The organism is Bacillus cereus group sp. N31 (genome assembly GCF_016483245.1).
GTDB lineage: Bacteria > Bacillota > Bacilli > Bacillales > Bacillaceae_G > Bacillus_A > Bacillus_A toyonensis.
In genome coordinates this window covers 115,343-173,013 of sequence record NZ_JAEHCH010000006.1, presented here as the reverse complement: position 1 = coordinate 173,013, position 57,671 = coordinate 115,343, and the positions used below count along the sequence as shown (strand labels likewise).

Below are 57,671 nucleotides of genomic sequence, written 5' to 3'. Positions count from 1 at the left end.
GGCTTATTGTTCTTGGTAGCTTCTCGTGTTTTTATAAAAAAAGCACGGATACTAGGCGGTAAGACCTCAGAATTGGCAAAAGACTATCTTTCTGGTATAACAGATCATTTCAATGGAATTAAAGATATAAAGAGCAATACTTTGGAAGGATCACGTTTGGATTGGTTTCAATCTATAACAAAAAAGATGAGTAGCGAACAAATGGAGTATATGAGAATAAGGTCAAACTCTCAATTGTTTTATAAAATTTCAATGGCTATATTAATTGCATTTTTTATATTTTTGTCAGTAAATATGTTTCAAGCGCAAACGGCCCAGTTACTATTAATCATTCTCATTTTTTCAAGATTATGGCCAAGGTTCATGACGATTCAGTCAAATTTAGAGCAACTGGCTGCAAGCATTCCTGCCTTTAAGTCATTATGGGAATTGCAACAGGAGTGTAATGAAGCGGTTGAAATGCAGGATATATACATGCAAAAACATATAAAGCCGATTTGTATAAAACAAGGTATTGAGTGTAAGGATGTTTCTTTTCGTTATAATAAGCAAGAAGCTTTATATGCACTTCAAAACATTAATGTACAAATTCCAATAAATAGTATGACGGCAATTGTAGGACATTCTGGTGCTGGGAAAAGTACATTAATTGATGTGTTAATGGGGTTAATCCAACCAGAAAAAGGTCAAGTGTTAATAGATGGTATCCCTCTTACAACTGATAATTTATTATCATTAAGACGGGCTATTAGCTATGTACCACAAGATCCGTTCTTATTTAATGCTAGTATCAGAGAGAATTTAATGATGATTGACTCGAATGTAAATGAAGAACAAATTTGGGCTGCATTAGAATTTGCGGCAGCAACTGAATTTGTACGAATGCTTCCAAATGGACTTGATACACTGATTGGAGATCGTGGGGTGAGGCTTTCAGGTGGTGAACGTCAGCGACTTGTATTGGCTCGAGCTATTTTAAGAAAACCGTCGATTTTAGTATTAGATGAGGCTACGAGTGCGTTAGATACTGAAAATGAAGTAAAAATCCAATCAGCAATAGAAAGATTGAAAGGAACAATGACTATTGTTGTTATTGCACATCGCTTATCTACTATACGCAACGCAGATCAAGTTATTGTTTTAGGAAAAGGTGAAATTGTTCAAAAAGGTGAATTTAATCAACTAGCTAAAGAAAGAAAAGGTGTATTTCGAAATTTACTAGGGTCACAAATGGAAGTTGGTTCTTAGAGGAGAAAAATTGAATGAAGCTTTGTATGAATGCAGTTCGAATCGAATAAAATCTCGAATAATGGTGAACCACAACAGAATCTTATTCGGGATTCTATTTGCGCGTTTTTAAAATCAGTGAATACATATAAACAAGTACCTTGCAATAAATAGTACCAAGTGGTATATTATGGATATGTCTAGTACCGTGTATTGAACAGTACTAAACTAAGAAAGGAGGATTACATTTGAACGTTCAGTTTAAAAAAGGTGTGTTAGAGCTATGTGTTTTGGCACTTGTGAAACGTAAAGATAGTTACGGTTATGAACTTGTACAGCAAATTTCAAATAAATTTTTAATATCGGAAGGTTCAGTATATCCATTATTACGTCGTTTAACGAAAGAGGGATATTTTCAAACGTATTTAAAAGAGTCCACGGAAGGACCGCCTCGTAAATATTATCAGCTAACAGAGCAAGGGGAGACGCAACTTCATTTGTTAGTAACAGAGTGGAGTGATTTTGCGAAAGGGGTACAAGAAATTATTGAAGGGGTGAATTGGGATGAATAAAGAACAATTCCTTAGAGAATTATCGAATCAGCTTAGAAAGTTACCGGAAGAAGAGAGGAAAGATATTTTATTTGATTATGAAGAGCACTTTCAGTTTGGGATAGAAGAGGGGAAAACGGAATTAGAAATAATAAAAGGACTTGGTTCTCCTAAAGTAATTGCAAAAGAATTACTTGCGATGTATCGTTTCGATGAAATGAAAAAAGATCCATCGACTTCAAATGTTACAAGAGCTGTCATGGCGGCGATTGGACTTAGTTTATTTAATTTTATTATCGTGTTAGGCCCTTTAGTTGCAATTATCGGTTTTATATTTTCTTTTTGGGTCGGTGGGATTGCTAGTGTAGTGACACCATTTTTCGTTATCGTAAAAGTATTTATGGGCACTTTTATATGGTTGGATCTTTTCGTTAGTATAACATTTGTTGGAGTAGGTTTGTTGTTATGTATGATAGCGTATTATAGTACGAAGTGGTTTAAAAGATTGTGCGTACGTTATGTGATATGGAACTTCAAAATGATAAAAGGGGAGTAGATGATGAAAAAAATATTGTTAGTAGCTATCGCTTGTATCATTATTGGAGTAATAGGGATTTCACAAACATATGAAAAAGCAGTGCAAACTGCAGAAAAAGGCGATAAAGAAGACGTAATTAAAAACGAAACGTTAAAAAATATAGAAGTTAAGTTAGGTGCTGGGGATATTGTCGTCCAAAAATCTCCGGATGCCTCTTTTTATGTAAAGCAAACAGGAGATGTAAGTAAACAAGAAATTCGTATTACTGAAGATGGTGACACATTAAAAGTTATTGGGGAAAGAAAAAAAGATGTTTCGTTTGATTTTTCCTTTTACAATTTCGGATTTCAAACGTCTACATTGACTATATTTGTACCAGAACGTTCTTACCAAGAGATCAAAGTACATTCAGCAGCTGGACAAATAGAAATAAGTGATGTGAAAAGTGACCGCGTAAATGTTGGAACGCTGGCAGGAGAAGTGGATTTGAAGTATGTAACAGCTAAGAACGTAGAGGGATCTACAAAAGCTGGTGAGGTGAACTTTAAAAAGGTTATGGGGAAAGTAACAGCAAAAACGACTAGTGGGGATGTATATATTATGGATCATGATCCTAAGTATGATGTAGAGGCAAGCTCAACTGCTGGAGATGTAACTATTACTTTATCGGAAAAACCAAAAGATGCAGTAATAACTGGGCAAACTCCTGCTGGAGATGTGACAATTTTTAATGAGGAAAATAAAAACGTAACAATTGGTAATGGGAGTAAAAAGATTAGTGGCAAAACGGCTGCTGGAGATGTTACGATAGAAACACGTTAATAATAGATGAGAAGATAGATTCATTCGAGTTTTTTGGAATGAATTAAAATCTACCAATATATAAAAGAAGATAATTCCCTATATAAATAAGGGAATTATCTTCTTTTATTATTTTTAATGTAAATCACGATATACGCCAATTACTTTTCCAATAACTGACACTTGTTTTAAAATGATAGGTTCTAATGAAGAGTTTTCCGGCTGTAGACGGAAGTGGTCTTTTTCTTTATAGAAACGTTTAACAGTTGCTTCGTTATCCTCTGTTAAGGCAACGACAATTTCACCGTTGTATGCAGATTGTTGTTGGCGGACAACAACTAAATCTCCATCAAAGATACCAGCTTCAATCATGCTATCTCCAGAAATACGTAACATAAATACTTGATCTGATCCAGAAACGATACTAGCTGGAAGTGGGAAGTGCTCTTCTACACTTTCGACTGCTGTAATCGGTAAACCGGCAGTAACTTTTCCGACGATTGGAACTTGAATAACAGATTGTGTTTCTGTAGCCATTCGGTCATCGCCTAAAATTTCGATTGCTCGTGGTTTTGTTGGATCGCGTCGGATATAACCCTTTTCTTCTAGTCGTGATAAATGTCCGTGCACTGTAGAACTAGAAGCGAGGCCGACTGCTTGACCGATTTCACGTACGGAAGGTGGATATCCTTTTTCTTGTACTTTTAGCTTAATAAAGTCGAGAATGTCTTGCTGGCGTTTCGTTAACTTTTCCATGTTTTCTAACACCTCGTTTTCTTTCGTTTTTCTTATTAATAAGTATAACATGCGAAAAAACATTCTACAAACATAAGTTCGAACAAAAGGGAGATTTATGATACACTAGAGAGAAAATATAGCGAGAAAGAAGGGTTCAAAATGAATGCAATTGTTTATGCACGTGTGAGTACAACAAAAGAAGCACAAGAAACATCGTTATTGCGTCAAAAGGATGAATTATTGCATTTAGCTGAGCGCTATGAAATGAATGTGACAAAAGTGATTGAGGAACAGGCTAGTGGCTATACAATTGAACGTGATGGCATATTAGAAGTATTAGATACAATTCGAGATGAACAAGTTGATGTACTTCTAATACAAGATGAAACACGTCTTGGTAGAGGGAATGCGAAGATTGCATTAATGCATTGTTTACATAAAGAGGGAATAAAAGTATATACACATACGCATAATGGTGAATTACAATTGTCGGATTCTGATTCGATGGTATTAGATATAATTGGTATTGTTGAAGAATATCAAAGAAAGATTCATAACTTGAAAATTAAACGTGGTATGCAACGCGCGGTAGAAAAAGGCTATCGGCCAGAAAATAATTTAAAAAATCGTCATTTAAGCGTAGGGCGAGAGAAAAAAGAAGTGCCAATTGAGGAAATTGTACGTTTGCGCAAGAGTGAACTCACTTTCGAAGAAATTGCGGCAACGCTTCGTGGATTTGGTCATAATGTTTCAAAAGCGACTGTACATCGTAGATACGTAGAGTATACAAAGCAATTGCTTGATAAAGAAGAGTAACTATTGTATGATAATAATCAGTTTTGATTAGAAGGGGGATTCGAGATGCTTAATCACGAACTCGTTGAACGCATTAACTTCTTAGCGAAAAAAGCAAAAGCTGAAGGTTTAACTGAAGAAGAACAACGTGAGCGTCAATCGCTACGAGAACAATATTTAAAAGGATTTCGTCAAAATATGTTAAACGAACTTAAAGGAATTAAAGTCGTTAACGAAGAAGGTACAGATGTTACACCAGCGAAATTAAAAGCTTTAAAAAAGCAAGATAATGCAAAATTAAATTAAAAGATGGGCGAAGCCCATCTTTTTTTATTTGTTATTTAATAACTTTCCAGTTGTTATTTCTCGTTGCTTCTATTCTTTTATGCTTCAATATATAGTTAGCAATAAGTTCAGACATATCTGTTGGAATATCTTTTATTACTGGTTTATTTTGAAACATGAAGAAGTTCCCTCCGCCGTTTGCTCGATAATTATTCATAACAACGTCATATTCTTCATTTATATCGAGTGTAGCGCCTTTATACTGTAAAGACTCTACTCTTTCACCAATTGGTTTTGAAATGTTTAATACATACGAAATCCCTTCCCACATATCGTAATTATAATGCGCAGGTTTTGGTTCTATGAATGCAGGATTAACAATTATATCTCCAACTTTATTTAATGTGAAATAAGAAGCAGAAAGTTCGAGAGCATCTTTTATATCGGCTCCAGTCACTCGAATAACTTTTAATGTGTTTGGGTAAATATAATTGGAAACGATATCCCGCATTGTGACATGTTTCGGGAATCCTGGAGATGTATTATGAAACAAACTTGTACAAGAAATAGAAACGTTAGCTATATCCATCTGGATTTTATTTATGAATTCAATAAAAGGATGGTCTTGCAAACGAGTTTGCATAGCATCTGAAATTCGCATGTCTCCATGAATGATGCCAATAGGCTGATCAAGCCATTTTTGTGTTTTCTCTTCATAATCGGCGACCAAGGAAAGAACATCTTTGTCGGCCTCGATTCCTTGCACAGGCAATAATTGTGCGTAACTATTTTTCTTTACCCATTTTTGTTCTGTTTTTTCGAATATTACTTTTACCTTTCCAACGGAGTGTCCATTGCATCCGGTCTGTAAAATTGTTACACCATTATCTAAAGTTTGAGCAATTTCTCGGTGTTGGTGACCTGTTAGTAAAATATCTATACCATCAATTTCATCATACATTGCGTATCCTTGGTTTTCACCTGTTAAAACTTCAGTCGGTACTCCAGTTTGAAAATCGCATTCAAATCCCCCGTGATAGGCTACGACTAGTAAATCGGGCTGCTCATGTTTACGGATGTAAGGAACCCACTTTTTTATTGTATTTAATGCATCTTCAAATAGTAAATCTTTAATATGATGGGCCTGTTCCCAATTCGGGATGTAATGTGTTGTTGCCCCTAAAATAGCAATTTTTATATTTGATTCAATATGTTTTATTATATAAGGTTTCCCGAAATAAGGTTCTTTTATGTTTTTATCTAAAATGTTTGCTGATAAGTACGGGAAGTTTGCAGTTTCTACAGCATGATTTAATATATCCATTCCATAATTAAATTCATGATTGCCGATAATTGCAGCATCATAATTTAAATAGTTGGCCAATAAGGACATTGGATTTTTCTTATCTTTTTCGTATGTAGCGTAATGATAAGTTAATGGTGTTCCTTGTATGAAATCACCGTTATCAACTAAAAGAACGTTTGTATTTTTGGAACGTTCTTTTTTTATAAGAGTAGAAATTTTAGCTAAACCAATTTCTGCTTTGGAGTTATCTTGGTAGTGAATTGGATACACAGTACCATGTACATCGCTTGTTAATAAAATATTTAAAGTTACAATTTGATTTTGATTCAATACCATTCACCTTTTCTATTGTTATCTTTCAATTAATCATATCAAATATATGAAAAGAATTTTAATGAGAATGTATAGAATGTGTAAAGATTCTGTAAATAAGTAATTGTTTGTAAAAATATGTGATATATTTCTTCATGTTTACGGAAGGTTATTTTATAACAACGAAAAATGGAGGCATTCACATGTTGAAAAAAGTTTTTGCAATGAGCACAACCGTTGTACTAGCAGCGGGGTTATTAAGTGGCTGTGGAACGAAGGAATCAAGTGCAAGTAAAAATGAGGATACGAAAAAAGGTTATGTACCGAAGACGTTAAATGTTCAATTTGTTCCTTCTCAAAATGCAGATACGTTAGAGGCAAAAGCAAAACCATTGGAAAAACTATTAAGTGATAAATTAAACATTCCGGTAAAAGTTAGTATTTCAACGAATTACAATACAATTGTAGAAGCTATGGCATCAAAACAAGTAGATGTAGGATTTTTACCTCCAACAGCGTATGTGTTAGCGCATGAGAAAAAGGCTGCAAACGTAATATTACAGGCGCAACGTTTTGGGGTAGATGATGAAACTGGAGCTCCCACAAAGGACTTAGTAGATTTTTATAAATCAGAGTTTGTTGTTAAGAAAGATTCTAATATTAACAGTGTAAAAGAATTAAAGGGTAAAAAAATTGGTTATCAAGATGTAACATCATCAGCAGGGTATGTATGGCCTGCAGCTGTATTGTTAAAAGAGGGAGTCGATCCGCTAAAGGATGTGAAACCTGTTACATTAAAAGGTCATGATCAGTCACTTATTGCTCTTTTAAATGGTGATATTGATGCAGCTGTTGTATTCCAAGATGCTCGTAATATTGTAAAAAAAGATTATCCGAATATATTCGATCAAACGAAAATAGTAAAATTTACGGAGAAAATTCCAAACGATACGATTTCTGTACGTTCTGATTTAGATGCGGAGTGGAGCAAGAAATTACAAGATGCTTTCATTGAAATAGGAAAGAATGAAGAAGGGCACAAAATCATTAAAGAGGTATACTCACACGAAGGATATGTGAAATCTGATGATAGTAAATTTGATATCGTTCGTGACTATGGAAAGAAAGTGAAAACACAATAATACATATGGAAATGGCGACTAACTGGAAAGTGTGTGATTTCAGTTAGTTTGCCGTTTTTCAGTTATTGATAATACATAGAAGGTAGGTAAGATGTGTGATAGAGTTTCAAAATGTCTCCAAAGTGTATCAAAATGGTACGAAAGGATTGAAAAACATAAGTTTAAAAATTCAAAAAGGTGAATTTGTTGTAATGGTCGGGCTATCTGGGGCTGGAAAATCTACACTCCTCAGATCAGTAAATCGCCTTCATGAGATTACAGAAGGAGAAATTATTATTGAAGGTGAGTCTATTACTGCTGCAAAAGGCAAAGAGTTACGACGCATGCGCCGAGATATTGGTATGATTTTTCAAAGCTTTAACCTTGTAAAGCGATCCACGGTACTGAAGAATGTATTAGCCGGGCGTGTTGGATATCATTCGACATTACGTACAACGTTAGGCTTGTTTCCGAAGGAAGATTTGGAACTTGCATTTCAGGCTTTGAACAGGGTAAATATTTTAGAAAAAGCATATGCACGAGCAGATGAATTATCAGGAGGACAACAGCAACGTGTATCGATTGCTAGAGCATTGGCACAAGAAGCGAAAATTATATTGGCAGATGAGCCTGTTGCTTCGTTAGACCCACTGACAACAAAGCAAGTAATGGATGATTTGAAAAAAATTAATGAAGATTTTGGAATTACGACAATTGTAAACTTACATTATATTGATTTAGCGAGGCAATATGCTACACGCATTATTGGATTACATGCAGGTGAAATTGTTTTTGATGGTGTAGTAGATGAGGCAACGGATGAAAAATTTGCTGAAATTTATGGGGACGTAGCTCAGAAAAGCTCACTATTAGAGGTGGCAGCTAAATGAATGACGTGACGATATATTCGAAATCGATACCGAAGCCGCCGAGTAAATTGAAACATATGTTAACGGTTATTCTAGTTATTTTACTGTTGTGGGGTAGTAGTGTACAGGTCGACGCATCATTTTCAAAACTAGTAGTTGGTTTTCCAAATATGATGGATTTATTGAAGGAAATGGTGCCACCAGATTGGAGTTATTTTCAAGTTATTACAACAGCAATGTTAGATACAATACGCATGGCAATTATTGGAACGACTTTAGGAGCGATTTTAGCCATTCCACTTGCACTATTTGCAGCAAGTAATGTATTTACTAGTGTATTTTTGTACAGTCCAGCTCGATTGATTTTAAATTTTATACGAACGATACCAGATTTATTATTAGCGGCTATTTTTGTAGCGATTTTTGGAATAGGACCACTTCCAGGTATTTTGGCTCTTACTTGTTTCTCGGTTGGGCTCGTAGCGAAATTATTGTATGAGTCAATTGAATCAATTGATCCAGGTCCATTAGAAGCGATGACAGCTGTAGGAGCGAATAAGGTGCAATGGATTGTTTATGGGGTCATTCCGCAAGTGAAAGCGCACTTTGTTTCCTACGTACTTTATACATTTGAGGTGAATGTACGTGCCGCAGCCGTTCTAGGTTTAGTAGGAGCAGGTGGCATTGGTTTATATTATGATCGTACACTTGGATTTTTACAATATCAACAAACTGCTTCCATTATTATTTATACCCTTGTTGTTGTATTGTTAATTGATTACATAAGTACATTGTTGCGGGAGAAATTATAATGAGTAAAACGACGATAATCGTACCAAAACCGAAGAAACCGAGTGTAAATCGCTGGATTATTTTTATAGCACTAACAGTTATATATGTATGGGCCTTTTCAGGTGTCCCACTCGAGGGAATAAAGAATACAGCGGGAGAAATTACAAAAGCAATTATGACAGGCGTGTTGAACCCAGATTGGTCGTATGTATCTTTGCCTGATGGTGAAGATTTATTACATGGTTTGATTGATACGTTGGCAATTGCGATATTAGGTACATTTATTTCTGCCTTTTTATCTGTTCCATTTGCTTTTTGGGCAGCAACAAATATGAGTAGTGGAAAATTAACTTCAGGTGCTGGGAAATTTGTACTTAGTTTCGTTCGTACATTTCCTGAATTAGTTATGGCTCTTTTATTTATAAAAGCTGTTGGGCCAGGCTCTTTTGCCGGAGTTCTAGCTTTGGGATTACACTCTATCGGAATGTTAGGGAAACTATATTCGGAAGGAATTGAAAATATAGATAAGGGACCGACCGAGGCGTTAATAGCAACAGGTGCAAATCGGTTTCAAATACTTTGGTATGCGGTATTACCACAAGTGTTACCAGATTTTCTATCGTATACGTTATACAGGTTCGAAATTAATGTAAGATCCGCTGCGATTTTAGGTGTAATTGGAGCAGGTGGTATTGGTACGCCATTAATTTTTGCATTAAGTTCACGGAATTGGTCTCGTGTGGGAATTATTTTATTGGGCATCATTCTAATGGTAATTATAATCGATTTTATTTCAAGTTCGATTCGAAAACGGATTGTTTAACGGATTTTAAAAGCATCGAAGTCAGATGCTTTTTTGTCTTTTTAAGTATTTATTAAAAGAAGTCTGTACATTTGTATAAATATACAGATAATTCCCTTTCTTTTTAAAATAAAAACAATAAAAAAGTATGTCATATTGAATACCCATACATTCCCGGAATCATTGGTTTTTTTATAAAAAATCAAAAAAACATCAACATATTTGTCGATACATGTTGTATAATCTTGCGTGGGAAGCTATCATATAAATGTATAAAACGTTTACTAATATAAGCGAAGGGAAGAATAGCATGTCACATTCAATCGAACAACTTTCTATCAACACGATTCGCACATTATCCATCGATGCGATTGAAAAAGCAAACTCTGGTCACCCAGGAATGCCAATGGGTGCAGCACCAATGGCTTATACATTATGGACTCAATTTATGAAACATAATCCAAATAACCCAACGTGGTTTAACCGCGATCGTTTCGTATTATCTGCAGGTCATGGTTCAATGTTATTATACAGCCTACTTCACCTATCTGGTTATGATGTAACAATGGATGACTTAAAGAACTTCCGTCAATGGGGAAGTAAAACTCCAGGACATCCTGAGTACGGTCATACTGCAGGTGTAGACGCAACTACTGGTCCACTTGGACAAGGTATTGCAACTGCTGTAGGTATGGCAATGGCTGAAAGACATTTAGCGGCTAAATATAACCGTGATGCGTATAATGTAGTAGATCATCATACATACGCTATTTGTGGTGATGGAGATTTAATGGAAGGCGTTTCTGCTGAAGCATCTTCATTAGCTGCTCATTTACAATTAGGTCGTCTTGTTGTGCTTTACGATTCAAACGATATTTCATTAGATGGCGATTTAAATCGTTCATTCTCTGAAAGTGTAGAAGATCGTTACAAAGCATACGGATGGCAAGTAATCCGTGTTGAGGATGGAAACGATATTGAAGCAATCGCGAAAGCAATTGAAGAAGCGAAAGCTGACGAAAAACGCCCAACGCTAATTGAAGTAAGAACGACAATTGGTTTCGGTTCTCCAAACAAATCAGGAAAATCAGCTTCACACGGTTCTCCACTTGGTGTAGACGAAACAAAATTAACGAAAGAAGCATACGCTTGGACTGCTGAACAAGACTTCCATGTAGCAGAAGAAGTATATGACAACTTCCGTAAAACAGTACAAGATGTTGGTGAAACAGCGCAAGCAGCTTGGAACACGATGTTAGGTGAATATGCACAAGCATATCCAGAATTAGCAAACGAACTGCAAGCAGCAATGAACGGTCTTCTTCCAGAAGGTTGGGAACAAAGCTTACCAACTTATGAATTAGGATCAAAAGCAGCAACACGTAATTCTTCAGGTGCTGTAATTAATGCAATTGCAGAGTCTGTACCATCATTCTTCGGTGGATCTGCTGACCTTGCTGGTTCTAACAAAACATACATGAATAACGAAAAAGACTTTACAAGAGAAGATTACAGCGGTAAAAACATTTGGTACGGTGTACGTGAATTCGCAATGGGTGCAGCAATGAACGGTATTGCACTACATGGTGGTTTAAAAACTTACGGTGGTACGTTCTTCGTATTCTCTGACTACTTACGTCCAGCAATTCGTCTTGCAGCATTAATGCAATTGCCAGTAACGTATGTATTCACACACGACAGTATCGCTGTTGGTGAAGACGGTCCAACACATGAGCCAGTTGAGCAATTAGCAGCGCTTCGTGCAATGCCAAATGTATCTGTTATTCGTCCAGCTGACGGTAACGAATCTGTTGCGGCTTGGAGATTAGCTTTAGAATCTACAAAAACACCAACTGCTTTAGTATTAACTCGTCAAGATCTTCCAACATTAGAAGGCGCAAAAGACGATACGTATGAAAAAGTTGCAAAAGGTGCATATGTAGTTTCTGCAAGCAAGAAAGAAACAGCTGATGTAATTTTACTTGCATCTGGATCTGAAGTAAGTCTAGCTGTTGAAGCACAAAAAGCGTTAGCAGTAGACGGCGTTGACGCAGCTGTTGTCAGCATGCCATCTATGGATCGCTTTGAAGCTCAAACTGCTGAGTACAAAGAATCTGTATTACCAAAAGCAGTAACAAAACGTTTCGCAATCGAAATGGGTGCTACATTCGGATGGCACCGTTACGTAGGTCTTGAAGGAGATGTGTTAGGTATCGATACATTCGGTGCTTCTGCTCCTGGTGAGAAGATTATGGAAGAGTATGGATTTACTGTAGAGAACGTTGTTCGTAAAGTAAAAGAAATGCTTTAATGATTTTAGAAAAATCTCTCCGGCATGGAGAGGTTTTTCTATGTAAATGAGTTTTTTCGACAGAAAAAGTTTTTTATCTCTCCGCAGTCAGACAATCATTGCAAATTTTCTTCTATATAATGAAGAGAAAAGGTTGTCCAGATTGGGAGGCTGAAAATGAAAACGTATGAATTGTATTTAATTCAAGAGGATATTGCGAAAGCTTATTTTGGTCGTGAATATTTGTTTTTTGATTTATTTGCTCGATTTTCAGAATCTGGGTCCCTTTCGGAGAAAAAAGTGTTATATAAACAAATGATGTATATAACGATGCCATTACAAGTAATGAAAATTCATCATAAATTAGAGCAAGCTTTGCGTGTTCTTGGTAAATATGATAGAACACATCATACGCATACACTTTTTACGGGAGCGGAATATGGCGAAATAATAGTGAAACCACACTATATTCGCATGAATACCTCTGGAAATGTCTCTATGGAAACGACTTTCTTTGAGGTGTTAAGAAAGTGTGAACTAACATTTTTAGCTATGGATTATGAAAATACAAAGTACGGATGGTTGAATCCTTTAAAACAAGTACGAACATATGTGTAAAAAATGTCGAATTCTATCTTGTCTTATTGAAAAGGTTTTAGTACACTGTAAGGTAGACAACATGAAGGAGGAAAATATATGCCAATTTGGTTAGGTATTCTAGTGGGCGTAGTAGCACTAGTAGCAGGCGTGGCGTTAGGATTTTTCATTGCCCGCAAATACATGATGAACTACTTAGAAAAAAATCCACCAATTAATGAACAAATGTTAAAAATGATGATGATGCAAATGGGACAAAAACCTTCCCAAAAGAAAATCAATCAAATGATGAGCGCGATGAGCAAGCAACAAACAAAATAAGCGCTAAAGGGCACTCGATAAGAGTGCCCTTTCCTATTGGATTTTGAAAGTGATTAAAACTTTTAAAAATTCTGTATTTTTGTTAAACTGAAAACATCGCTCATTTTAAGGGAGGAGGATAAATATGAAAGTATTTTTTAATTTAGCTTGGTTTTTTAAACAAGAAAAACGAGCGTACATAATTGGGATTATTATGTTATTTGGTGTCGCGCTTCTTGAACTTGTAGCCCCGAAAGTACTAGGTATTGTAGTAGATGAAATTAATAATGGAACATTAACATCTGAAAAGTTGTTGAAGTGGGTTATTCTGTTAGTTGTTGTAGGAATTACTATGTACATATTGCGTTATTTGTGGCGTATTATGATTTTTGGATCTTCTTTGAAATTAGCCCGTCAATTACGAAAGAATTTATATGAACATTTTACAAAGATGAGTCCAACTTTCTATCAATCACGTCGTACAGGCGATTTGATGGCACATGCGACCAATGATATTCAGGCAATTCAGCAAACTGCTGGATCGGGTGTTTTAACACTTGTTGACTCATTAGCAGTTGGAGGATGTGTACTTGTGGCGATGGGGTTTACAATTAGTTGGAAGTTGACATTATTAAGTTTAATTCCGATGCCAATTGTAGCGATTTCTACAAATTATTATGGAACTTTATTGCATAGAAGATTTCATAAAGCGCAGCAATCGTTTTCTGAAATCAATGATAAAGTACAAGAAAGTATGAGTGGGATGAAGGTGATTCGCTCGCTTGGACAAGAGAAAGAGGATTTGGAAGCATTTCGGAAGAAATCAGAAGATGTCGTACATAAAAATATGTTAGTCGCGCGTATTGACTCGTTATTCGACCCAACGATTGCACTTATTGTCGGGTTTTCGTTTTTAATCGCAGTTTGTTACGGATCTTTATTAGTAGTACAGGGCGAATTAACTGTAGGAGAGCTAGTAACGTTTACAACATACTTAGGGACTCTTGTATGGCCAATGTTAGCCTTTGGATGGTTGTTTAATATTATGGAACGTGGACGCGCTTCGTATGATCGTGTGGAGAAAATACTTTCACAAACTTCAGATGTAGTAAATAAGGAAAACGCTATAAATACTATAGCAAGTGGTGATGTTTCATTTGCTATTGATTCATTTTCTTATAAGAAAAATGAATTATTAAACTTAAAAGATATTTATGTTAATTTAAGAAAAGGTGAAACGCTAGGTATTGTGGGACGTACCGGTGCAGGGAAGACGACGTTGTTAAAATGTTTAATTCGAGAATATGATCATTTTAATGGTGAATTAAAAGTTGGTGAGCGGGACATTCGAGATGTAACACTTCATGGTGTACGTTCTGCCATTTCATACGTGCCGCAAGATCATTTTTTATTTTCAGCGAGTATTGGAGAGAACATTGCATTCGGAAAGGTCGATGCTACATATAAAGAAATTGCGCGTGCTGCTGAAATTGCTTGTATTCATAATGATATCGTTCAATTTTCAGAAGGGTATGACACGGTAGTAGGTGAAAGAGGTGTTTCACTATCAGGAGGTCAAAAACAGCGGATTTCAATTGCACGTGCTTTATTAACGAATGCTGAAATTTTAATTTTAGATGATTGTTTATCAGCTGTCGATGCAAAAACAGAAGAAACTATATTATCCGCATTGAAACGGGAAAGAGCAGAAAAAACGACGATTATTACTGCACACCGTTTAAGTGCAATTCAGCATGCAAACATTATTCTTGTGATTGATGAAGGAGCGGTAGTGCAACGAGGAACACATGAACAATTGATGGGGGAAAATGGTTGGTATAAAGAAATGTACGAAAGCCAGCAACTAGAGGCGTTAGTAGAGAAAGGAGGCGTATGATGGCTGAGAAAAAGCGGAGTGATTTAAGAAGATTACTTTCTTATATGAGACCATATAAAAGGTTATTAGCATTAGCATTTTTATTCCTAGTTGGTGCAACTGTAACTGAAATGATGGGTCCTTTTTTAATTAAACAATTTCTTGATGAACATTTAGTACCGCGTAACTTTGATCAATCAGCACTTGTTACTCTATTTGTAGTGTATATAATTGCACATTTATTAAAAGTATTATTTACGTATTTAGATTTATTGTACTTTCAAAATATAGCTTTTAAGATTGTTCAAGATATGCGAGTTGAAGTGTATGAACACGTTCAAAAATTGTCATTAAGTTTCTTTGATCGTACGCCGATAGGTACACTCGTATCTCGCATAACAAATGATACGGAAGCGATTAAGGATTTTTATGTTAGTGTACTATCAACATTCGTAAAAAATGTAGTGTTTTTAGTAGGGATTTTAGTGGCGATGTTTTTATTAGATGTAAAATTAGCACTATTTTCTCTTATATTAATTCCAATTATGTTTGCTATTATGGTGCTATATCGCCGGAAAAGTGCAGCTTTTTATTTAGAAGTACGTAATCAATTAAGCGTATTAAATGCGAAGTTAAATGAGTCCATTCAAGGAATGAATATTGTTCAAGTATTCAGACAAGAAAAACGCATGAGAAAAGAATTTGAAGAAGTGAATAATAAACATTATAGTGCAGGACGACGCACGTTAAAGTTAGACGCGTTACTTTTACGTCCAGCAACGGATTTAGTTCATATTGTAGCAATTGCATTAGTACTTGGTTTATTCGGAATTGACGCTTTAAAGAGTCCCGTTGAAGTAGGAGTTTTATATGCGTTTGTTAACTATATTCATCGTTTCTTCCAACCTGTAAATGAGATGATGATGAAATTATCATTTTTCCAACAGGCACTTGTTTCATCATCACGTGTATTTCATTTAATAGATGAGAAAGATTTAGCGCCGGTTCAAAAAGGGGATGGGAATCCTCAAGTAGTTAATGGAGATATTGAATTTAAAAATGTTACTTTTTCGTATGATGGAAAGCGTGATGTTTTAAAAAATGTATCTTTTCACGTGAAACAAGGGCAAACGGTTGCTTTTGTTGGGCATACTGGTAGTGGAAAAAGTACCATTATGAATTTACTAATGCGATTTTATAATATTAAGTCGGGAAATATTGTAATAGACGGTGTAGATTTAGAGAAATTTGAAGAACGAGAAATTAGAAAGAGAATAGGACTCGTATTGCAAGATGCATTTTTATTTGCAGGAAATGTAAAGCAAAATATTCGTATGTACAATGAAGAAATTACAGATGAAGAAGTAAAAGAAGCTGCGCAATTTGTGCAAGCCAATACGTTTATTGAAAAATTACCAAAGCAGTATGAAACAGAAGTAGTAGAAAGAGGAGCTGCATTTTCTAGTGGTCAACGACAATTAATTGCTTTTGCTAGAACGATAGCAACTAATCCGAAAGTGTTAGTATTAGATGAGGCAACAGCTAATATCGATACAGAAACAGAAGAGGCTATTCAAACAGCGTTGCAGCAAATGAGAAAAGGTAGAACGACGATAGCGATTGCTCACAGGTTATCTACAATTCAAGATGCAGATCAAATATTCGTTATGCATGATGGAGAGATAGTAGAAAGGGGAACACATCAAGAGTTACTGAGTGAGCAAGGGTTGTATTATAATATGTATTTACTACAAAATAAAGGAAGCTTGCAAAAGGCCTTGTAATATACAAGGTCTTTTTTACTTTGTATATAAAATATATTTACTCTTTGTTTTTATAGCATACATGTCGTGTCCATTTAGTAAAGTTGTACATATTGTATGTATACGGAATGAAAAAATTTGATAGGAGATTTTATATGCAAAACAGATCGAGTTCAAATGTTACGTTTATCGATGTGTCTCATTGGGAAGGGAGTATTGATTGGAATGCAGTGAAGGCATCTGGCATTCCAGCAGCATATGCAAAAGCGACAGAAGGTGTAAATTATCTTGATCCTACTTTTGTTCAAAATGTACAAGCGGCACGAAATGCGAATGTATTAATCGGTGCATACCATTTTGCACATCCAGAACAAAATGATGCAATTTCAGAAGCGAAATATTTTGTGAGTATATTACAAAGCAATCAAACAGACTTAATGCCAGTTCTAGATTTAGAGTCACCAACAGATCCGAGTAATAGTAATTTAACTGGTACCGCTATATCTAATTGGGCAAGAAGTTTCATAAGTTATGTGAAACAGGCTACTGGAAAAAATGTAATGTTATATACAGGAGTTTGGTATATTAATGAGTTTGGAATTAACGGGTTAAGTGATATTCCACTTTGGATTGCTAGATATTCTAGTACACCGCCTGCTGATGCTGGTGGATGGACAGAGTGGACAGCGTGGCAATACACTGATTCTGGTCAAATTTCAGGTGTAGGAAATTGTGATGTATCAGCAGCAGTTTCATTAGAAGCTTTGCAAGGGAATGGATCGAGTGGTGGAGGGAATGTTTCTCCGCCTAATAATGCAACTCCAGTTTACGGTGTTGCTGTAATTAATGGCGATAATGTAAATTTACGGACTGGACCATCTTTACAATCTAGTGTAATTCGCCAGCTAAATCGAGGTGAATCATATGAAGTTTTGAGCGAACAAGATGGTTGGCTTGCTTTGGGTGGAAATGAATGGATATACTATGATTCGAGTTATATTCAGTATAAACATTATGTGGCGACTATTACTGGTGACAATGTGAATCTACGGGATGCTCCATCATTAAGTGGAAATGTTATAAGACAGTTACATCATGGTGAGGCATATCGAGTATGGTGTAAGCAAGATGGCTGGCTCGGATTAGGTGGAAATGAATGGATATATTATGATTCGAGTTATATTCAGTATGGTGTATAATAAAGTCAACGTAAAAGGTATCTCGTCTGAGATGCCTTTTATCCCGCAATTTGCAGGCAGTAAGAATCTCGGCGAATGCGAGGAAGATAGGTGGGAGTCAGGTTGCCCGTAAAAGGCCGATTGGTGAGGGCTAATAATGAGTGGGTGATAGAACAAAACACTGATTAAAGTGTCACTCTATGAAAAAAGTAATTTTCACAAGTTGTATATTAAAAGCATAGTATAATACAATGGGGATATTTATAAAAAATAATCGAAAATTGAAATGAAGGAGTAAAAATATGGATTATGTGCTAATAGGTGTAATTTTAATATTATTAGCTGCAGTATTCGTACTGTTTTATAAAAATAAACAGTTGGAATCAGAGAGCCAGCAGGTGGAATTTGAAAAAAAACAAGCGATTGAAACGTATGAAAGTGAAATTGCAGCCACGGTTACAGAACATAAAGAGCAACAAAATACGTTAAAAAATATGGAACAGAAAAAGTATAATGATTTACAAGTTAGTACAGCTAGAGAACTTGAAAATATGCGTATGATGAAAAATCAATTAGCTATGCAACATAGTAAAGAACGTAGTGAAATGCAAGATAAACATAGTAATGAAATACATATGTTTCAAAAGTTAATTGCAGATTTACGAGAGTATACTAAAAATAGCGCTGAAGTAAATACGCATGAAACATTACATTATATGAAGCAAGGATTTTTAGAACAAGAAATCATACAAGAAGATGAATTTCATATTATGCCGAATGTTTTTATTAGAGATAAACTTGGAATAAACGATATTCGAATCCATCATCTTATCTTATATAAAACTGGTATGTATTTACTTGAGACGAGAGAGTGGACAGGAAAATTAATTCATGGTGTAACGAAAGAGAATGCTAGTATATATTCATTTATGCTTGATGAAATAGGTAAGTATCAACAAGAAATTAAAAAAGAAGAGACGCTTGAATGTATTACAGGTGAAGATTCGTTAACTATACAAGTGAAAAATGAAGGGAATCCAGTATATAAAGCGAAGAAACAATCTCAAATTTTATACAATTGTTTGAAAGAATTGCAAGTTGATATTGTAAAAGAAAACGTAAAGCCAATTGTATATTTTTATAATGAGAGTGGTAAAGAAGTACTAGATCTTTCTAATGAGGACACACCTAGATTAAAAGATAGGGAGCAAATCGTAGCGTTTTTCAAAAATGAAGTTTTAACAGGGGAAGTAATATATACAGCGCAAGAGTTACAAAAGATAAGAGAAATGCTTTGCCAGGTGAATTAAAAAGGGGAGATTTTTCTGGGTGCTCTATTACACGGGATTTTGTATGTTTATTTTTGTTTGTATATAGTCATGTACATTGCGTTTATTTTTGTTATTGATATAGTTCATATGTCATTAAGTGTAAAGAGTATTTTTGTAGTAGTTATGCCATTTATTTTATTAGTCATGATTCAAAGAGTCACCTTACGTGCTTCTACAAGTCGTAATAAAGAAAAGAAACAAAAGTTACGTGTAATGATAGTAGGGATCATTCCATTAATAGTGTGTGCTGTACAATTAAGTATGAATGAGTACACTTCCAAGTTTAATCGAGATCGGTGGTTAAATGACGAAGAGAAACGGGTACATATGATAGATGATTTCATGCAAAAATATAAATTAATAGGGAAATCAAATGAAGAAATTACAAAATTGTTAGGAACTCCTACTGAAACGAGAAATGAGGAAGAAGGGGTCATCACTTTGTATTATCTTGGAACAGAACGTGGCTTCATTCCAATAGATAGTGAACAGCTTGTTTTCCAATTTGATAGAGATGGTAGAGTTTTGAAATATAAGGTACAGAGAGGGTAAAGAAACTTAGAGAGAAGCTATATGTTATAGCTTTTTTTTATTTTTCAATATGTTATAGAAAGGGAATATGAAATTTGGATGGAATAAGGAATGAAAGTGGAGGTGATGCATATATATGGATGTATTGGGTTGTTTTTACCTCGTAAAAGCCTGGTTGATGAGGGCTAATAATCAGTGGGGGTGGCCAAAACCCCCACTGATTAAAGTGTCGCTTTATCATATTGTATAAATGAAAAGGAGGTAAGACGGTGAAGACGATACCGACTGAAGTCCTGAGTAAAGAATTGATGGAAAGAGAAGGCGTTATATCTATTACAGTAAAGGAATTTGAAAAGATAGAAGTAGCTGGGGTAGTCGTTGCTGGTCCTGCTGTTATTTTAATTAATCCAGATTGATTACATATGTTCAATATAGAAAAGTAGTGAAAGCATCCGGATAGGATGCTTTTTATTTGTATGGAAGAGGGCGTATAGTAGATAATTGGGATACTGGAGGGAGAGTATGTGGCAATTATTATAACGATGTTATTAATGGGTATTTTATTAGGATTTGTTGGAGCAGGGGGAGCTGGATTTATTATCGCGATACTCACTTTAGTATTTCATATTCCTATTCACGTTGCACTTGCAACATCTTTAACTGCTATGGCATTTACGACGTTATCTGGAGTTATAAGTCATTATCGTGAAGGAAATGTTGTACTTATGATAGGCGGGATTGTTGGTGGATTTGGAGCGCTTGGTTCTTATATCGGTTCAAAGTTTGGTTCGCTTATACCAGCACATCTTCTTCATTGGTTTACAGCTGGGATGTTATTTTTATCAGCAATTTTTATGTTTATTAAATTGATTATGTCTCGAAATAAGCAAAAGCCACCCTTATGTGGACAGAAAAAACTTTCAAAAAACAATTTGATGAAATGTATATGTTTAGGATTAGTTACTGGAATGTTGGCTGGTTCATTCGGGATTGGTTCAGCTCCTTTTATACAACTTGGACTAATGGTTCTTTTAGGATTAACGATACAGCAATCTGTAGGAACGACTATGCTTGTTATATTACCGATTGCAATTGGAGGCGGGATTGGATATAGTTCGGAAGGGTATTTAGATTATATATTGTTATTGCAAGTATTAATTGGGACGATGTTAGGAGCATATATCGGTGCGAAGTTTACAAATTATGCACCACGCATGCTGTTGAGATTTTCAATGATTATGACGCCAGTTTTAGCCGGATGTATGTTATTGATGGAATAAAACTACTATAGCAAGGTATTAATATATTTTACGAATGAATTATATAAGTAATTCATATTTCCCATATAAAAGAATTTGCATTAATATTATGAGTATAAAGTTCGAGTATTCGAAGTACTACTTGAATTATATCCCTATCCCTTTTCTAAAAATGCGAACAAGTTTTGCCCTATTCTATTCAATACTTAATTGCATAGAAATATATTGTTCGATGACCATTATGGAACGTACATAATGGTAAAATCCCGATCCTTAAAGAGGGTGCCCCTAATCTTCATGTGAAAATATGATCGGACAAGAAAGCTGGCCAATTGATGGTCAGCTTTCTTTTTGTTCCAAAACTATTTCTTCTTTAACCTCTGTTTGCAATAATAACGTTTTTCCAAAGCGACGTTTACATTCAGCCCGCACTTTTTGAATAGCTAGTAGTTGAGAAGTGGCGGGAACTGTGACGGTAGCTTGGCGAAGTTTTCGATTTTCTTCACAAAAGACACATTCCACAACATATTTAGAAATCATAATTTCATCCTTCCGTTTTTAATTTCTAAGAAGGGACTGCCTATGAAGTTGATGTATTCTTTCGTCACCGTTTTATTTTTTTCCTCTTTTTTCAAGGGGAAAATAAAAAAGAAGGCGAATTTTAGTAGGGGAGGGATGTTTATGGAGAGATGGATAGGTACGGCAGCTATATGTATGAATGACAGAAATGAAATTTTAATGGTGTTGCAAGGCAAAGAAGGGGAAGAAAAAAGGTGGTCTGTACCAAGTGGAGGACTTGAAAAGGGAGAAACACTAGAAGAATGTTGTATCAGGGAAGTTTGGGAGGAAACAGGCTACAATGTGGAAGTTGTAAATAAAATATACGAAAAAGAAGGTATTACATACGGAATTCCAGTGTATGTTCATTATTACTTTGTTAAAAAAATAGGCGGTAGTATGAAAATTCAAGATCCTGATGAGTTAATACATGAAATTGACTGGAAAGGGATACAGGAAGTTGAAAAATTATCGTTAGCTTTTCCGGAGGATTACGAGTTAATATGCCAATATATAAATAAAAAAGCAAGTATGTAAATACTTGCTTTTTAATGTATCCAAGATAAGAAAAGCGGAACGATAACTAAACTAGCACCCGCTGTTAAAAGCATGGATAAACTTGCGATTGTTCCTTCAACAGGGCCGATTTCGAATGCTTTTGATGTACCAGTTCCATTTGCGCTCGTTCCTAACATAATACCTTTTGCGAGCGCGGTTTTAATGCGGCAAATACGTATAAGGGAAGGACCGAGTAATGCTCCTGTTAAGGCAGTTAAAACGACAAATACAGCTGTTAATTGTGACATGCCACCAATCATTTCTGAAATAGCCATTGCGATTGGTGTCGTTACAATATGCGGTGCTAAACTATGTTCTAGTGACGAATCAATTTGAAAATAATTTGCTAGTAGTGCCGAAGTAATAACTGATAAAAATGAACCAACGATGACGTTAAGTAAGATGGCGATTCCGTGTTTCTTTAATAAATCAAAGTATTTATAGATTGGCCATGCAAAAGCAACTGTTGCAGGTTTTAATAATTCTGTTAGCCATTGACCACCAGATTCATATGTTTCATAAGGTGTGTCTAGTCCAAGCAATAAAGCGATTAAAATAATGGGACAGACAAGGAGAGGAGAAAGTAAGCTCCAATTCCAACGTTGATACATTTTTTTAGATATCCAATATGTCAATAGTGTTAATAGTAAACAAAGAAAGCCGATCATTGCGTTGATCCTTTCCGCTTAAGTAGCAATTCTGTTAATAGTCCTGTTACGAGAGTAACGCAAAGTGTACTAATCATAATAATTAAAATGAGATCGATTCCATATTGTGATAGTGTATCTTTGTAACGAATAACAGCGACTGCAGAAGGAATAAAAAATAAAATAAGTTCTTTTAATAAAAAGTCTGCTCCGTCCTGTATCCACTCTTTTTTTACTAGGTTAAATTTTAATGAAATTAATAATAAAAAAATACCGATTATACTTCCTGGAACTGGGAGGTGTGCCTGTTTTGCGATCCATTCACCTGTCCAAGCGAAACAAAATAATAATAAAATTTGTCCGCTTAACTTCCACCATTTCATACAGTAACCACCTCTTTCTTTTTTTACATAAAAATTGTAAAAAAGAATTAACAATTTCTACTATACGTTCATTCAAAATATTTGTCTAATATATAAATTATATGTTATTAATATATTAGACGTATTAATTGAAAGTGAAAAGGGTGTCCAAAATGGAATTACGGCATTTGCAATATTTTGTTGTTGTGGCAGAAGAGTTACACTTTGGACGAGCGGCTGCTCGTTTACAAATGACACAACCACCACTTAGTCAACAAATTCAGCAATTAGAAAAAGAAATGGGAGTTCTGTTATTTTCAAGAACGAAGAGAAAGGTTGAATTAACAGAAGCAGGAGAAATGTTTTTAAAAGAAGTAAAAAAAGCGTTTGAGCAAATTGAAAAAGCAGTAGAAGTTGCACAAAGTGCGCAAAGGGGAGAAGTTGGATCACTCTCAATTGGTTTTGTAGGTGCGGCGATATATGATATTTTACCGTCTATCGTCAGGGAGTATAGAAAGAAATTTCCGAGAGTGTCTGTCGCATTACATGAATTATCTACACCAGATCAAGTGCATGCACTTCATGATAATCGTATTGATATTGGATTTTTACGGCCGCCAATTTCAACACAATTATTAGAGTTAGAACCAATTCAAAGGTTATCTTGTACTTTATGTTTGCCAAAGGCACATCCACTTGCAGAGAAAGATGAAATACATATAGAAGATTTACGCGATGAACCGTTTGTATTTATTACGAGACCAGTATGGCCGGCGTTGTATGATACAATTTTATCTCTTTGTCGAGAGGTTGGCTTTAGTCCTCAAATTGTACAAGAAGCAACAGAATATCAAACAGTTATGGGGCTTGTAGCAGCAGGGATTGGGATTACAGTAATCCCTGTATCGGCAAATAAATTATATAAAACAGAAGTTGTATATAAAGAGTTATATGATTCTAATTTTGTTGCAGAAATGTCGGTAGCTTATAAAAAAATGAATAGTAGTCCAGAGCTGTTAGAGTTTTTAAAAATTGCAAGAGAGAAGAAACGAATAGAAGTAGAAGATGAGTAATATTAGTAACGGTAAATAGATTTAATTTGAATATATAAAAGTACACCTTATTAAACAATAAAGCGGAAATGCAGCTTAAGTGCATTTCTGTTTTATTTTTCTTTTTTTAGCTCGATACTGAAAAGATAAACGTGTTCATTTTCTTTTAAGAGTAGATCAATACCTGTTTCTTCATCAATTGTAGGGACGCTTACAGTTTCTTTACTTGTTTGGATTACAGCAGCTAAAATTGTTTTCTGATTATATCTTAAATTTTTTGCAGATTGAATTGTAGTAGTTGCAGAACTATTTACACCTAGAGGTGCTTCTTCAGGAGCAAGCGTTGAACCACCGTCAATATTAATATACCATTGACCTTTTTCTTCTACATCTTTATCAAATTGGAAATGTGGTGGTATGAAAGAGAGTTTTATTTTCTTTTCTAGAAAATGTGATGAAGCGAGGTTAGTAATCTCTTTTACTTTTTTACCATTTTGATAATAATCAATCGTAGCATTTATTTCATCTTTATCATTATTAAGTGTAACGTTATAAAACATACTATTTCCTTCTTGAATAGGCGTCATTTGTAAAATAGAAGACTGTTCTTTTGTTAACTTGTAAGCTTCTACAGAAGCAACTTCATTATTTTTTATTTGGTTACAACTAGTAAAGAAAAGTAAAGATAAGATAAATAATACTTTTATACGCATAGTATAAACCCTCCTCTTTTTACAATTATAATTTAAATATGAATAAATCCCCATTTGCCTTTCTAGGACTAAAGACTTAGACAAGATTCAGATTGTAGTGCGATGTTTGTAATGTCATATTTTTATACACTAGTAGTATAGAATGCGTATGTTATAAGGTAGGGGAAGAAATTTATGTCTTTATGTCGGTTAGCGAAAAAAAATATAAGAACATTTGCTGTCAAAAGGATGAAGCAATTCATGTGGATTGCCATGTGTACTGCAATTTTGTTTTTTATGATGTCGCTACAATTTAATGAACTAGCGACTGGGAAAGTAGGGGCAACATTTTTGTTTCAAATGTGTTTTTACACGCTGTTTATTGTATTGATTTTTATATGTATTTTTATTACGTATAAAATGACGAATTCTCTTCTGCAAGTGAGGAGAGAGGAATTTAAATCTTATGTAGTAGGGAATATGAAAAGAAATGAAATACTATGTTTATTATGTCAGGAGCAATTATTCATTTATGGAGCAGCGTTTGTTTTCGGTCTAGTTCATGGGATGTTATTTTTGAAATTATTCACGATTATCTTTATGAAAATAGCAGGGATACAAGGAATAAATAGTGCACCAATTACAATATATGCAATAGCAGTTGTTGGTATAATTATGATGGCTGTCGTCGTATTATCGATGATGCAATGTTGTCGATTTGTTCGAAGTTTAAAAGACGGAAATTTGTTTCAGTTTGAGAAAAAGGCATGAGAAATCATGCCTTTTTCTATTTTACACATGAAAATAATCGTGTTAGAGTGAAAAGACCTGACAAAGAATGGGAAGGAAAGGTTGTATAGAATGACAAATGAACAATCAATTGTAAAAGTTGAGCGGTTAACGAAGCGAATCGGTTCAAAGACACTTGTAGAAAATATTAGTTTCGAAGTTAAAAAAGGTGAAGTTGTTGGCCTGCTAGGACCAAATGGTGCTGGAAAAACGACTTTAATGAGAATGATGGTCGGTATGATCCGTATGACAGAAGGTGAAGTATGGATTGATGGTCAATCTGTAAAACAGCAATTTGAAAAAACTGCTGCGAAAATTGGTGCAGTAATTGAGACACCGGAATTTTATCCTTTTTTGAGCGGCTACGAAAATTTAACATATTTCGGCCGAATGAATGGGAATGTGACAGAAGAACGTATCGATGAAGTAGTGAAATTGTTAGGAATGGGACAAGTAATTGACCGTAAAGTAAAAGCATATTCACTCGGTATGAGACAACGTTTAGGGATTGCTCAGGCGCTTATTCATAATCCAGATGTATTGGTACTAGATGAACCAACGAATGGACTAGACCCAAGTGGAATACATGAAATGAGAATGTACATAAAGAAAATTGCACATGAACAAGGAAAAGCAGTACTTGTATCTAGTCACTTACTTTCAGAAGTTGAATTAATGTGTGACAGAGTTATTATTATTCAACACGGAGAATATGTAGCGACGCAAAATATTCAGCATAGTCATAGTGAAGAGATGGAGACGATCCGTATACGTGTAGATGATGCAAATAAAGCAGCGGAAATGTTAGAATGTGATGTTGTAATAAAAGGTAATGATCTACTTATCAATGTAAAAGATGAAGAAATCCCAAATGTTATTCGTACTTTGCTTGAGAAAAATATTCAAGTTTATCGTGTATATGAAGAAAGAAAAACGTTAGAAGAGCAATTTTTAGAATTAACAGGGGGAAAAGATATTGTTTAATTTAGTGTATAACGAGCTGTATAAAATATTTAAGCGTAAAAGAACGATTATTCCTTTTGCGGTTATTGCAGTATTAATAATTGGATTAGGATGGGTTACGGTAAAGTATTTAGAACCAGAAACAAAGGGTTGGAAAGCAGATTATACAGAACGTACGGTAGAAATTGAGAAAAAGCTTGGTATGAAAAAAGAAGCTATTTTAGCAGAAAGGTCGGGGGACGAGCTTGTAAAGGAATATCAGCTTAAAATGAAGCATTTAGATACGGATATAGCACCAGCAAGCAGTTCTCCACTTTCTTTCATGAGAGATACGGGTTTTATCGTATTTCCAATTTTGTTTCCATTTATCCTCGTGTATGCAAGTACAATTTTTGCGAATGAATATAGCTGGGGAACATATAAATTTTTAACAATCCGTCCGGCGAGTCGATTTAAAATTTTAACAGCAAAATTTTTAGCAATCGTTATATTTGCAGCTTTATTGTTTATATTTAATATGATTTTCTCCGCTTTAAGTGGACTTGTTATTTATAAATTCCAACAGCCTGCATGGAGTGAATTTATTTTTCAAGATGGAAATATTATAAAACAAAATATTTTTGTGGAAGTAAGTAAATATTACATTTTATCGTGGTTGCCAACTCTTGTGTACGCAGCGTTTGCATTTATGATTTCTGTGTTAACAAGATCTAGTGGGGGCGCGATCGGTATTTCACTGTTTCTTGCTTTATCAGGAAATATTGCGTTACTAGCAGCAACTAGATATAATTGGGTGAAATATTTATTGCCGGCAAACACAGATTTATACGGTATTGCCAAGAATGGAAGTTTTATTGAAGGAGTAACCTTCCCATTTGCTTCATGTATGTTATTGCTGTATTTATTTGTATTTTTAAGTATTTCCTATACAGTATTTTTAAAACGCGATTTAACTTAATAAGAAAAGCCGTTAAGTACCCCTTAACGGCTTTTTTCTATGAGAATTGTTTAAGAGCTTTTTCAGCTAGCAAAGCAAAGTATTTTGCACTTATAGGGAGTGCTCGTTCATCAATTGTAAAAGAAGGATGATGCCACTCATGTGTACCGCTCGTTCCCATAAAGACGAATGAACCTGGTATTTCTTGTTGGTAAAAGGAGAAGTCTTCTCCGGCCATTGATGGGTTAGGAGAAATAATATTTAAATTCATTTTTTCGGCAACTTGAGTAGATAAGTTGGTTAGAGATGTATCGTTATGAACAGCAGGAGGACCTGAATAAAAACGGAATTCTGTTTTTACGCTTAATGCATCAGAAACTCCTTTAATAATACGCTCCATTAAAGCTGGTATCTTTTCTCGTGTTTCATTTTGGAATGTACGAACTGTTCCTTCTAATGTTGCTTTTTCAGGAATAACGTTCCACGTATTTCCTGAATGAATGTTTGTAACACTTACAACGGCATTATGTGAAGAGCTAATATTTCGACTTACAATTGTTTGTAGTGCCATAACAATTTGAGAGGATGCGACGATAGGGTCAACACCAGCATCTGGTACAGCTGCGTGCGTCCCGACACCGTGAATTTCAATTTCAAATCGATCTACTCCAGCCATTAGTGGACCATCTTTAATGCCAATTGTACCTACTGGTAAATCAGGTTTATTATGCATACCGAAAATAGCTTGTACATCATGTAAATGTCCAGCTTCAATAACTTTGCAAGCACCATTGCTACTTTCTTCAGCTGGTTGGAATATAAAGCGAACCGTTCCATTTAGGGAAGATTCCTTTTCTTTTAATAAGAAAGCTGTACCTAAAATAGCTGCTGTATGAAAATCATGTCCGCAAGCATGCATTTTACCTTGAATTTTTGAAGTGTATGGTAAGTTTGTTTCTTCTTGAATAGGAAGGGCATCAATATCAGCACGAATTGCTATAATTGGACCATTTTGATTACCAGAAATTTCAGCGATAATTCCTGTTTCTAAATTGGAATCAATAATAGCAATATTTGCTTCTTCTAACCAATTTTTTATCGCTTTTGTTGTTTCAAACTCTTCATATGATAGTTCTGGATACTCATGTAAATGTCGGCGAATGGAAATAAGTTTTTCTGTTAGTTGATTTGGAATAGATGCCACGTATTATGCCCTCTTTCTTAAGCGAAGTATTTACTATAAGTATACAACAATAAAAGAGAGGATTCTCAAATGAAAATCCTCTCTCGTTAATGCCCGAGTGATGTGAGCTAATAATCAGTGGGGATGAATAAAATCTCCACTAATTAAAGTTTCACTTTATGCTGCCACTTTTTTATGTGTATGATGTTTTTGATAACGTCCACGCATTGCATATGCAATTTGCGGAATTGCAATACCGATTAAAATAAGTGATACACCTATCCACTGTGAAGATAGTACAGCTTCTTTTAAAACGAATACAGACATAATTGTTGTAACTGGTAGCTCTGCTGCACCAAGAATAGTCGCTAAGCCAGAACCGATTTTTGGAATACCAATTGTAAAGGCAATAGACGGAATAACGATACTAAATATTCCTAATCCTAAGCCGTATTTCCAAAGTCCTTGAGAAATGGCACCGTTCATAATAAATGTTGGCGGGAATACGATCATAACTAAAGTTAAAGCGCCAGCCATTAACAGGACACCACGTGGTAATGAAGGTACTTCAACAGCAACTTTTCCGCTCACAAAAATGTATGTTGCAAATGTAATAGCAGATAATAGCCCTAAAATGATTCCTGTTGTATCGAAAGTACCTGCCGATTTTTCCAGTAAACCACTTGATAAAAATGTACCTACAAGTAAGAAAATAACCGAAATAACTTTTTCCCTTGAAGGTAATGTTTTTGTTACAATAGCTTCAATAATAATACCGACCCAAACGAATTGGAACAAAAGAATAATTGCGATAGAAGCTGGTACAGTTTTTAATGAAGCATAATAAAAAATTCCAGTAAAACTTGCAGATGTTCCTGCAACGAATAAAATTAATGCTTGTTTTAATGGAACGCGGTGTCTAGAAAATAGAAGTGTAATAGCCAGCAAAATAATCCAACCGAACAAATATTGGCTGCCAATTACCTCTCCAAGTGAAAATCCTTCTGCATATGCAAGTTTAACAAAAATAGCTAAAATTCCATAACTACACGCTCCTAATAAAACTAAAAGAGAATAACGAAGCATGAAAAATTCCTCCCATCTATGTGAAGTTGTTCCGTAACGAAAATATATCTAGAGGGAAGTATACAAAATTAAAAATGTAGGGTCAAATAAAAGAAAAGTGCGACATTTTATAGAATAATAATAAAAGTATGATATTTATGCATAATCTTGAAATTGTTAATTATAAAAGTATTGTAAAATCAGCTTTGTATTGTATAAAGACAGCATTTGAAAAAAATTTTTTAAATCAATATGTATATAAACGTACGTATACGTGCTAATCATTTGAGAAACTATGTTACCTTTGTTATGTTAATAACAATTAAAGGAGTTTCCTAATCCAATTGAGATTTTTCTATATAATAGAAGGAAATGAAAACGTTTTATTAGAAACTGTGAGAAAGAGTGGTTTTTCTTATTACCACGTTGTAAAAGTGAGTTCACGAATTGTTCATAGTATTTTTATGTGTTTTTGCTACAATATGTAAGGAGAGGAGTGGAATTATGCAAGATATTAGTATTTTTTTAGCGTTTGGCGCTGGGTTCTTATCATTTATTTCCCCATGTTGCTTACCGCTTTATCCGGCATTTTTATCGTACATAACAGGTATGTCGGTTTCTGAATTGAAAGAAGAAAATGCAATGCTTCGCAAAAGAAGTATGATACATACAGCGTTTTTCTTACTTGGATTTTCAATTATATTTATTGCAATTGGATTTGGTACAAGTTTTATCGGAGGAATCTTTACAGATTATAAAGATTTAATTAGACAGCTAGGTGGTATATTTATCATCGTGTTCGGTCTTATTATTGTCGGGGTATTTAAGCCGAAGTTTTTAATGCAAGATCGTAAATTTACATTTAAAAATCGTCCGAGTGGCTATTTTGGATCAGTTCTAATTGGATTGGCCTTTGCTGCAGGATGGACGCCATGTACTGGACCTATTTTAGTGTCCGTAATTGGATTAGCAGCAACAAACCCAGAATCTGCAATGATTTATATGATTGCATACATACTTGGATTTGCTATCCCGTTTTTCGTACTTTCATTCTTTATTACGAAAATGTCTTGGATTAAAAGAAATAGTATGGCCTTCATGAAAGTCGGCGGATACATTATGATTGTTATGGGTGTCTTCCTATACTTTAATTGGATGACGAAAATTATCGTATATTTCTCAAGTTTATTTGGTGGTTTTACCGGTTTTTAGTATTATTCTGCGAAAATGTTGGAAATACTAACGGAAAAGCATATAATGAAAGTATATTTTGCATATAGCCACAAAAAAGGATGAGGAAATATGAACATAGTTCTTTTATCAAGTATCGTTGCTGTTTGTATGGCTGTCGGTGCGATGTTTATTCGTTTAAAAGCAGCTAAGAAACCTGCAACATTGAAAAAAATTATACTTCCACCATTTTTTATGAGTACGGGAGCATTGATGTATGTTTTTCCTGAATTTCGATTAACTCCAGCAGAAATGTTAGAAGCAATTGGTGTTGGTTTGATTTTCTCTATTTTTCTTATTAAAACATCTAAATTTGAAATTAGAGGGCAAGAGATTTACTTGAAGCGTTCAAAAGCATTTGTTTTTATATTAATTGGATTACTTGTAGTGCGGATTGTATTTAAAACATACTTAAGTCAATCTCTTGATTTAGGACAACTTAGCGGCATGTTCTTCTTACTTGCGTTTGCGATGATTGTATCATGGAGAATTGCGATGTACCGTTCCTTTACGAAATTACAGAAGGAAATGGAAAAAGAAGATGGTTTTTATAATGAAAAAGATATGAAACTAACTTAAAACTGTATATGCATAAAATAAAAAAGACAGCGTCAAAGGCGCTGTCTTTTTTATCGAAAATAATGTGAAGTTATTTTGCGAGCAAAGACTTATAGTTTGAATAATCAATCTCTTTTTCTTGTAGTTTTTTCACCAAAAATTTATGATCACGCTTTGGTGTGGCAATAATATATCCTTTAATAATTAAGTCTTGTGTAATTTGAGAGGCATTTTCTTGTAATGCAAGTTCTCCAATTTTACCAGCAATTTTTGATTTAGCAATGTCGCGAAATAGTTCTGGAACAGGACTTACAAGCTCTTCTAGCAATTGTTTTTGTTCGTCAGCCCATAAATGTCTCGTTTTATTTATGTAGTGTTCTTCCCAATCTAAAATGGACATACCATCTTCTTTTGGTAATCGTTTTAAAAATTTTCTGAACATAAAGTATCCACCGATAGACATAAGTCCTAATAAAATGACAGTCCATAATACAATGAACCAACTGAACCATCCTTCGAGCAAGTATATCCCCCCTTAAATGATTTCGATTTTCTTTTATTCATATTATAAACATTGAGATTCATAGAAAGCAAGAACGCTTGGTCATTTTGACCAAGCGTAATCATTTAAACAAAGTATAGTTGTTCAACACATAAATTATTATTATCGTCTTCAACATACTCAATAATAAGTGTGCCAACTTTACGATCTTTATCTTCAGTTGTGAAAATAGAGTAAGAAGTAAAACGTGCTGTTGATAGGCCGCTTATATGTGTAGGTAAAGAAATGTAGTCGTTATCGCGGAAGAATTCCATTAGTTCAATATCTTCAAATTCTTTTCGGTCAACTTGTTTGTTTGTATAGCGGCGTTGAAGTTGTTTTAAGGATTCATTCCAAGAAATTGCTTTTGTGTCGTATACCATTGTTCTATCTCCTTACTGTATGTAATCGTTGAGAACATACGTTCTAATCTAGTATACTCTTTTTATTAGAAAAGGGAAAGCAAAAAATAATGTAAGCTTGGATTTCCAAGCTTACATTATTTTTGCGTTCGTCATAATCTCTATCTTTTATTATAAGTTACATAAGAATAAGAAACAAGATGATATATATTTTGTTGATAGTTTTCAAAATTCTGTATATTATCAATATATTATACGGAAAGGGAATGAGTGGGATGGCATATGTAATTTCACTACAAGGACCGATGGCAAGTGGGAAAACAACAGTAGCTAAAAGGTTAGAAAAGAGAGGGTTTCGAGTTATATATGAAAATCCATATCCAATTGTAGAGAAGCGAAAAAAATTGAATTTAGATATGAATTCAAAAGTAGGGTTTATTATGAATCAAAAAATGTTTATGGAAGCAAAAATAAAGGAGTTTCAAAATGTGAAAGATTCAGTCGTAATTTTTGATCGCGGACCAGAAGATATTGAGTTTTTTACACTCTTTTATCCAACGATTATAGGAGAAGAGTGGGATATAGAAAATGAATTGAAAGATGAATTATATAAATTAAGGGAATGCCGTTCGGATGTGATTTTTTACTTAGATGTTACGAAAAAGAATGTATATGATAGAAAAAATAATGATAGAACAAGAAACAGAAGTACGTTTGAGGAGCAATTTAAATTAGTAGAAACTGAAAAAGACTGGTATAAACAATTTCCTGTAACTTATGTGGACACGAATAGATTAACAGTGGACGATTTAGAGGTATATTTTATGAAATGGTTGAAGGAGAGAGGGTTATGAAAAAAATACTTTTATTTGTGTACCCAACATTTGCAGAGTTTGAAATAACGGTAGCAACGGCATTGCTGAAAAATAAATATGAAATCATTACAGCAGGTTTAACTAAGGAACTGGTTATAAGTGAAACGGGGTTGCAAGTGCAGCCACATATAGAATTAAGTGAAGTGCGTGTAGATGAGTATGAGGGGATACTTATTCCAGGTGGAGAAGAAGTACAGTTGAAAGATGCAAAACCTCTTTTTTCAATCATTCATCAATTTTATGAACAAGAAAAATTAGTGGCAGCAATTTGTGCTGGACCGTATGCGTTGGCAAAGGCAGGCTTATTGAAAGGGGGATCTTATACAGCGACCATAGATTATAAAAGATTCGATTGTTTTCCAGTAGAAAATTTCGTGTATAAAGAAGTTGTGCAGCACTCAAATATCATTACAGCACAAGGGCATGCGTTTGTACCATTCGGAATAGCGATTGCTTCTTATTTTGGAGTAGCAGACGAACATAATACAAATTTTTATTGTGGTAAAGGCAATGTAGTGATGGAGAAACTTTTATGAGAAAACGTGTAAAAGCTAGCATTTGCTAGCTTTTTTCTTTTTTACATCGATAAATCGCTATCGTTTTCGGATCATGCCATATACCGTTATGAAGTGATAATTCATTTTCTATTTCTTTTTGTAGCCATTCCTTCATTTCGGCGTGAAGATACATATTGTCTGGTATATTCAGTGATGGGAACATGCTAGAAATATAGTTTACGATCGGAGTAGCGTGATGAAAAACGAGCGCATTATGAATAACTGTTTCTACAACAGTTGGAAAAACAGATTGTAATATCTCCTTACCATTTTCTAAACAAAATGGAGCAACCGCTGCTGATGTTTGCGGTAAATCAAATGCGACTAACATGTTGTTACACATTTCAACTATACGAGGTAATGAAACGTTAGAATTTGTTGTAGCTAAAAGTGTACCGCCAGGACGAATGACTTTATAAAAGTCTTGAATTGTTCTTTTTACATCTTTCACATGGTATAACATATGTCTTGCGATTATCCAGTCATAACAATTATCTTCGAATGGAAGTTTACTAGCATCACCCTGTTTCCATTCAATTCTAGTACTTTTTTTAGCGGCTTCAGAAAGCATGGCTTTCGATTGATCAAATCCAGTTAATTGGCCTTTATGACCGTTAGTTTGTAAAAGGGAAAGGAATTTTCCCCTCGCACACCCAACTTCTAATATGTTTTCTTTTCCTTGAAGTTGTAAATGTTCAATGACGACTTCATCTAAATTCACTTGTTTCTCTTCGAAACGTTTATGCGTATGGATACGTGTTTGTAAATGGTTGCTGACGCTGTATTGGCGTTTTACATCATTCATTTTTTCGGATTCCACCTTCGTACAAAATTGCTGAATCGCATGTGTTAATACATCTGTCTTCTTTAAGCCTTCGTAATGGAGTGCTGCTTCAAACCTTTCAAGTAAATTTTCTTCAATTCGAAAATGAATATCTTTTCGTTTCGCCACTGAAAACTCGCCTCTTTTCATTTGTTAGTGAGAATATAGCATGCCTGGAAATTTTGTGTAAATAATTTGTGTACACAAAATTAGGGGAGGTGAAAAAATGTTTGAATATGAGTTTAAACTATTGACGATTTAACCGTTTTCATTTATTCTTAAATTAAGAAATATTCAAATAATTAAAAGAAATGAGAGAGTCACATGCTTCTTCAAGGAACACATCGAATTGGTCGTATGGCCATGCTGTTGGCACTTGCGGATGAGAATGAAAGCCCTGTATTATCTATTCCAAAAGGTTGGAAATATTGTACAGGGAAAGTGGGTTCTATGAATTCGCAAAAGGTCGTAGCGGCAATGGAAACAGCGGCTAAAAGCAACCGAGTTATTGAAACGGATGTTTACAGAGAAACACATGCACTTTATCATGCAATAATGGAAGCTTTGTACGGAGTGACGAGAGGTCAAATTCAGTTAGCAGACGTTCTTCGTACAGTAGGACTTCGTTTTGCAATTGTGCGCGGTACACCATACGACGGAAAAAAAGAAGGCGAATGGGTTGCTGTTGCACTTTATGGAACGATTGGTGCACCTGTAAAAGGATCTGAGCATGAGGCGATTGGTTTAGGAATTAATCACATATGATTTGCCCATAGTCTATTAGTTAGAAGGGGGCCTTACTTTTTCGGACAGAAGTCTGTCTTAAAAAGATAAGGTCCCCTTTTGCCTTTTTAAGGAGGAAAAAAGAATGATTACGTTAACAGGACATACATTGACAGTTGAAGAAATGAAGAAGTTATTACTTGAAGGGGAAGGTGTAACAGCTTGCCCAACTAGTATGCAAAAGGTGGCGGAGTGCCGCGAAGTAGTTGAGAAAATCGTAGAAGACGGAAAAGTTGTTTACGGTATTACAACTGGATTTGGAAAGTTTAGTGATGTGCTTATTCAAAAAGAGGATGTAAAGGCACTTCAACACAATTTAATTCAGTCACATGCATGCGGGATAGGCGATCCATTCCCTGAAGAAGTATCACGCGGTATGTTAATTTTACGAGCAAACACGATGCTTAAAGGAATATCTGGCGTTAGACCGCTTGTTGTAAATATGCTTCTTGAGTTTGTAAATCGCAAAATTCACCCAGTCGTTCCGCAACAAGGTTCACTTGGTGCGAGTGGAGACTTAGCACCTTTATCTCATCTTGCGCTCGTATTATTAGGCGAAGGTGAAGTGTTCTATAAGGGGAAACGCGTTCATGCGATGGTTGCTCTTACAGAAGAAGGTCTTGAACCGATTGAACTTGAAGCGAAAGAAGGGCTTGCATTAATCAATGGTACGCAGGCGATGACAGCGCAAGGAGTTCTTTCTTATATAGAAGCAGAAGCAACTGCATATCAAGCGGAATTAATTGCTTCGATGACAATTGAAGGATTACAAGGCATTATTGATGCATTTGATGAAAATGTTCATAAAGCACGTGGTTATAAAGAGCAAGTGGAAGTCGCGAGCAGAATTCGTGACATCCTTCAAGATAGTAAGTTAACAACAAAACAAGGAGAACTACGTGTACAGGATGCATATTCACTTCGCTGTATCCCGCAAGTACACGGCGCTTCTTGGCAAGTTTTAAATTATGTGAAAGAAAAATTAGAAATTGAAATGAATGCAGCAACAGATAATCCGCTTATCTTTGATGGCGGAGAAAAAGTAATTTCAGGTGGTAATTTCCATGGTCAACCGATTGCGTTTGCGATGGACTTCTTAAAAGTAGGAATGGCGGAACTTGCAAATATTTCAGAGCGTCGTATTGAGCGTTTAGTAAATCCGCAATTAAATGATTTACCTCCATTTTTAAGTCCAGAACCAGGACTGCAGTCTGGTGCAATGATTATGCAATACGCAGCTGCTTCACTTGTTTCTGAAAATAAAACGTTAGCACATCCGGCGAGTGTTGATTCAATCCCGTCATCAGCTAACCAAGAAGATCACGTAAGTATGGGAACAATCGCTTCACGCCATGCACATCAAATTATTCAAAATGTAAGACGTGTTCTTTCAATTGAGATGATTTGTGCGATGCAAGCAGCGGAATATCGCGGAATTGAAAACATGAGTACAGTGACGAAGAGCTTCTACCATCAAGGCCGTCAGCAAGTACCTTCTATTACAAATGACCGTATATTCTCAACAGATATTGAAAATATTACGCATTGGTTAAAAACGAATGATTCGATAAAAGAAAGATTAGATGTAAACGCAGCACTATAAAATGAGAAAAGGGAGAGATTGAAATGGAAAAAGTAAAACAAACAATTCGCGCGCCAAGAGGTACGGAGTTACAAACGAAAGGGTGGGTGCAAGAAGCTGCACTTCGTATGTTAATGAACAATTTAGATCCTGAAGTTGCTGAAAAACCAGAAGAGCTAGTTGTATATGGCGGAATTGGCCGTGCAGCTCGTAACTGGGAAAGCTATCAGGCGATTGTAGATTCATTAAAAACGTTAGAAAGCGATGAAACGTTACTTGTTCAATCAGGGAAACCAGTAGCAATCTTCAAATCACATGAAGATGCACCTCGCGTTCTGTTAGCGAACTCAAACTTAGTACCAAAATGGGCGAACTGGGATCACTTCCGTGAATTAGAGAAAAAAGGTCTTATGATGTACGGACAAATGACAGCGGGTAGTTGGATTTACATTGGAACTCAAGGAATTTTACAAGGAACATATGAAACGTTTGGTGAAGCGGCTCGTCAACATTTCGGTGGTTCATTAAAAGGTACATTAACACTTACTGCTGGTTTAGGTGGGATGGGTGGTGCACAGCCTCTTGCTGTAACGATGAACGGCGGTGTTGTTATTGCTATTGACGTTGATAAGCGCAGCATCGATCGTCGTATTGAAAAGAGATACTGTGATATGTATACAGAATCGTTAGAAGAAGCATTAGCGGTTGCGAACGAGTATAAAGAGAAGAAAGAACCGATTTCTATTGGTTTATTAGGAAATGCGGCAGAAATTTTACCAGAACTAGTGAAGCGTAATATTACGCCAGATTTAGTTACGGATCAAACATCTGCTCATGATCCATTAAACGGTTATATTCCAGTAGGTTACACATTAGAAAAAGCAGCGAAACTTCGTGAAGAAGATCCAGAACGTTACGTACAATTATCAAAAGAAAGCATGACAAAACATGTGGAAGCAATGCTTGCGATGCAAGAAAAAGGCGCAATTACATTTGATTATGGAAATAACATTCGCCAAGTTGCTTTCGATGAAGGTTTGAAAAATGCTTTTGATTTCCCGGGATTCGTTCCAGCATTTATTCGTCCATTATTCTGTGAAGGAAAAGGACCATTCCGCTGGGTAGCACTTTCTGGTGATCCAGAAGATATTTATAAAACAGACGAAGTAATTTTACGTGAGTTCGCTGATAATGAACATTTATGTAACTGGATTCGTATGGCACGTCAACAAGTTGAGTTCCAAGGTCTTCCATCACGTATTTGTTGGTTAGGTTACGGTGAGCGCGCGAAATTTGGTCGCATCATTAATGAAATGGTTGCAAATGATGAATTATCAGCACCGATCGTTATCGGCCGTGACCATTTAGATTGCGGATCAGTAGCATCTCCAAACCGTGAAACGGAATCGATGAAAGACGGTAGTGATGCAGTAGCAGATTGGCCAATTTTAAATGCATTAATTAATAGTGTAAACGGTGCAAGCTGGGTATCTGTTCACCACGGTGGTGGCGTTGGCATGGGGTATTCACTTCACGCTGGAATGGTTATCGTTGCAGATGGAACAGAAGCGGCAGCAAAACGTATTGAGCGCGTATTAACTTCTGACCCTGGAATGGGTGTTGTTCGTCACGTAGATGCTGGATATGACTTAGCTGTTGAAACAGCGAAAGAAAAAGGCGTTAACATTCCAATGATGAAATAAGGAGGAGAAAACATGCTGGACACTTTACTAATAAATATCGGTCAATTACTAACAATGGATCAAGAAGATGGCTTGTTAAGACGGGAAGCGATGAACACGCTTCCTGTTATTGAAAACGGTGTGGTTGGAATTGAAAATGGCGTAATCACTTTCGTTGGAACAGCGGAAGAAGCAAAAGGAATACAAGCGAAAGAAGTTATTGATTGCGGCGGTAAAATGGTTTCTCCTGGTCTTGTTGACCCGCATACTCATCTTGTATTTGGTGGATCTCGTGAAAATGAAATCGCGCTAAAATTACAAGGAGTTCCGTACTTAGAAATTTTAGAACAAGGTGGAGGCATTCTTTCGACTGTAAATGCAACGAAACAAGCATCGAAAGAAGAACTTGTTCAAAAAGCGAAATTCCATTTAGACCGTATGCTATCTTTCGGTGTGACAACTGTAGAAGCGAAGAGTGGTTACGGATTAGATGATGAGACGGAATGGAAACAATTAGAGGCAACTGCACAATTACAAAAAGAGCATCCAATCGATTTAGTTTCAACATTTTTAGGTGCCCATGCAGTTCCGAAAGAGTATAAAGGAAGATCAAAAGAATTTTTACAATGGATGCTAGACCTACTGCCAGAAATGAAAGAGAAGCAATTAGCGGAATTCGTTGATATTTTCTGCGAAACAGGTGTGTTCTCTGTAGAAGAATCAAAAGAGTTTTTATTAAAAGCGAAAGAACTTGGCTTTGACGTGAAAATTCATGCAGATGAAATCGACCCTCTTGGTGGTGCGGAAGCAGCAGCTGAAATTGGTGCAGCATCAGCGGACCATTTAGTTGGCGCTTCTGATAAAGGAATTGAAATGCTTGCAAACTCTAATACAGTAGCAACGCTATTACCAGGAACAACTTTCTATTTAAATAAAGAAAGCTTTGCTCGCGGTCGTAAAATGATTGATGAAGGTGTTGCAGTTGCGTTAGCTACAGACTTTAACCCAGGCAGCTGTCCAACTGAAAACATTCAGCTTATTATGAGCATCGCAATGCTCAAACTGAAAATGACACCAGAAGAAGTTTGGAACGCGGTAACAGTTAACTCTTCGTATGCTATTAATCGAGGTGATGTAGCTGGGAAAATTAGAGTTGGTCGCAAGGCAGATTTAGTTTTATGGGATGCTTACAATTATGCTTACGTACCGTATCATTACGGCGTAAGTCATGTGAATACAGTATGGAAGAATGGTAATATCGCATATACAAGAGGTGAACAATCGTGGAGCACGGCCACTATTTAAAGAAAAATGCAAAGTTTATTGATCGTGAAGTGACGAAATGGAGTGAGATGATTAAAGATTGGGAGGAAGGCGTGGAAATATTCGGTGCTGCCTTAATTGGAGCACCCCTTTCTAAACCATCTATTAGTCATTCAGGAGCAAGTTTTGCTCCAAAAACAATTCGTGCGATGTTAGATGCATATAGCACGTATGCAATTACAGAAGAACACGATATGAAAGAAAGTGTTTTATATGATTGCGGTGATATTACGATGCATGTGACAAATATAAAAGAAAGCCATAACCGAATTGCGAAAACGGTTGGGCATCTAACGAAAGTAAATCCAAACATGATACCAATCGTTCTTGGTGGGGACCATTCGATTAGTTTTCCAAGTATAACAGGATTTGCAAATAGTAAAGGAAAGGTCGGTATTATTCAATTTGATGCTCATCATGATTTGCGTAATTTAGATGATGGTGGTCCATCAAATGGTACACCGTTCCGTAGTTTACTAGAAAATGGTGTCATTACAGGAAAACAACTCGTTCAAATTGGAATTCGTAATTTTTCTAATGCACGTGCGTACCATGAATATGCAAAAGAGCACGGTGTGACAGTGTATACAATGAAAGATGTACGAGAGCGAGAAATAAAAGATATTATGACAGAAAGCATTGAAGTATTAAGAAAACAAGGTGTGACTTCTATTTACATTTCTCTTGATATGGATGTACTAGATCAAGCATTCGCGCCAGGTTGTCCAGCAATTGGCCCTGGAGGAATGGATAGCTCAACTTTACTTGATGCGATTGAATTTATTGGCAAAGAACCCCTCGTGCAAGGGATGGATATAGTAGAAATTGATCCAACTCTTGATTTCAGGGATATGACGAGCAGAGTAGCTGCGCAAGTAATTATGAGTTTTCTTTTAGCGCGAGAAACGATTCGTAAGCAAGTTAGTATATAGGTTGGAAATTAAAAGTGAATCTTTAGCTATGTCTTATAAAAACACATTACTACTTATATTGTAGTAATGTGTTTTTGTATTGTAAGAGGTTTGTAAAATTAAAATGGGTGCTTATGAAAAAGTTGGAGGAATTGCGGTTTTGTAGTGTTATTTTGTGGATTAATTAAATTGTTTTGAATGAATTGACATGGGAAATAATTTTATGATAAAATAAAAATTTTGCTAAAAAAATGAATATATGTTAAGCTTGAGAAGGTTACCATATATGGAGGTGGATTATTTGTTTCAAATTGGCGATAACATTGTTTATCCAATGCAAGGAGCAGGTATAATTAAAGCCATAGAAGAGAAAGAAATCGCAGGAAAAAAACAACAATATTATGTTATAAAAATGTCGGCTAACAATATGGAAATAATGATTCCTGAAGGCAAAATATTGAACTCAAATATACGACCAGTTACAGATATCAAGGCATTACTACACATAATAGATATTTTTTTGCATGGGGAATCAGATAGATTACTTACGTGGAAACAAAGGTATAAAGTGAACACTGATAAAATAAAAACGGGTAAAATGCAAGAAGGTGCTGAAGTTGTGCGTGATTTAATGCGTATACAGAAAGAAAAAGCACTTAATGCAAGCGAAAAGAAAATGTTAGATAACGCACATGAATTTTTGATTAGTGAACTTGGATTAATTGAAGGTATCACAGAAAATCAAATAAAAAGCTTTTGTTAAGGTTCATTACAAATAATGTATTGCATCCCAAAAAAGATCTTGAATTTTTTGGGAACATAATTATAGGCAATCAATCATTTCAAAGACATTCAACTCTTTCAAACCACTTTTAAAGCATTAACCTCTTTTGTTATTACTACAATCAAATCCATTTTTATTTTAAATTTCTTTTACGAATGTTCGAAGTTTAATTCAATACTTCGATAAAATAGTTACTTGATTTTTGCAATCCTGATTCACACTGGCACGGACGAGGAGCCGTAAGGATGAAAGAGAGGTAGGGCTTTCATTGTTTTAGGTATATAAGTTATTATTTTTAGAAGAATACGGAACCATTTTCACTTCTATTGATAAGGGATTCTTTATATTAAAGAGATAAACAAATTGACAGCCATATATGATCAACTAAAAAAGGTTTCCTACTAAGGAAACCTTTTTAATTTTATTTATAGCATTCTATTTTTTTGATATTCGAATGTTTTATGGCAAAGTCGTATAAATTGACGTTACTATTTAAAAGTAAGTATGATGCGAATATAGTTAGAATTTTTAAGGGGGAAGAAAAATGGCAAGTTCAAATAATAAAGCGGCAAGTATTTATGAGGGAACAAATGTAAACGCTGGGGGATCTTTTGAAAACATTGAAGAAACGAAGTTGTTTAATCCGATTCAAATTGGGTCTTGGTCTCTTCATAATCGCATAGCGATGGCGCCGATGACGAGATGCTTTGCAAATAATGAGACTGGTGTAGTTGGTGCTGATGTAGTTGAGTACTATAGAAAGCGTGCTGCGGATGGAGTTGGACTAATTATTACAGAAGGAATTGTCATTAGCCCGAGAGCGAAAGGGAATCCAGGAGTACCAGGGATTTATACACAAGAACAAATCGATTCGTGGAAGCCGGTTACAGAGGCAGTACATAAAGAAGGCGGGACGATTATTGCTCAAATATGGCATGTTGGGCGTATGAGTCATCATGAAATAATTGGTGGTCAATTGCCACAAGCACCGTCTGCTATTGCTGCAGAAGGGAATGTTCCGCGTTTTCGTAAACCGTTTGATACACCAGAAGCATTGACGTTAGAAGAAATAGAAGAAGTTATTGGTCAATACGCACAAGCTGCGAAAAATGCAATCGAAGCTGGGTTTGATGGAGTAGAAATTCACGGTGCACACGGATATTTAATTGATCAATTTACTTATGAGTTTGCGAATAAGCGAACAGATAAATACGGTGGTGATTTAAAACAAAGGTTAACATTTATGAAAGAAGTAACGGAGGCTGTAATAGAAGCAGTTGGAGCCGATAAAACACTTCTTCGTTTCTCTGCTTTTAAAGGTGATAACCCTACTTATATGTGGGAAAATCCAGAACTTGCGATTGAAATGTTTGTAAAAATGTTTAAAGAGGTTGGGTTAACGATGATCCATCCTTCAACGATGAATTATACGCAAGAAATTGCTGAAGGAAAGAATTTTCATCAATTAGTAAGAAAATATTGGGATGGTACGATTGTTGGGGTTGGTAATTTGAATCCGAAAGAGGCTGAAGAAGCACTGCAAGAAGGAACAATTGATGTAGCGGCATTCGGAAGACCGTTAATTGCTAATCCAGACTTTGTTCATCGAATTAAACATGCTGAAAGTTTAGTTGAATATGATGCGAAAGAGCATCTTGCTACGTTAGTATGAATAAAGATAAAAGGAGAACACATCGAGTGTTCTCCTTTTATTATGGGATTTCATAGGAGGAAGCGGGATGAGTGAAACGCTACTCGTTATTATTAGTATATTGCTCTTTTTGATGTTACTTTTAATCGTCTTTTTTATCATTACATTTTTTATTAAAAAACGAACACATCATTCTATATTAAAATTGCATCCATACTTAGGTAGAATGCGCTATTTACTTGAAAAGATAGGGCCTGAATTTCGGCAATATTGGTTTGATCATGATACGGATGGAAAACCTTTCTCACGTTATGATTTTCAAAGTGTTATGTTTTTAGCGAAATATCGCTCTGAAATACTTGGTTTTGGATCGAAAAGAGATTTTGAAGCTTCTGGCTATTATATTGCTAATACATTATTTCCGATATTAACTGAGGAATTAAGTGTGAATCTTTCGCAAGAGCGGGAAGGTAAAAAGTACGTGATTCATAAAGAAGGATTATTTTCAAGAAGAGAAAAATTGACAGCGGATACAACAAATCTTTGGTTATACGAAGAAGACGATGCAATTACCGTCGGCGACAAACGCAAATATCCGTGGCAACTACATGGCATGTTTGGGGCGTCTGCGACTTCTTACGGCGCGATTGGAGAAAATTATATTTTAGCAAGTGGCTTTGGAGCGAAAATGGCAGGCGGATCATGGATTAATACAGGAGAAGGTGGCGTTATTCCAGAGCATTTACATACAGGGGCGAATATCGTTGCACAAATTGGTCCAGGGTTATTTGGATACCGTGATGAAGACGGGAATTTTTCAATGGGAAAATTTATGGAGAAAGCGAAAGAAAGTAATATTAAAGCATTCGAATTGAAATTTGGGCAAGGAGCTAAAATACGTGGTGGTCATTTAGAGGGACAAAAAGTAAATGAGAAAATTGCTTCTGTTCGCAACGTACGAAAGGGAGAGACGATTAATTCGCCGAATCGGTTTTCATTTTTAAAGAATGCAGCGGATACACTTTATTTTATTCAACAGTTGCAAGAAAATGGTGGTAAGCCAGTCGGGATGAAAATTGTAATTGGACAGCAGGAGCCTTTGGAAGATTTAATAAAAACAATGAAAGAACTAAACATTTACCCAGATTTTATTACAATAGACGGTTCAGAAGGCGGATCAGGGGCAACGTATAAATCGATGGCAGATAGCATGGGAATCCCTCTTATTCCTGCTTTACTTACATTTATCGATACAGCAAACCATTATGGTGTCCGTAACAAGTTTAAAGTATTTGCATCGGGTAAATTAATCACACCAGATAAAGTGGCGATTGCTTTAGCGATTGGGGCGGATGCTGTAAGTTCAGCCCGCGGTTTTATGATGGCGAGCGGTTGTATTATGGCGCTACAATGTAATTCCGGACAGTGTCCATCTGGTGTTGCGACGACGAATCCGCATTATCAAAAAGCGTTAGATCCGTATGAAAAGAAATGGCGAGTAATGAATTATATTATTAGTATGAGATATAGTTTATTTTCATTAGCGGCAGCGGCAGGAGTGAAGAGCCCGCGCCATTTGACGAGAGAGCACATTGTATTTAAAGATGAGATGGGGAGAGTAGTTCCTCTTTCGGAATTGTTTCCTATAGTAAATCAAACCTAAAAGTATATTTGACATGTAAGATTTTTTAAGGGGATAATCATATTTTTTAGAAAATATTAGGAGTATAATGGGAAAGTATTTTAAAAATGATTATTTTTAGGGAGAGATTCACTTGCAGCAAGGTTCGTACAGTATTACAATTTTTTTACTCGTCATAGGGCTCGTGATATTTAGACGTATGCGTTCTATGAATCGACCAATTAAAAATAAAGGAAGACGACTATTATTGCCATTATTCTTTTTATTACCAGGTTTTTCTTTATATGTGGCACCGATACAACTTGCTGGTTGGCAAATTGGGATAGCTGCTGGGATTGGACTGTTATTGTCAATTCCACTTATTATTTTAAGTGGGTATGAAGTCAGAGAAGATGGTCAAATTTATGCAAAAAAAAGTATTGCTTTTATTGCTACATTTTTAGTTATTGTTCTTTTACGTGCTTATTTTAGAAGACATTTACAAGGTTTAGATCCAAAGTCAATCGGCATTCTTTTCTATACTCTTGCGGTTGGTTACATAGTGCCTTGGCGTATTGGGTGCTATATGAAATTTCGGAAAGTATATGTAGAGAAAGAGAAATTTGCGATGCCAATAAGCTAAAAGTCATACATTCGTATGGCTTTTTTAATTTAAAATGAAATGAGTAACTTATTGACAATGAAAAATAAGTAACTTATAATAAATATTAAGTTCGAGATAAATAACATTTTAAATCAAGATTTATTATGATTATAGATCGAACAAATATTTTTTTGAGTATTATCTCGAATTCGAGATAATTTCTATAGGTTAGATAACTAATATGTGATTTTATAATTAATATCTCGAATTCGAGATAAATTATAATGACGGATTTTACTTTGCAGTATGGACAAAATGAATAGTGAATTTGAATGTAAAACAATTTTTATAATGAAATAAAAAAGGAGTGGAAGAAATGGAAAAGAAAACAATGGGGATCCATCATATTACAGCGATTGTAGGGCATCCGCAAGAAAATGTAGATTTTTATGCTGGTGTATTAGGGTTACGTCTAGTAAAACAAACAGTGAATTTTGATGATCCAGGTACGTACCATCTTTATTTTGGTAATGAAGGAGGAAAACCTGGGACGATTATTACGTTTTTTCCATGGGCAGGTGCTCGCCAAGGAATTATTGGAGACGGTCAAGTAGGAATTACTTCATATGTCGTACCAAAAGGTGCAATGGAGTTTTGGGAAAAGAGACTAGAAAAGTTTGATATTCCATATACAAAGGTGACTCGATTTGAGGAGCAGTATTTAGAATTTGATGATCCTCATGGTTTGCATATAGAATTAGTTGAAAGAGAAGAAGGCGAATTAAATAATTGGACTTTTGGAGAAGTTACGTCTGAAGTAGCAATTAAAGGATTTGGCGGTGCTGTTCTTTTATCTGCACAGCCTCAAAAAACGGCTGAATTGTTAGAGCATGTTATGGGTCTTGAGAAAATTGGAGAAGAGGGTGAATTTATTCGATTCAGTTCTTCTGCTGACATTGGAAATATTATCGATTTGAAAGTATCAACAATCGGTCGTGGCCAAATGGGCGTTGGTACAGTTCATCATATTGCTTGGAGAGCGAGTGACGATGCTGATCAACTAGACTGGAAAGAGCATGTGTCTCGTTTTGGATATCACGTAACTCCTGTACAAGACCGAAATTATTTTAACGCAATTTATTTTAGAGAACACGGCGAAATTTTATTTGAAATCGCAACAGATCCGCCTGGTTTCGCTCATGACGAATCGTTAGAGATGATGGGTGAGGAATTAAAGTTACCGGAACAATATGAACAACATAGAAAACAGATTGAACAAACGCTTTTACCATTTGAAGTGAGAAATTTAGATTAAAGTGATTGAAAGGGGAAAAGGATTATGATGAAACATGTTTTTCAAAAAGGAAAAGATACGTCAAAACCAGTGTTGTTATTACTTCATGGCACAGGTGGTAATGAATTAGATTTATTACCACTTGCAGAAATAATTGACCCGGAAGCTTCGGTATTAAGCGTTAGGGGAAATGTGTTAGAGAATGGGATGCCGCGTTTCTTCCGCCGATTAGCAGAAGGTATTTTTGATGAAGAGGATTTAATTTTCCGTACGAAGGAATTAAATGAATTTTTAGATGAATCGGCTAAAGAATATGAATTCGATAGAAATAACATTGTAGCTATCGGTTATTCGAATGGAGCAAATATTGCGGCTAGCTTATTATTCCATTACGAAAATGCGTTAAAAGGTGCTGTGCTTCATCACCCGATGGTACCTAGAAGGGGAATGCAATTAGCAAATTTAGCAGGGAAATCGGTATTTATTGCAGCTGGGACAAATGACCCGATTTGTTCATCAGCAGAGTCAGAGGAATTGAAGGTACTATTAGAAAATGCAAACGCTAATGTAACAATGCATTGGGAAAATAGAGGGCATCAATTAACAATGGGCGAAGTAGAAAAAGCAAAAGAGTGGTATAACAAAACGTTTTAAAAAAAGAAGCATCTGCTAACGATTAGCAGATGCTTCTTTTTATTTAAGACTGGATTGCAAGATGAGATGAAGAAAGTGGTAACTGAATATCGACGATAGTACCTTTATTTAATTCACTTGAAATGTGTAACTTACCATGATGTTCTTCAATTATTTTGTAGCATATCATTAATCCTAGTCCGGTACCCTTTTCTTTTAAACTATAAAATGGTTCGCCTAAACGAGAGATACGATTTTCTGGGATACCGCAACCTTCATCGATAATACGTATTAAGATAAAGGAATCTTCTACTGGTTTTGTTTGGATTAAAATATTTCCGCCATTTGGCATTGCTTCTATAGAATTTTTTAATATATTTATAAAAACTTGCTTTAATTGGTTACCATCACATTGAATATCATGTTTATAATCAAAATGATCCATAATGATATGAACACTATGCATAATAGCAGTCGGTAAAATAAATGTAACTACCTCTTCGATTAAAGTTTGTATGTTACAAGTTTGGATAGACAATACTTGTGGTTTAGACATTGCCATAAATTGACTCGTGATAGATTCCATTTGTGAAATTTCGCTTAACATCACATCGACATACCATTTATTTTCCGCATTTATTTCAGGGAGTAGTAATGTTAAAAAACCTTTTAGAGAAGTGAGCGGATTTCGAATTTCATGGGCAATTCCAGCTGTCAGTTGTCCGACTACTGCGAGCTTTTCTGATTTTCGTAATAGCTTTTCAGTTTCTTTTAGCTCGGTAACATCTCTTCCCATTACGATAAGACCTTTGCGGGAACCGTCGGGGTGATAAAGAGGGACTTTTGATATACTTAAGATTAAATCGGAATCATCCCTATGTATAATAAATTCTTCTCCGTGAAGAATTTGTCCTTGCTGCCATGCTAGTTCATCTACTTCTTCACAATGTAAAAAGGCTTCCCGGTAAGCTTCATTATATTGAATGAGTTCACTATCCTTTTTTCCACGATAAGGTACATGATGGAAATTGAAGCATGAAAGTGCATAGTCATTTGCTTCAAGCCAGCGTCCTTCATGATCCTTAAATATAACAAATGCAGGCATTGCATCCATTAATGTACGTAATCTTTTTTCGCTTTCTTTTAGCATTTTCTCAATTCTTTCAGATTTTTCAAGAGGCTTCATAATCGCATAGACACCTGTTAGACGGTTTTGGACAAAAATAGGAACTAGTTTTGTTACGACGTCTAATAAATATCCATTTTTATGATAAATAGATAAGATATATTCTTTTTGATTTTCCGCTTTAGTATTTTTTATATATTGTAATACTTGCTCAGAAATATGAGCTTCTAAAATAGAGGTAATGGTTTTCCATTCTAATTCTAAAGAAGTGTAACCAAGTATTCTTTCGGCAGAAGGATTGATATGTAGAATAACTCCTTCTAAATTGAGTGAAATAATACTATCAGGATTGTGTTCGAACAGAGATGCGTACATTTCTGTTAATGAACGGTCATGTATATGGTTTCGCAAACGTCCAGAAATGTTCGGATGACGTTTTCTTTGAGTTGATGAATATTTTTTACGACTCATAATATTTCCTCCGTACAACTAGCATCTAAAAAGATTTGTCTATTTATAACTATAATATAGGTGTAACCTATATTTCTATAAAAAATGAAAGTTCTGGGAGTAAATTTATTTTTTTTATTTATTCAAAGCATAAAACGCAGTAATAAGAGAAGCTTATATCGTTTTATTATTTTTTTGTAAGTTACATTGAAATGCTTTCGTTATAACATAAGGATAGAGGAGGGGATGGAAAGTGAAAAGTTATATTAGAGGGATTGATCATGTGCAAGTAGCTGCGCCTGTAGGGTGTGAAGAAGAGGCGCGTGATTTTTATGGGAATAAAATAGGTATGGAAGAAATTCCAAAGCCAGAAGAGCTGAAAAAACGAGGTGGATGTTGGTTTAAGTGTGGAAATCAAGAAGTTCATATTGGTGTTGAGCAGAACTTTACAGCAGCTAAAAAGGCTCATCCAGCTTTTTATGTGAATGAAATTAATGAATTTAAGCAAACATTGATAGAGCAAGGTGTTGAAGTGATTGATGATTATGCACGGCCAGATGTAATTCGATTTTCCGTGTCAGATCCATTTGGAAATCGAATTGAATTCATGCAAAATAAAGACTAGGTGGATTCCCACCTAGTCTTTAGCCTCTTCTGAAAAGTCCTAACACTTCTACAGTTTCTGTAATATTAACGAATGCATTCGGGTCGATTTCAGAAATTGTTAGTTTCATACTTGCTAATTCTTCACGAGAAACGACTGTCATAAGTACACGCTTTTTCTCGCTTGAATAAGCGCCTTCGCCATCAAGTAATGTGATTCCACGTACAACAGTTGAAAGAAGCTGTTTTTTCATTTTTTCTGCTTCATTTGTTACAATCATAAGTGTAACTTTACGATGTTTTGTATGAACAGCATCAATTACTTTACCAGTTACATAAATAGAAAGTAAGCTTGTAAGTGCAACATCCCAAGTGAAGAAGAATCCTGCGATTATTACAACGACTGTATTTAAAACAATAAGAAATCCGCCAAGTTTAATGTCTCGCTTGCGGGATAATAGCATACCGATAATATCAAACCCACCAGTGGATCCATTGCAGTTAAAAACAAGACCAATACCAGCTCCGGCGATGACACCTCCGAAGATAGAAGATAACAATGGATCTGTTGCTACGACTTTTACTGGAACATAGTATAAGGCAACAGATAAGACAACTACAGAGACAACTGTGTTGAAAATTATTTTTTTTCCAAGACCTATGTATCCTAAAATAAGGATAGGTAAGTTTAATACAAAGTTAATAATGCCTGTGTTTACAGGGGTTACAATCCCTAAAATAATAGCAATTCCGCCAATTCCACTACTTAAAATTTTGTGGGGGATAAGGAAAAGATTAAAGGCAACCGCAATAATAATAGAACCGATAATAACACCAAGGAATCTGACCATTTCTTTCCCGTCCTTCACTGAAAAATTCATATTATTTCAAGATTATATATGATATTGAAAGTTTTGGGTAAAAACAGTTTATTTTGGTAAATTAGATTAATCAAAAGAATTTGAGTATTTTATCATTTGAAAGGGGATACAGTTGTGAAGATAAAAACATATCAACAGAAAAGCCCGTTGAAGCAAGAATGTGAGGATTCTTATTTTTGTAATAAAGATAAAAAGATTTATGGTGTATGTGACGGTGCAACACCACTTGTCCCGTTTCGTGATGAAAAGGGACATAATGGAGCATACATCGCTTCGCATTTATTTGCAAGTTATTTTACTTCATTACGCGAAAATCATAGTTTACAAGCTTCAGTTGCAAAAGCAAATGAAGCACTGCAAAGCAAAATGTTGGAATATAAAGTAGATACGGGAAAGAAAGAGCATTTGTGGTGTACATGTATTGCGGCAATTCAAATAGATGGTGAGAAAATTGAATATGCACAGCTCGGGGACTGTATGATTGTCGTAACTTTTCAAAATGGAACGATGCAAGTAGTAACGAAAGACACAGTTAAAGGAATTAGTAAACGAGCAAAAAAGAAGAGGGAAGAAGATCGTAAGAAAGGTTTATCTGTGCCAGAAGAACATATTTTTCAAGATGTTCGAGAACAGTTGAAGTACAATCGTTATCTTGCAAATATGCCAAATGGTTATTCAGTTGCAAATGGAATGAAAGAAGCGATACATTATTTACAACATGGTGAATTACATATAGATGAAGTGAGTGGGATTTTTATTTGTTCAGACGGGTTATTCCACCCAGATTGGTCATTAGAACAAACTGTTGCATATGTAAGAAAGGATAGTATAAATGAATATGTAGCAATCATCGAAGAGCTGGAAGGGGAAAAGAGAATAAGACCAGATGATAAAACGATTATTATGATTGATTTTTAAGAGGAGGCAGTTCAAATGGAAATTAAACGTGTCAATCTAACATTTCAAGATGAATTAGTTCCTTTAGAAAAAGTAAATAAACTTATTATTCACCATACAGCTGAAGATGGATGGGATGTGTATAAAACGCATGAATTTCATCAAACTGTAAGAGGGTGGAGTGGGATTGGTTACAACTATTTTATCGAAGAGGACGGAATTGTAGTGGAAGGACGAGGTTTACATATTGGAGCGCATGCGAAAAATCATAACCGTCATACAATTGGAATATGTATGACGGGAAATTTTGATAAATACGATCCAACTCCTGCACAAGTGAATGCATTATATTCTTTATGTAAAATGTTTATGAAGCAATTTGCTGTAAAGAAAGAAAATATACTCGGTCATAGGGAGTTAGAAGGAGTTACAAAAAGCTGTCCTGGTAATCGTTTTTCTATGGTAGAGTTAAGGAAGATACTATCTTAAATATAGAGGAGTAACAACGATGATGAATATAAAAATACCAAATGATAAAAAAGAAGAGCTTGTAGCACAAATTCAGCAATTTTTTATGGAAGAAGATTTAGATGAAATTGGACGTTTCCAAGCAGAGCGTTTAATAGAAGAAATGATTAAATTAGTTGGACCATTTGCATATAATCAAGCAATTGGAGATGCAAGAAAGCTTGTAAGTGAGAAATTAACGAATATTGAAGAAGATTTATACGTGCTAGAGAAGAATGAAGGGAAATAAAAAAAGAGCCGATGGGCTCTTTTTTTATTTGATTGATAGCAAAAAAACATGGAGAAAACACGGAAAGGACATTGAAAATACACCTTTTATTTTTAGAATATTCTTAGTTTTAAAATACTTCAGAAAGGAAGAGTGTAATGAGATTAACGCCAAGAGAAATTGATAAACTGCTAGTAGTTGTTGCGGCTGATTTAGCTTATCGACGAAAGGAGAGGGGACTTAAGTTAAACTATCCAGAAAGTATCGCTATTATTACGTATGAAATTTTGGAAGGAGCAAGAGATGGTAAAAATGTAGCGGAATTAATGGAGCTTGGAAAAAACATTTTAAGTGCTGAAGATGTTATGGATGGTATTGCAGACATGATATCAGATATTCAAGTTGAGGCAACTTTTCCTGATGGAACAAAATTAGTAACTATTCATCAACCAATTCATTAAAGGAAGTGAATGTTATGATTCCAGGGCAATATATCCTTGCGAAAGAAGACATAGTATGTAATGAAAATAAAAAAGCAACGAAAGTCAAAGTGCTAAATCAGGGAGATAGACCTATTCAAATTGGATCTCATTACCACTTTTATGAAGTGAATGAGGCGTTAAAATTCAATCGTAGTGTAGCAATTGGACAACATTTAAATATTCCAGCAGGTACAGCCGTAAGATTTGAGCCTGGAGATGAAAAAACGATTGAATTAGTTCCATATTCAGGGGAACAAGAAGTATATGGATTTAAAAATAAAGTGGATGGCGATATTCAATCTTACACAAAAAGAGGGAGATAGCATGAGTTTTAAGATGTCACGTAAACAATATGCTGATTTATATGGTCCAACTACAGGAGATTCTATACGTTTAGCAGATACACAATTATTCGCACATGTTGATCGAAATGCCACTGTATATGGTGATGAAGCTGTCTTTGGTGGTGGAAAATCAATTAGGGATGGTATGGGACAAAATTCACAACTTACAAGAGAACAGGGGGTTGTGGATATTGTTATTACCAATGCAATTATTATTGATTATACAGGAGTATATAAAGCGGATATTGGTATAAAAGATGGAAAGATTTCAGCAATAGGTAAGAGTGGTAATCCTTCAGTTATGGATAACATTGATATCATCATTGGAACGTCAACGGAAGTAATTTCTGGTGAGCGAAAAATCGTTACAGCTGGAGGTATTGATACACATGTGCATTTCATATCCCCACAACAAATTGATACAGCGTTAGCTTCAGGTATAACTACACTAATCGGTGGAGGAACGGGGCCTGCGGAGGGTAGCAAGGCAACTACAGTAACACCTGGATCTTGGAATTTAAGAAAAATGTTAGAAGCTGCAGAAGCTTTTTCAATAAATATTGGTTTTTTAGGGAAAGGAAATAGCTCTAGTTTACCTGCCTTAGAAGAACAAATATTTGCAGGAGCTATCGGATTGAAAATTCATGAAGATTGGGGAGCGACTTCTTCAGCAATTAATCACTCGTTACAGATTGCTGATAAATATGATATTCAAGTCGCTATTCATACGGATACTTTAAATGAATGTGGTTTTGTGGAAGAAACAATAAAAGCTATTGATAATCGTGTTATTCATACGTACCACACTGAAGGAGCTGGAGGTGGGCATGCACCAGATATTATAAAGATTGCTGCGCTGAATAATATTTTACCATCTTCAACGAACCCGACCTTGCCATATACAGTAAATACGCTGGATGAACATTTAGATATGCTCATGGTATGTCATCATTTAAAAGCGAATATTCCAGAAGATGTAATGTTTGCAGATTCAAGGATTCGAAAAGAAACAATCGCGGCAGAGGATATTTTGCAAGATTTAGGGGTTTTCAGCATGATTAGCTCTGACTCACAGGCGATGGGAAGGGTTGGAGAGGTTATTATTCGCAATTGGCAAACCGCCGATAAAATGAAAAAGCAGATTGGTAGTTTAGAGGGAGATAAAGAATATAACGATAATAATAGAATTCAACGTTATATAGCTAAGTATACAATTAATCCAGCTATTACACATGGGATTTCAGAATATGTTGGCTCTATTGAAGTAGGAAAGTATGCAGACCTTGTAATATGGGATCCACAATTTTTCGGTGTTAAGCCAGATATGGTTTTGAAAAACGGGATGGTAGTGATGGCATTAATGGGAGACGAGAATGCTTCGATTCCTACCCCACAACCATATTATGAAAAAAAGATGTTTGGTGCATATGGAAAAGCAGTACAGTCAAGTTCGATTACATTTGTATCGAAAGTAGCTTATGAGAATAATATTAAAGAAAAATTAGGTTTAAATAAAGTTGTATTACCTGTTAAAAATACGAGAGAGATTTCGAAGCAAGATATGAAACTAAATAATGCAACACCAAAAATTGAAGTAGATCCGCAGACATATGAAGTGAAAGTTGATGGACAAATAATCACGTGTGAAGCAGTAGATATACTACCTATGGCCCAAAGATATTTTTTATTTTGATATAACGGGGGAGATAAAATGATTATTGAAAAAATTAATAACAACGTATGTAATATGAATGATTTCTCAAATACAAAAAAGCATCTTGATAAAATATTGATTTCTAGTGAGCTTTTACTGAAGAGGGTTCAGAAATTATATTCAGAATCTGGTTTTGAAATTGGGGTGTCTTTAGATAGTGGAGAAACATTAAAGAACGGTGATATTTTATATGAAGATGAACATCGAATTGTATATATTGAAGTATTACCAGAAGAGGTGATTGTAATTACTCCAACATCAATAAAAGAAATGGGAATTATTGCTCATAACTTAGGAAATAGACATTTACCAGCACAATTCGATGAAGGGTGCATGATTTTGGCAAATGACTACTTAGTAGAAGATTTACTTAAAAAGGAAGGTGTTCCTTATCAAAAAGAAAATAGAGTATTACCAAAACCATTCAAGCATGCTTCACACAAACATATTTAACCTACTTAACCTACTCCAAATTAGTGATTCGAACTTCCCAACAGGAAGTTTTAGTCACTCTTTTGGATTAGAAACATTTATTCAAGAGGGACAAGTTACAAATAAAGCCGAATTTTTCAAATGGGTTAATCGATATATAAAAGTCCAATTAACATACACGGACGGCTTAATTTGCAAATATACTTACGAAGCAATTAAGACTAATGAGGGAGAACAAATTACATTTTTAGATGATTTAATAACAGCACAAACAATGCCTTTTGAATGTAGAAAAGCAAATAGAATGATTAGTAAAAGTACTTCTAAATTATTGTGTGAATTGTTCTCATTTGTAAATTTAAATATATATAAAGAAAATATTATGGGGAATAAATTACAAGGTCATCCGAGTATCGTATACGGAATATTAGGTGCTGAATTGAAAATGACAATAGAAGAAACGCTCTTAGTTTTCTTATACTCAAGTGTTGGAAGTATAATTCAAAACGGTGTGAGAGCCATTCCTCTTGGACAAACAGATGGTCAAAAACTATTACAAGAATGCCATGAATTAATCTGTGAATCTATTGATAGAATTCAAATACTTTCATTAGAGGATTTTGGATTGAATGATCCTGAATTCGAAATAAATCAAATGCAACATGAAGATGTAAATGTAAGGGTCTTCATGTCATAGGGAGGAAAAAATAAAATGATAAAGCCTATTAGAATTGGTATCGGTGGCCCAGTAGGTGCTGGGAAAACAATGTTAGTTGAAAAGTTAACAAAACATCTAAATACAGATTATGAAATTGCAGCAATTACAAACGATATTTATACGAAAGAAGATGCAAAGATTTTATTGAAAACAGGTGTTTTACCAGAAGATAGAATTATTGGTGTAGAGACAGGAGGGTGCCCGCATACAGCAATTCGAGAGGACGCTTCTATGAATTTTGAAGCAATTGAAGAACTCATGATTAGACATAATAATTTAGATATTATTTTTATTGAAAGTGGGGGTGATAATTTAGCTGCCACATTTAGTCCGGAGCTAGTGGATTTTTCAATTTATATTATTGATGTGGCACAGGGAGAAAAGATTCCACGTAAAGGTGGACAAGGAATGATCAAATCTGATGTATTTGTGATTAATAAAACGGATTTGGCACCTTATGTAGGGGCTGATCTTGGAGTTATGGAGCAGGATACGAAAAATTACCGACATAATAAACCATACTTTTTTACAAATTTGAAGGATGAGGAAGGTTTACAAGAATTAATAAATTGGATGCGACAAAACATTATGTTAGAAGGATTGAAAAAATGAAATCCCCTACAGGTGTCTTAAATATTGATGTGATGGAAAAGAGACATAAAACCGTACCTATTAAGGTTTATCATAAAGATGCCTTAAAAGTAACGCAGCCAATATATTTGGACGAGTATGGTAGAGCATATTACTATATTATGAATTCTGGTGGAGGCTATTTAAAAGGAGATTTCTATTCTATAAATATAAATGTTGGTAAAGATGCGAAAATATATATAACAAGCCAATCGGCAACGAAAGTTTACAAGACTCCAAATAGTTATGCTTTGCAAGAATTGAATTTTTATATTGGTGAGAATGCTGTTATGGAATATCTACCAGACCCGTTAATTATGTACAAGGATGCAGCATATAAGCAAAAAACAAATATATATATGCAAAATAATTCTACATTGATTTTATGCGATTCAGTTACGCCTGGTTGGTCGCCAAATATGGAGAAGTTCACATACCAATATTTTGATTCGTTAACAAAAATATATATGGAAAATAAACTTGTAGTATACGATCATCTATTGCTAAACCCTTTCAAAGAGTCGTTAGATCAAATGGGAATATTAAATCAATATTCCCATTATGGTACTTTCATAGTTATTAATGAGAACATTACAGATGATTTAATTGCAGCATTGAAAACATCGCTTTCTAACACTAACAATATGAAAATTGGAATATCTTCTACACCATGTAAAGGCTTTGTCATACGCATACTTAGTCATAATACAGAGGATATGGAGTCTATATTTTTTCAGTGTCATCGTTTTGTTAGAGAGAATTGTCTACATGAAGAA

Annotated in this window: 65 protein-coding genes (2 of these 65 running past the window's edge); 52 read left to right on the top strand and 13 right to left on the bottom strand. The window is 35.1% G+C overall.

The genetic code is table 11. The annotated features are described in order from the left end of the window. The 4 genes from JDS81_RS11245 to JDS81_RS11230 all read left to right on the top strand — a co-directional run. Nucleotides 1-1,248: the 3' portion of an ABC transporter ATP-binding protein gene (locus JDS81_RS11245; protein WP_097953727.1), read on the top strand. Its footprint begins 552 nt before the window's first position; 1,248 of the gene's 1,800 nt are visible here — the last part of the coding sequence; the start codon falls outside the window, past its left edge; its stop codon occupies nt 1,246-1,248. A gap of 227 nt (nt 1,249-1,475) precedes the next feature. Continuing rightward, a complete protein-coding gene (locus JDS81_RS11240) occupies nt 1,476-1,799 on the top strand; it encodes a PadR family transcriptional regulator (protein ID WP_001102631.1) in 324 nt (107 codons plus the stop codon). After that, nucleotides 1,792-2,334, top strand: coding sequence for a DUF1700 domain-containing protein (locus JDS81_RS11235; protein ID WP_001031393.1), 543 nt, complete (start codon nt 1,792-1,794; stop codon nt 2,332-2,334). Before JDS81_RS11240 ends, JDS81_RS11235 begins: the two co-directional genes overlap by 8 nt. Further along, nucleotides 2,335-3,138, top strand: coding sequence for a DUF4097 family beta strand repeat-containing protein (locus JDS81_RS11230; RefSeq protein ID WP_097953726.1), 804 nt, complete (start codon nt 2,335-2,337; stop codon nt 3,136-3,138). It abuts the gene before it with no gap. Between the two features lie 114 nt (nt 3,139-3,252). Here JDS81_RS11230 and lexA read toward each other — a convergent pair whose 3' ends face one another. After that, the gene (gene lexA, locus JDS81_RS11225; RefSeq protein WP_070173655.1) at nt 3,253-3,873 is read right to left on the bottom strand and encodes a transcriptional repressor LexA; all 621 of its coding nucleotides are present in this window, start codon (nt 3,871-3,873) and stop codon (nt 3,253-3,255) included. A gap of 141 nt (nt 3,874-4,014) precedes the next feature. Here lexA and JDS81_RS11220 point away from each other — a divergent pair, with 141 nt between their 5' ends. After that, the gene (locus tag JDS81_RS11220) at nt 4,015-4,671 is read left to right on the top strand and encodes a YneB family resolvase-like protein (protein ID WP_000991793.1); all 657 of its coding nucleotides are present in this window, start codon (nt 4,015-4,017) and stop codon (nt 4,669-4,671) included. Between the two features lie 45 nt (nt 4,672-4,716). Continuing rightward, a complete protein-coding gene (locus JDS81_RS11215; protein ID WP_000931861.1) occupies nt 4,717-4,956 on the top strand; it encodes a DUF896 domain-containing protein in 240 nt (79 codons plus the stop codon). Between the two features lie 31 nt (nt 4,957-4,987). On the opposite strand, the gene JDS81_RS11210 is transcribed toward JDS81_RS11215, so the two are convergent. After that, nucleotides 4,988-6,571, bottom strand: coding sequence for a bifunctional metallophosphatase/5'-nucleotidase (locus JDS81_RS11210; protein ID WP_097953725.1), 1,584 nt, complete (start codon nt 6,569-6,571; stop codon nt 4,988-4,990). Between the two features lie 185 nt (nt 6,572-6,756). Here JDS81_RS11210 and JDS81_RS11205 point away from each other — a divergent pair, with 185 nt between their 5' ends. The 14 genes from JDS81_RS11205 (at nt 6,757) to JDS81_RS11140 (ending at nt 21,283) form a co-directional block, all read left to right on the top strand. After that, nucleotides 6,757-7,695 carry a phosphate/phosphite/phosphonate ABC transporter substrate-binding protein gene (locus JDS81_RS11205; RefSeq protein WP_070173637.1) on the top strand — a complete coding sequence of 313 codons (939 nt, stop codon included), beginning with the start codon at nt 6,757-6,759 and terminating at the stop codon, nt 7,693-7,695. Between the two features lie 95 nt (nt 7,696-7,790). Beyond that, nucleotides 7,791-8,564 carry a phosphonate ABC transporter ATP-binding protein gene (gene phnC / locus JDS81_RS11200; RefSeq protein WP_097953724.1) on the top strand — a complete coding sequence of 258 codons (774 nt, stop codon included), beginning with the start codon at nt 7,791-7,793 and terminating at the stop codon, nt 8,562-8,564. Then, nucleotides 8,561-9,355, top strand: a complete 795-nt coding sequence (gene phnE, locus JDS81_RS11195) for a phosphonate ABC transporter, permease protein PhnE (RefSeq protein ID WP_097953723.1) — start codon at nt 8,561-8,563, stop codon at nt 9,353-9,355. Before phnC ends, phnE (JDS81_RS11195) begins: the two co-directional genes overlap by 4 nt. Then, on the top strand, nt 9,355-10,158 hold the full coding sequence (gene phnE, locus JDS81_RS11190; RefSeq protein WP_070173634.1) for a phosphonate ABC transporter, permease protein PhnE: 804 nt from the start codon (nt 9,355-9,357) through the stop codon (nt 10,156-10,158). The genes phnE (JDS81_RS11195) and phnE (JDS81_RS11190) overlap by 1 nt, the downstream gene beginning before the upstream one ends. A gap of 289 nt (nt 10,159-10,447) precedes the next feature. Further along, nucleotides 10,448-12,448 carry a transketolase gene (gene tkt / locus JDS81_RS11185; RefSeq protein ID WP_000019758.1) on the top strand — a complete coding sequence of 667 codons (2,001 nt, stop codon included), beginning with the start codon at nt 10,448-10,450 and terminating at the stop codon, nt 12,446-12,448. Between the two features lie 156 nt (nt 12,449-12,604). Next, the gene (gene sirA / locus JDS81_RS11180) at nt 12,605-13,045 is read left to right on the top strand and encodes a sporulation inhibitor of replication protein SirA (RefSeq protein WP_000860638.1); all 441 of its coding nucleotides are present in this window, start codon (nt 12,605-12,607) and stop codon (nt 13,043-13,045) included. A gap of 78 nt (nt 13,046-13,123) precedes the next feature. Further along, entirely contained in the window at nt 13,124-13,345 is a 222-nt protein-coding gene (locus tag JDS81_RS11175) for a YneF family protein (protein ID WP_001123316.1), read from the top strand. A gap of 124 nt (nt 13,346-13,469) precedes the next feature. After that, nucleotides 13,470-15,221, top strand: coding sequence for an ABC transporter transmembrane domain-containing protein (locus JDS81_RS11170; RefSeq protein WP_097953722.1), 1,752 nt, complete (start codon nt 13,470-13,472; stop codon nt 15,219-15,221). Beyond that, nucleotides 15,221-16,984, top strand: coding sequence for an ABC transporter ATP-binding protein (locus JDS81_RS11165; protein WP_000818434.1), 1,764 nt, complete (start codon nt 15,221-15,223; stop codon nt 16,982-16,984). Before JDS81_RS11170 ends, JDS81_RS11165 begins: the two co-directional genes overlap by 1 nt. 134 nt (nt 16,985-17,118) lie before the next feature. Beyond that, nucleotides 17,119-18,162: a GH25 family lysozyme gene (locus JDS81_RS11160; RefSeq protein WP_097953721.1), complete on the top strand. Its 1,044-nt coding sequence runs from the start codon at nt 17,119-17,121 to the stop codon at nt 18,160-18,162. A 281-nt stretch (nt 18,163-18,443) separates the two neighbouring features. Beyond that, nucleotides 18,444-19,451, top strand: a complete 1,008-nt coding sequence (locus tag JDS81_RS11155) for a nuclease-related domain-containing protein (RefSeq protein WP_000386795.1) — start codon at nt 18,444-18,446, stop codon at nt 19,449-19,451. Between the two features lie 69 nt (nt 19,452-19,520). Beyond that, entirely contained in the window at nt 19,521-20,024 is a 504-nt protein-coding gene (locus JDS81_RS11150; protein ID WP_097953720.1) for a hypothetical protein, read from the top strand. Between the two features lie 248 nt (nt 20,025-20,272). Beyond that, nucleotides 20,273-20,419 (top strand): BC1881 family protein, encoded by a 147-nt coding sequence (locus JDS81_RS11145; protein ID WP_097953719.1) that lies wholly within the window; start codon nt 20,273-20,275, stop codon nt 20,417-20,419. 108 nt (nt 20,420-20,527) lie between these two features. Then, nucleotides 20,528-21,283, top strand: a complete 756-nt coding sequence (locus JDS81_RS11140; protein WP_000974640.1) for a sulfite exporter TauE/SafE family protein — start codon at nt 20,528-20,530, stop codon at nt 21,281-21,283. Nucleotides 21,284-21,601: 318 nt separating this feature from the next. Here the strand turns inward: JDS81_RS11140 and JDS81_RS11135 are convergent, their stop codons facing one another. Then, entirely contained in the window at nt 21,602-21,802 is a 201-nt protein-coding gene (locus JDS81_RS11135; RefSeq protein WP_097953718.1) for a DUF3903 domain-containing protein, read from the bottom strand. Between the two features lie 141 nt (nt 21,803-21,943). Here JDS81_RS11135 and JDS81_RS11130 point away from each other — a divergent pair, with 141 nt between their 5' ends. Beyond that, nucleotides 21,944-22,357: an NUDIX hydrolase gene (locus JDS81_RS11130; protein WP_097879389.1), complete on the top strand. Its 414-nt coding sequence runs from the start codon at nt 21,944-21,946 to the stop codon at nt 22,355-22,357. Between the two features lie 11 nt (nt 22,358-22,368). On the opposite strand, the gene JDS81_RS11125 is transcribed toward JDS81_RS11130, so the two are convergent. Beyond that, complete coding sequence (locus JDS81_RS11125) at nt 22,369-23,046, bottom strand: LrgB family protein (protein ID WP_000578970.1); 678 nt, start codon at nt 23,044-23,046, stop codon at nt 22,369-22,371. Then, nucleotides 23,043-23,408 (bottom strand): CidA/LrgA family holin-like protein, encoded by a 366-nt coding sequence (locus JDS81_RS11120; RefSeq protein WP_000872363.1) that lies wholly within the window; start codon nt 23,406-23,408, stop codon nt 23,043-23,045. The genes JDS81_RS11125 and JDS81_RS11120 overlap by 4 nt, the downstream gene beginning before the upstream one ends. 152 nt (nt 23,409-23,560) lie before the next feature. Between JDS81_RS11120 and alsR the strand changes: the two genes are divergently transcribed. Continuing rightward, on the top strand, nt 23,561-24,460 hold the full coding sequence (gene alsR, locus JDS81_RS11115) for an acetoin biosynthesis transcriptional regulator AlsR (RefSeq protein WP_000423219.1): 900 nt from the start codon (nt 23,561-23,563) through the stop codon (nt 24,458-24,460). Between the two features lie 92 nt (nt 24,461-24,552). Here alsR and JDS81_RS11110 read toward each other — a convergent pair whose 3' ends face one another. Further along, entirely contained in the window at nt 24,553-25,152 is a 600-nt protein-coding gene (locus JDS81_RS11110; protein WP_097953717.1) for a histidine kinase, read from the bottom strand. Between the two features lie 174 nt (nt 25,153-25,326). On the opposite strand from JDS81_RS11110, the gene JDS81_RS11105 reads away from it, so the two are divergent. The 3 genes from JDS81_RS11105 (at nt 25,327) to JDS81_RS11095 (ending at nt 27,841) form a co-directional block, all read left to right on the top strand. Next, the gene (locus JDS81_RS11105; RefSeq protein WP_097953716.1) at nt 25,327-25,902 is read left to right on the top strand and encodes an FtsX-like permease family protein; all 576 of its coding nucleotides are present in this window, start codon (nt 25,327-25,329) and stop codon (nt 25,900-25,902) included. A 90-nt stretch (nt 25,903-25,992) separates the two neighbouring features. Further along, a complete protein-coding gene (locus JDS81_RS11100; RefSeq protein ID WP_000180632.1) occupies nt 25,993-26,904 on the top strand; it encodes an ABC transporter ATP-binding protein in 912 nt (303 codons plus the stop codon). Further along, nucleotides 26,897-27,841 carry an ABC transporter permease gene (locus JDS81_RS11095; protein ID WP_097953715.1) on the top strand — a complete coding sequence of 315 codons (945 nt, stop codon included), beginning with the start codon at nt 26,897-26,899 and terminating at the stop codon, nt 27,839-27,841. The genes JDS81_RS11100 and JDS81_RS11095 overlap by 8 nt, the downstream gene beginning before the upstream one ends. A 37-nt stretch (nt 27,842-27,878) precedes the next feature. Here JDS81_RS11095 and JDS81_RS11090 read toward each other — a convergent pair whose 3' ends face one another. Further along, nucleotides 27,879-29,024, bottom strand: a complete 1,146-nt coding sequence (locus JDS81_RS11090; protein WP_097953714.1) for a M20 peptidase aminoacylase family protein — start codon at nt 29,022-29,024, stop codon at nt 27,879-27,881. Between the two features lie 156 nt (nt 29,025-29,180). Further along, complete coding sequence (locus tag JDS81_RS11085) at nt 29,181-30,089, bottom strand: EamA family transporter (RefSeq protein WP_000947021.1); 909 nt, start codon at nt 30,087-30,089, stop codon at nt 29,181-29,183. A gap of 317 nt (nt 30,090-30,406) precedes the next feature. Between JDS81_RS11085 and JDS81_RS30940 the strand changes: the two genes are divergently transcribed. The 3 genes from JDS81_RS30940 to JDS81_RS11075 all read left to right on the top strand — a co-directional run bounded on the left by JDS81_RS30940 (nt 30,407) and on the right by JDS81_RS11075 (nt 31,877). Continuing rightward, on the top strand, nt 30,407-30,556 hold the full coding sequence (locus JDS81_RS30940) for a peptidase T (protein WP_073990665.1): 150 nt from the start codon (nt 30,407-30,409) through the stop codon (nt 30,554-30,556). A gap of 16 nt (nt 30,557-30,572) precedes the next feature. Next, nucleotides 30,573-31,280, top strand: a complete 708-nt coding sequence (gene ccdA, locus JDS81_RS11080; RefSeq protein WP_001152676.1) for a cytochrome c-type biogenesis protein CcdA — start codon at nt 30,573-30,575, stop codon at nt 31,278-31,280. Nucleotides 31,281-31,370: 90 nt separating this feature from the next. Beyond that, nucleotides 31,371-31,877: a CcdC family protein gene (locus JDS81_RS11075; RefSeq protein WP_001028440.1), complete on the top strand. Its 507-nt coding sequence runs from the start codon at nt 31,371-31,373 to the stop codon at nt 31,875-31,877. A 70-nt stretch (nt 31,878-31,947) separates the two neighbouring features. Here JDS81_RS11075 and JDS81_RS11070 read toward each other — a convergent pair whose 3' ends face one another. Together JDS81_RS11070 and JDS81_RS11065 are read right to left on the bottom strand one after the other, a co-directional pair. After that, on the bottom strand, nt 31,948-32,379 hold the full coding sequence (locus tag JDS81_RS11070) for a DUF2621 domain-containing protein (protein WP_097953713.1): 432 nt from the start codon (nt 32,377-32,379) through the stop codon (nt 31,948-31,950). 104 nt (nt 32,380-32,483) lie between these two features. Beyond that, nucleotides 32,484-32,780, bottom strand: coding sequence for a hypothetical protein (locus tag JDS81_RS11065; RefSeq protein ID WP_000262403.1), 297 nt, complete (start codon nt 32,778-32,780; stop codon nt 32,484-32,486). A 254-nt stretch (nt 32,781-33,034) separates the two neighbouring features. Here JDS81_RS11065 and JDS81_RS11060 point away from each other — a divergent pair, with 254 nt between their 5' ends. Together JDS81_RS11060 and JDS81_RS11055 are read left to right on the top strand one after the other, a co-directional pair. After that, nucleotides 33,035-33,613, top strand: coding sequence for an AAA family ATPase (locus tag JDS81_RS11060; protein WP_097953712.1), 579 nt, complete (start codon nt 33,035-33,037; stop codon nt 33,611-33,613). After that, on the top strand, nt 33,610-34,170 hold the full coding sequence (locus JDS81_RS11055) for a DJ-1/PfpI family protein (RefSeq protein ID WP_097953711.1): 561 nt from the start codon (nt 33,610-33,612) through the stop codon (nt 34,168-34,170). Before JDS81_RS11060 ends, JDS81_RS11055 begins: the two co-directional genes overlap by 4 nt. A 25-nt stretch (nt 34,171-34,195) precedes the next feature. Here the strand turns inward: JDS81_RS11055 and JDS81_RS11050 are convergent, their stop codons facing one another. Then, nucleotides 34,196-35,143 (bottom strand): class I SAM-dependent methyltransferase, encoded by a 948-nt coding sequence (locus JDS81_RS11050; protein WP_142316323.1) that lies wholly within the window; start codon nt 35,141-35,143, stop codon nt 34,196-34,198. Nucleotides 35,144-35,338: 195 nt separating this feature from the next. Between JDS81_RS11050 and hutP the strand changes: the two genes are divergently transcribed. The 11 genes from hutP (at nt 35,339) to JDS81_RS10995 (ending at nt 47,903) form a co-directional block, all read left to right on the top strand. After that, the gene (hutP, locus tag JDS81_RS11045) at nt 35,339-35,779 is read left to right on the top strand and encodes a hut operon transcriptional regulator HutP (RefSeq protein WP_000926519.1); all 441 of its coding nucleotides are present in this window, start codon (nt 35,339-35,341) and stop codon (nt 35,777-35,779) included. Between the two features lie 103 nt (nt 35,780-35,882). Then, a complete protein-coding gene (gene hutH, locus JDS81_RS11040) occupies nt 35,883-37,400 on the top strand; it encodes a histidine ammonia-lyase (protein WP_087968862.1) in 1,518 nt (505 codons plus the stop codon). Nucleotides 37,401-37,423: 23 nt separating this feature from the next. Continuing rightward, complete coding sequence (hutU, locus tag JDS81_RS11035; protein WP_097953709.1) at nt 37,424-39,082, top strand: urocanate hydratase; 1,659 nt, start codon at nt 37,424-37,426, stop codon at nt 39,080-39,082. 12 nt (nt 39,083-39,094) lie between these two features. Further along, entirely contained in the window at nt 39,095-40,366 is a 1,272-nt protein-coding gene (gene hutI, locus JDS81_RS11030; RefSeq protein ID WP_097953708.1) for an imidazolonepropionase, read from the top strand. Beyond that, nucleotides 40,345-41,316: a formimidoylglutamase gene (gene hutG / locus JDS81_RS11025; protein WP_097953707.1), complete on the top strand. Its 972-nt coding sequence runs from the start codon at nt 40,345-40,347 to the stop codon at nt 41,314-41,316. Before hutI ends, hutG begins: the two co-directional genes overlap by 22 nt. A 280-nt stretch (nt 41,317-41,596) precedes the next feature. Then, nucleotides 41,597-42,058 carry a CarD family transcriptional regulator gene (locus JDS81_RS11020; RefSeq protein ID WP_175056340.1) on the top strand — a complete coding sequence of 154 codons (462 nt, stop codon included), beginning with the start codon at nt 41,597-41,599 and terminating at the stop codon, nt 42,056-42,058. A gap of 565 nt (nt 42,059-42,623) precedes the next feature. After that, the gene (locus JDS81_RS11015) at nt 42,624-43,751 is read left to right on the top strand and encodes an alkene reductase (RefSeq protein ID WP_097953706.1); all 1,128 of its coding nucleotides are present in this window, start codon (nt 42,624-42,626) and stop codon (nt 43,749-43,751) included. 67 nt (nt 43,752-43,818) lie between these two features. After that, a complete protein-coding gene (locus JDS81_RS11010) occupies nt 43,819-45,393 on the top strand; it encodes an FMN-binding glutamate synthase family protein (RefSeq protein WP_097953705.1) in 1,575 nt (524 codons plus the stop codon). A gap of 112 nt (nt 45,394-45,505) precedes the next feature. Then, nucleotides 45,506-45,994 (top strand): cytochrome c biogenesis protein CcdC, encoded by a 489-nt coding sequence (locus JDS81_RS11005; protein WP_097953704.1) that lies wholly within the window; start codon nt 45,506-45,508, stop codon nt 45,992-45,994. Between the two features lie 337 nt (nt 45,995-46,331). Further along, a complete protein-coding gene (locus JDS81_RS11000) occupies nt 46,332-47,270 on the top strand; it encodes a ring-cleaving dioxygenase (RefSeq protein ID WP_097953703.1) in 939 nt (312 codons plus the stop codon). 24 nt (nt 47,271-47,294) lie between these two features. Continuing rightward, nucleotides 47,295-47,903 carry an alpha/beta hydrolase gene (locus JDS81_RS10995; protein WP_097953702.1) on the top strand — a complete coding sequence of 203 codons (609 nt, stop codon included), beginning with the start codon at nt 47,295-47,297 and terminating at the stop codon, nt 47,901-47,903. A 43-nt stretch (nt 47,904-47,946) separates the two neighbouring features. Here the strand turns inward: JDS81_RS10995 and JDS81_RS10990 are convergent, their stop codons facing one another. Further along, nucleotides 47,947-49,479 carry a BA3702 family sensor histidine kinase gene (locus tag JDS81_RS10990; protein ID WP_097953701.1) on the bottom strand — a complete coding sequence of 511 codons (1,533 nt, stop codon included), beginning with the start codon at nt 49,477-49,479 and terminating at the stop codon, nt 47,947-47,949. Nucleotides 49,480-49,711: 232 nt separating this feature from the next. Between JDS81_RS10990 and JDS81_RS10985 the strand changes: the two genes are divergently transcribed. After that, nucleotides 49,712-50,083, top strand: coding sequence for a VOC family protein (locus JDS81_RS10985; protein WP_097953700.1), 372 nt, complete (start codon nt 49,712-49,714; stop codon nt 50,081-50,083). Between the two features lie 19 nt (nt 50,084-50,102). Here the strand turns inward: JDS81_RS10985 and JDS81_RS10980 are convergent, their stop codons facing one another. Beyond that, nucleotides 50,103-50,912, bottom strand: a complete 810-nt coding sequence (locus tag JDS81_RS10980) for a YitT family protein (protein ID WP_097953699.1) — start codon at nt 50,910-50,912, stop codon at nt 50,103-50,105. A 126-nt stretch (nt 50,913-51,038) separates the two neighbouring features. On the opposite strand from JDS81_RS10980, the gene JDS81_RS10975 reads away from it, so the two are divergent. From JDS81_RS10975 to JDS81_RS10930, 10 genes are all read left to right on the top strand, one after another. Continuing rightward, on the top strand, nt 51,039-51,860 hold the full coding sequence (locus JDS81_RS10975; protein WP_141499447.1) for a protein phosphatase 2C domain-containing protein: 822 nt from the start codon (nt 51,039-51,041) through the stop codon (nt 51,858-51,860). 15 nt (nt 51,861-51,875) lie between these two features. Beyond that, nucleotides 51,876-52,328, top strand: a complete 453-nt coding sequence (locus tag JDS81_RS10970) for a peptidoglycan recognition protein family protein (protein WP_097953697.1) — start codon at nt 51,876-51,878, stop codon at nt 52,326-52,328. A gap of 19 nt (nt 52,329-52,347) precedes the next feature. Continuing rightward, on the top strand, nt 52,348-52,596 hold the full coding sequence (locus tag JDS81_RS10965) for a DUF2164 domain-containing protein (RefSeq protein WP_000981064.1): 249 nt from the start codon (nt 52,348-52,350) through the stop codon (nt 52,594-52,596). Between the two features lie 137 nt (nt 52,597-52,733). After that, nucleotides 52,734-53,036, top strand: coding sequence for an urease subunit gamma (locus tag JDS81_RS10960; protein ID WP_001241327.1), 303 nt, complete (start codon nt 52,734-52,736; stop codon nt 53,034-53,036). Nucleotides 53,037-53,050: 14 nt separating this feature from the next. Continuing rightward, complete coding sequence (locus JDS81_RS10955; protein WP_097953696.1) at nt 53,051-53,380, top strand: urease subunit beta; 330 nt, start codon at nt 53,051-53,053, stop codon at nt 53,378-53,380. Nucleotide 53,381: 1 nt separating this feature from the next. Then, nucleotides 53,382-55,094 (top strand): urease subunit alpha, encoded by a 1,713-nt coding sequence (ureC, locus tag JDS81_RS10950; protein ID WP_097953695.1) that lies wholly within the window; start codon nt 53,382-53,384, stop codon nt 55,092-55,094. A gap of 18 nt (nt 55,095-55,112) precedes the next feature. Next, nucleotides 55,113-55,568 (top strand): urease accessory protein UreE, encoded by a 456-nt coding sequence (locus tag JDS81_RS10945; protein WP_097953694.1) that lies wholly within the window; start codon nt 55,113-55,115, stop codon nt 55,566-55,568. Then, complete coding sequence (locus JDS81_RS10940) at nt 55,546-56,244, top strand: urease accessory protein UreF (protein WP_097953693.1); 699 nt, start codon at nt 55,546-55,548, stop codon at nt 56,242-56,244. The genes JDS81_RS10945 and JDS81_RS10940 overlap by 23 nt, the downstream gene beginning before the upstream one ends. A 15-nt stretch (nt 56,245-56,259) precedes the next feature. Next, nucleotides 56,260-56,877, top strand: a complete 618-nt coding sequence (ureG, locus tag JDS81_RS10935) for an urease accessory protein UreG (protein ID WP_097953692.1) — start codon at nt 56,260-56,262, stop codon at nt 56,875-56,877. Beyond that, nucleotides 56,874-57,671, top strand: partial view of an urease accessory protein UreD gene (locus JDS81_RS10930; RefSeq protein ID WP_097953691.1) — the 5' portion only. 24 nt of this gene lie beyond the right edge of the window; only the first 798 of its 822 coding nucleotides appear in the window; the start codon lies at nt 56,874-56,876; its stop codon lies beyond the right edge, outside the window. Before ureG ends, JDS81_RS10930 begins: the two co-directional genes overlap by 4 nt.

Coding starts and splice junctions, on each gene's coding strand:
- JDS81_RS11170 (WP_097953722.1), top strand. CDS start 13,470: ATGAAAGTATTTTTTAATTTAGCTTGGTTTTTTAAACAAGAAAAACGA.
- JDS81_RS11110 (WP_097953717.1), bottom strand. CDS start 25,152: ATGCGTATAAAAGTATTATTTATCTTATCTTTACTTTTCTTTACTAGT.
- JDS81_RS11235 (WP_001031393.1), top strand. CDS start 1,792: ATGAATAAAGAACAATTCCTTAGAGAATTATCGAATCAGCTTAGAAAG.
- JDS81_RS11155 (WP_000386795.1), top strand. CDS start 18,444: ATGGATTATGTGCTAATAGGTGTAATTTTAATATTATTAGCTGCAGTA.
- JDS81_RS10995 (WP_097953702.1), top strand. CDS start 47,295: ATGATGAAACATGTTTTTCAAAAAGGAAAAGATACGTCAAAACCAGTG.
- JDS81_RS10940 (WP_097953693.1), top strand. CDS start 55,546: ATGCTTCACACAAACATATTTAACCTACTTAACCTACTCCAAATTAGT.
- hutI (WP_097953708.1), top strand. CDS start 39,095: ATGCTGGACACTTTACTAATAAATATCGGTCAATTACTAACAATGGAT.
- JDS81_RS11120 (WP_000872363.1), bottom strand. CDS start 23,408: ATGAAATGGTGGAAGTTAAGCGGACAAATTTTATTATTATTTTGTTTC.
- JDS81_RS11060 (WP_097953712.1), top strand. CDS start 33,035: ATGGCATATGTAATTTCACTACAAGGACCGATGGCAAGTGGGAAAACA.
- sirA (WP_000860638.1), top strand. CDS start 12,605: ATGAAAACGTATGAATTGTATTTAATTCAAGAGGATATTGCGAAAGCT.
- JDS81_RS11085 (WP_000947021.1), bottom strand. CDS start 30,089: ATGCTTCGTTATTCTCTTTTAGTTTTATTAGGAGCGTGTAGTTATGGA.
- phnE (WP_097953723.1), top strand. CDS start 8,561: ATGAATGACGTGACGATATATTCGAAATCGATACCGAAGCCGCCGAGT.
- ureG (WP_097953692.1), top strand. CDS start 56,260: ATGATAAAGCCTATTAGAATTGGTATCGGTGGCCCAGTAGGTGCTGGG.
- phnE (WP_070173634.1), top strand. CDS start 9,355: ATGAGTAAAACGACGATAATCGTACCAAAACCGAAGAAACCGAGTGTA.
- JDS81_RS11055 (WP_097953711.1), top strand. CDS start 33,610: ATGAAAAAAATACTTTTATTTGTGTACCCAACATTTGCAGAGTTTGAA.
- alsR (WP_000423219.1), top strand. CDS start 23,561: ATGGAATTACGGCATTTGCAATATTTTGTTGTTGTGGCAGAAGAGTTA.
- JDS81_RS11220 (WP_000991793.1), top strand. CDS start 4,015: ATGAATGCAATTGTTTATGCACGTGTGAGTACAACAAAAGAAGCACAA.
- JDS81_RS11135 (WP_097953718.1), bottom strand. CDS start 21,802: ATGATTTCTAAATATGTTGTGGAATGTGTCTTTTGTGAAGAAAATCGA.
- JDS81_RS11100 (WP_000180632.1), top strand. CDS start 25,993: ATGACAAATGAACAATCAATTGTAAAAGTTGAGCGGTTAACGAAGCGA.
- JDS81_RS10945 (WP_097953694.1), top strand. CDS start 55,113: ATGATTATTGAAAAAATTAATAACAACGTATGTAATATGAATGATTTC.
- JDS81_RS11165 (WP_000818434.1), top strand. CDS start 15,221: ATGGCTGAGAAAAAGCGGAGTGATTTAAGAAGATTACTTTCTTATATG.
- JDS81_RS11065 (WP_000262403.1), bottom strand. CDS start 32,780: ATGGTATACGACACAAAAGCAATTTCTTGGAATGAATCCTTAAAACAA.
- hutH (WP_087968862.1), top strand. CDS start 35,883: ATGATTACGTTAACAGGACATACATTGACAGTTGAAGAAATGAAGAAG.
- JDS81_RS11175 (WP_001123316.1), top strand. CDS start 13,124: ATGCCAATTTGGTTAGGTATTCTAGTGGGCGTAGTAGCACTAGTAGCA.
- JDS81_RS10960 (WP_001241327.1), top strand. CDS start 52,734: ATGAGATTAACGCCAAGAGAAATTGATAAACTGCTAGTAGTTGTTGCG.
- JDS81_RS11160 (WP_097953721.1), top strand. CDS start 17,119: ATGCAAAACAGATCGAGTTCAAATGTTACGTTTATCGATGTGTCTCAT.
- JDS81_RS11010 (WP_097953705.1), top strand. CDS start 43,819: ATGAGTGAAACGCTACTCGTTATTATTAGTATATTGCTCTTTTTGATG.
- JDS81_RS11230 (WP_097953726.1), top strand. CDS start 2,335: ATGATGAAAAAAATATTGTTAGTAGCTATCGCTTGTATCATTATTGGA.
- JDS81_RS11130 (WP_097879389.1), top strand. CDS start 21,944: ATGGAGAGATGGATAGGTACGGCAGCTATATGTATGAATGACAGAAAT.
- JDS81_RS11215 (WP_000931861.1), top strand. CDS start 4,717: ATGCTTAATCACGAACTCGTTGAACGCATTAACTTCTTAGCGAAAAAA.
- JDS81_RS11125 (WP_000578970.1), bottom strand. CDS start 23,046: ATGATCGGCTTTCTTTGTTTACTATTAACACTATTGACATATTGGATA.
- JDS81_RS11000 (WP_097953703.1), top strand. CDS start 46,332: ATGGAAAAGAAAACAATGGGGATCCATCATATTACAGCGATTGTAGGG.
- hutP (WP_000926519.1), top strand. CDS start 35,339: ATGCTTCTTCAAGGAACACATCGAATTGGTCGTATGGCCATGCTGTTG.
- JDS81_RS11015 (WP_097953706.1), top strand. CDS start 42,624: ATGGCAAGTTCAAATAATAAAGCGGCAAGTATTTATGAGGGAACAAAT.
- JDS81_RS11150 (WP_097953720.1), top strand. CDS start 19,521: ATGTACATTGCGTTTATTTTTGTTATTGATATAGTTCATATGTCATTA.
- lexA (WP_070173655.1), bottom strand. CDS start 3,873: ATGGAAAAGTTAACGAAACGCCAGCAAGACATTCTCGACTTTATTAAG.
- ureC (WP_097953695.1), top strand. CDS start 53,382: ATGAGTTTTAAGATGTCACGTAAACAATATGCTGATTTATATGGTCCA.
- JDS81_RS10955 (WP_097953696.1), top strand. CDS start 53,051: ATGATTCCAGGGCAATATATCCTTGCGAAAGAAGACATAGTATGTAAT.
- JDS81_RS10970 (WP_097953697.1), top strand. CDS start 51,876: ATGGAAATTAAACGTGTCAATCTAACATTTCAAGATGAATTAGTTCCT.
- JDS81_RS11205 (WP_070173637.1), top strand. CDS start 6,757: ATGTTGAAAAAAGTTTTTGCAATGAGCACAACCGTTGTACTAGCAGCG.
- JDS81_RS11105 (WP_097953716.1), top strand. CDS start 25,327: ATGTCTTTATGTCGGTTAGCGAAAAAAAATATAAGAACATTTGCTGTC.
- JDS81_RS10990 (WP_097953701.1), bottom strand. CDS start 49,479: ATGAGTCGTAAAAAATATTCATCAACTCAAAGAAAACGTCATCCGAAC.
- hutU (WP_097953709.1), top strand. CDS start 37,424: ATGGAAAAAGTAAAACAAACAATTCGCGCGCCAAGAGGTACGGAGTTA.
- JDS81_RS11075 (WP_001028440.1), top strand. CDS start 31,371: ATGAACATAGTTCTTTTATCAAGTATCGTTGCTGTTTGTATGGCTGTC.
- JDS81_RS10980 (WP_097953699.1), bottom strand. CDS start 50,912: ATGGTCAGATTCCTTGGTGTTATTATCGGTTCTATTATTATTGCGGTT.
- tkt (WP_000019758.1), top strand. CDS start 10,448: ATGTCACATTCAATCGAACAACTTTCTATCAACACGATTCGCACATTA.
- JDS81_RS10965 (WP_000981064.1), top strand. CDS start 52,348: ATGATGAATATAAAAATACCAAATGATAAAAAAGAAGAGCTTGTAGCA.
- ccdA (WP_001152676.1), top strand. CDS start 30,573: ATGCAAGATATTAGTATTTTTTTAGCGTTTGGCGCTGGGTTCTTATCA.